At 39.4% G+C, this 57,671-nt stretch carries 50 protein-coding genes, 4 tRNA genes and 1 pseudogene (2 of these 55 running past the window's edge); 44 read left to right on the top strand and 11 right to left on the bottom strand.

Going from position 1 to position 57,671, the window contains the following annotated elements; all coding sequences use genetic code 11:
* The 18 genes from AC0VX1_RS26745 to rlmN form a co-directional block, all read left to right on the top strand.
* Nucleotides 1-282, top strand: partial view of a DHH family phosphoesterase gene (locus AC0VX1_RS26745; RefSeq protein ID WP_053536992.1) — the 3' end only. It extends 1,689 nt beyond the left edge of the window; the window shows 282 of its 1,971 coding nt (coding positions 1,690-1,971); the start codon falls outside the window, past its left edge; its stop codon occupies nucleotides 280-282.
* Nucleotides 279-728: a 50S ribosomal protein L9 gene (gene rplI, locus AC0VX1_RS26740; protein WP_034316140.1), complete on the top strand. Its 450-nt coding sequence runs from the start codon at nucleotides 279-281 to the stop codon at nucleotides 726-728. The genes AC0VX1_RS26745 and rplI overlap by 4 nt, the downstream gene beginning before the upstream one ends.
* 140 nt (nucleotides 729-868) lie before the next feature.
* Nucleotides 869-2,233: a replicative DNA helicase gene (gene dnaB, locus AC0VX1_RS26735; protein WP_034316139.1), complete on the top strand. Its 1,365-nt coding sequence runs from the start codon at nucleotides 869-871 to the stop codon at nucleotides 2,231-2,233.
* 281 nt (nucleotides 2,234-2,514) lie between these two features.
* The gene (locus AC0VX1_RS26730) at nucleotides 2,515-3,807 is read left to right on the top strand and encodes an adenylosuccinate synthase (protein ID WP_034316136.1); all 1,293 of its coding nucleotides are present in this window, start codon (nucleotides 2,515-2,517) and stop codon (nucleotides 3,805-3,807) included.
* A 277-nt stretch (nucleotides 3,808-4,084) separates the two neighbouring features.
* A tRNA-Lys gene (locus AC0VX1_RS26725) sits at nucleotides 4,085-4,160 on the top strand.
* Nucleotides 4,161-4,168: 8 nt separating this feature from the next.
* Nucleotides 4,169-4,240, top strand: a tRNA-Glu gene (locus AC0VX1_RS26720).
* 23 nt (nucleotides 4,241-4,263) lie between these two features.
* A tRNA-Asp gene (locus AC0VX1_RS26715) sits at nucleotides 4,264-4,339 on the top strand.
* 29 nt (nucleotides 4,340-4,368) lie between these two features.
* Nucleotides 4,369-4,441: transfer RNA gene (locus tag AC0VX1_RS26710), tRNA-Phe, on the top strand.
* 409 nt (nucleotides 4,442-4,850) lie between these two features.
* The gene (locus tag AC0VX1_RS26705) at nucleotides 4,851-6,269 is read left to right on the top strand and encodes a peptidoglycan DD-metalloendopeptidase family protein (RefSeq protein ID WP_475469592.1); all 1,419 of its coding nucleotides are present in this window, start codon (nucleotides 4,851-4,853) and stop codon (nucleotides 6,267-6,269) included.
* 281 nt (nucleotides 6,270-6,550) lie between these two features.
* Complete coding sequence (gene yycF, locus AC0VX1_RS26700; RefSeq protein ID WP_034316131.1) at nucleotides 6,551-7,258, top strand: response regulator YycF; 708 nt, start codon at nucleotides 6,551-6,553, stop codon at nucleotides 7,256-7,258.
* Between the two features lie 5 nt (nucleotides 7,259-7,263).
* Nucleotides 7,264-9,096 carry a cell wall metabolism sensor histidine kinase WalK gene (gene walK / locus AC0VX1_RS26695; protein WP_063574575.1) on the top strand — a complete coding sequence of 611 codons (1,833 nt, stop codon included), beginning with the start codon at nucleotides 7,264-7,266 and terminating at the stop codon, nucleotides 9,094-9,096.
* On the top strand, nucleotides 9,093-10,424 hold the full coding sequence (locus tag AC0VX1_RS26690) for a YycH family regulatory protein (protein WP_063574576.1): 1,332 nt from the start codon (nucleotides 9,093-9,095) through the stop codon (nucleotides 10,422-10,424). The genes walK and AC0VX1_RS26690 overlap by 4 nt, the downstream gene beginning before the upstream one ends.
* The gene (locus AC0VX1_RS26685; protein ID WP_063574577.1) at nucleotides 10,411-11,205 is read left to right on the top strand and encodes a two-component system regulatory protein YycI; all 795 of its coding nucleotides are present in this window, start codon (nucleotides 10,411-10,413) and stop codon (nucleotides 11,203-11,205) included. Before AC0VX1_RS26690 ends, AC0VX1_RS26685 begins: the two co-directional genes overlap by 14 nt.
* A gap of 6 nt (nucleotides 11,206-11,211) precedes the next feature.
* A complete protein-coding gene (locus AC0VX1_RS26680) occupies nucleotides 11,212-12,006 on the top strand; it encodes an MBL fold metallo-hydrolase (RefSeq protein ID WP_063574578.1) in 795 nt (264 codons plus the stop codon).
* Nucleotides 12,007-12,277: 271 nt separating this feature from the next.
* Nucleotides 12,278-13,498: a S1C family serine protease gene (locus AC0VX1_RS26675; protein WP_475469591.1), complete on the top strand. Its 1,221-nt coding sequence runs from the start codon at nucleotides 12,278-12,280 to the stop codon at nucleotides 13,496-13,498.
* Between the two features lie 176 nt (nucleotides 13,499-13,674).
* Complete coding sequence (locus AC0VX1_RS26670) at nucleotides 13,675-13,836, top strand: CxxH/CxxC protein (protein ID WP_065310847.1); 162 nt, start codon at nucleotides 13,675-13,677, stop codon at nucleotides 13,834-13,836.
* 373 nt (nucleotides 13,837-14,209) lie between these two features.
* Nucleotides 14,210-14,689, top strand: a complete 480-nt coding sequence (gene rlmH, locus AC0VX1_RS26665; protein ID WP_475469590.1) for a 23S rRNA (pseudouridine(1915)-N(3))-methyltransferase RlmH — start codon at nucleotides 14,210-14,212, stop codon at nucleotides 14,687-14,689.
* Nucleotides 14,690-14,770: 81 nt separating this feature from the next.
* Nucleotides 14,771-15,838 (top strand): dual-specificity RNA methyltransferase RlmN, encoded by a 1,068-nt coding sequence (rlmN, locus tag AC0VX1_RS26660; protein WP_095678798.1) that lies wholly within the window; start codon nucleotides 14,771-14,773, stop codon nucleotides 15,836-15,838.
* A gap of 59 nt (nucleotides 15,839-15,897) precedes the next feature.
* On the opposite strand, the gene AC0VX1_RS26655 is transcribed toward rlmN, so the two are convergent.
* A complete protein-coding gene (locus AC0VX1_RS26655; protein ID WP_057278265.1) occupies nucleotides 15,898-16,230 on the bottom strand; it encodes a heme oxygenase in 333 nt (110 codons plus the stop codon).
* A 294-nt stretch (nucleotides 16,231-16,524) separates the two neighbouring features.
* Between AC0VX1_RS26655 and AC0VX1_RS26650 the strand changes: the two genes are divergently transcribed.
* Nucleotides 16,525-17,973 (top strand): DEAD/DEAH box helicase, encoded by a 1,449-nt coding sequence (locus tag AC0VX1_RS26650; protein WP_283929737.1) that lies wholly within the window; start codon nucleotides 16,525-16,527, stop codon nucleotides 17,971-17,973.
* Between the two features lie 504 nt (nucleotides 17,974-18,477).
* Nucleotides 18,478-20,547: a catalase gene (locus tag AC0VX1_RS26645; RefSeq protein WP_475469589.1), complete on the top strand. Its 2,070-nt coding sequence runs from the start codon at nucleotides 18,478-18,480 to the stop codon at nucleotides 20,545-20,547.
* A gap of 64 nt (nucleotides 20,548-20,611) precedes the next feature.
* On the opposite strand, the gene pepT is transcribed toward AC0VX1_RS26645, so the two are convergent.
* Together pepT and AC0VX1_RS26635 are read right to left on the bottom strand one after the other, a co-directional pair.
* A complete protein-coding gene (gene pepT, locus AC0VX1_RS26640; protein ID WP_413008140.1) occupies nucleotides 20,612-21,847 on the bottom strand; it encodes a peptidase T in 1,236 nt (411 codons plus the stop codon).
* A 141-nt stretch (nucleotides 21,848-21,988) separates the two neighbouring features.
* Nucleotides 21,989-23,452, bottom strand: coding sequence for an alpha-amylase (locus AC0VX1_RS26635; RefSeq protein WP_413007679.1), 1,464 nt, complete (start codon nucleotides 23,450-23,452; stop codon nucleotides 21,989-21,991).
* Nucleotides 23,453-24,125: 673 nt separating this feature from the next.
* Between AC0VX1_RS26635 and AC0VX1_RS26630 the strand changes: the two genes are divergently transcribed.
* From AC0VX1_RS26630 to AC0VX1_RS26590, 9 genes and pseudogenes are all read left to right on the top strand, one after another.
* Nucleotides 24,126-25,478: an aspartate aminotransferase family protein gene (locus AC0VX1_RS26630; RefSeq protein WP_413023642.1), complete on the top strand. Its 1,353-nt coding sequence runs from the start codon at nucleotides 24,126-24,128 to the stop codon at nucleotides 25,476-25,478.
* Nucleotides 25,479-25,485: 7 nt separating this feature from the next.
* Nucleotides 25,486-26,994, top strand: a complete 1,509-nt coding sequence (locus AC0VX1_RS26625) for a pyridoxal phosphate-dependent decarboxylase family protein (RefSeq protein ID WP_222620040.1) — start codon at nucleotides 25,486-25,488, stop codon at nucleotides 26,992-26,994.
* A gap of 2 nt (nucleotides 26,995-26,996) precedes the next feature.
* Nucleotides 26,997-28,799, top strand: a complete 1,803-nt coding sequence (locus tag AC0VX1_RS26620; protein ID WP_475469588.1) for an IucA/IucC family protein — start codon at nucleotides 26,997-26,999, stop codon at nucleotides 28,797-28,799.
* A complete protein-coding gene (locus AC0VX1_RS26615; protein ID WP_475469587.1) occupies nucleotides 28,789-29,373 on the top strand; it encodes a GNAT family N-acetyltransferase in 585 nt (194 codons plus the stop codon). The genes AC0VX1_RS26620 and AC0VX1_RS26615 overlap by 11 nt, the downstream gene beginning before the upstream one ends.
* A complete protein-coding gene (locus AC0VX1_RS26610; protein WP_098864457.1) occupies nucleotides 29,348-30,676 on the top strand; it encodes a lysine N(6)-hydroxylase/L-ornithine N(5)-oxygenase family protein in 1,329 nt (442 codons plus the stop codon). Before AC0VX1_RS26615 ends, AC0VX1_RS26610 begins: the two co-directional genes overlap by 26 nt.
* Nucleotides 30,677-30,697: 21 nt before the next feature.
* Entirely contained in the window at nucleotides 30,698-32,509 is a 1,812-nt protein-coding gene (locus AC0VX1_RS26605; RefSeq protein ID WP_475469586.1) for an IucA/IucC family protein, read from the top strand.
* 188 nt (nucleotides 32,510-32,697) lie between these two features.
* Nucleotides 32,698-33,684: pseudogene (locus AC0VX1_RS26600) on the top strand (MobA/MobL family protein); the annotation flags it as partial.
* A gap of 29 nt (nucleotides 33,685-33,713) precedes the next feature.
* Nucleotides 33,714-33,953: a hypothetical protein gene (locus tag AC0VX1_RS26595; protein ID WP_463501242.1), complete on the top strand. Its 240-nt coding sequence runs from the start codon at nucleotides 33,714-33,716 to the stop codon at nucleotides 33,951-33,953.
* Complete coding sequence (locus tag AC0VX1_RS26590; protein ID WP_463501240.1) at nucleotides 33,934-34,263, top strand: hypothetical protein; 330 nt, start codon at nucleotides 33,934-33,936, stop codon at nucleotides 34,261-34,263. The genes AC0VX1_RS26595 and AC0VX1_RS26590 overlap by 20 nt, the downstream gene beginning before the upstream one ends.
* 403 nt (nucleotides 34,264-34,666) lie before the next feature.
* Here the strand turns inward: AC0VX1_RS26590 and AC0VX1_RS26585 are convergent, their stop codons facing one another.
* From AC0VX1_RS26585 to AC0VX1_RS26575, 3 genes are all read right to left on the bottom strand, one after another.
* On the bottom strand, nucleotides 34,667-34,837 hold the full coding sequence (locus tag AC0VX1_RS26585) for a hypothetical protein (protein WP_318565058.1): 171 nt from the start codon (nucleotides 34,835-34,837) through the stop codon (nucleotides 34,667-34,669).
* A gap of 506 nt (nucleotides 34,838-35,343) precedes the next feature.
* Nucleotides 35,344-36,156: a hypothetical protein gene (locus tag AC0VX1_RS26580; RefSeq protein WP_318565059.1), complete on the bottom strand. Its 813-nt coding sequence runs from the start codon at nucleotides 36,154-36,156 to the stop codon at nucleotides 35,344-35,346.
* 926 nt (nucleotides 36,157-37,082) lie between these two features.
* Nucleotides 37,083-37,448 (bottom strand): hypothetical protein, encoded by a 366-nt coding sequence (locus AC0VX1_RS26575; RefSeq protein ID WP_463501237.1) that lies wholly within the window; start codon nucleotides 37,446-37,448, stop codon nucleotides 37,083-37,085.
* A 131-nt stretch (nucleotides 37,449-37,579) separates the two neighbouring features.
* Between AC0VX1_RS26575 and AC0VX1_RS26570 the strand changes: the two genes are divergently transcribed.
* Genes AC0VX1_RS26570 through AC0VX1_RS26560 form a run of 3 tightly spaced genes read left to right on the top strand, consistent with a single transcriptional unit; the run spans nucleotide 37,580 to nucleotide 41,173 of the window.
* Nucleotides 37,580-39,655, top strand: a complete 2,076-nt coding sequence (locus tag AC0VX1_RS26570) for a hypothetical protein (RefSeq protein WP_475469585.1) — start codon at nucleotides 37,580-37,582, stop codon at nucleotides 39,653-39,655.
* 10 nt (nucleotides 39,656-39,665) lie between these two features.
* Nucleotides 39,666-40,520 (top strand): ABC transporter ATP-binding protein, encoded by an 855-nt coding sequence (locus AC0VX1_RS26565; RefSeq protein WP_463501234.1) that lies wholly within the window; start codon nucleotides 39,666-39,668, stop codon nucleotides 40,518-40,520.
* A gap of 2 nt (nucleotides 40,521-40,522) precedes the next feature.
* Nucleotides 40,523-41,173, top strand: a complete 651-nt coding sequence (locus tag AC0VX1_RS26560; protein ID WP_475469584.1) for a hypothetical protein — start codon at nucleotides 40,523-40,525, stop codon at nucleotides 41,171-41,173.
* Nucleotides 41,174-41,459: 286 nt separating this feature from the next.
* On the opposite strand, the gene AC0VX1_RS26555 is transcribed toward AC0VX1_RS26560, so the two are convergent.
* Nucleotides 41,460-42,035: a tyrosine-type recombinase/integrase gene (locus AC0VX1_RS26555; protein ID WP_463503176.1), complete on the bottom strand. Its 576-nt coding sequence runs from the start codon at nucleotides 42,033-42,035 to the stop codon at nucleotides 41,460-41,462.
* 319 nt (nucleotides 42,036-42,354) lie between these two features.
* On the opposite strand from AC0VX1_RS26555, the gene AC0VX1_RS26550 reads away from it, so the two are divergent.
* Complete coding sequence (locus AC0VX1_RS26550; RefSeq protein WP_057219383.1) at nucleotides 42,355-42,687, top strand: YolC/YozM family protein; 333 nt, start codon at nucleotides 42,355-42,357, stop codon at nucleotides 42,685-42,687.
* 301 nt (nucleotides 42,688-42,988) lie between these two features.
* On the opposite strand, the gene AC0VX1_RS26545 is transcribed toward AC0VX1_RS26550, so the two are convergent.
* From AC0VX1_RS26545 to AC0VX1_RS26535, 3 genes are all read right to left on the bottom strand, one after another.
* Nucleotides 42,989-43,624, bottom strand: coding sequence for a putative bacteriocin export ABC transporter (locus AC0VX1_RS26545; RefSeq protein WP_475469583.1), 636 nt, complete (start codon nucleotides 43,622-43,624; stop codon nucleotides 42,989-42,991).
* A 1-nt stretch (nucleotide 43,625) separates the two neighbouring features.
* Nucleotides 43,626-45,620, bottom strand: coding sequence for a hypothetical protein (locus tag AC0VX1_RS26540; RefSeq protein ID WP_057219382.1), 1,995 nt, complete (start codon nucleotides 45,618-45,620; stop codon nucleotides 43,626-43,628).
* A 419-nt stretch (nucleotides 45,621-46,039) separates the two neighbouring features.
* Nucleotides 46,040-46,405 (bottom strand): hypothetical protein, encoded by a 366-nt coding sequence (locus AC0VX1_RS26535; protein ID WP_475469582.1) that lies wholly within the window; start codon nucleotides 46,403-46,405, stop codon nucleotides 46,040-46,042.
* A 337-nt stretch (nucleotides 46,406-46,742) separates the two neighbouring features.
* Between AC0VX1_RS26535 and AC0VX1_RS26530 the strand changes: the two genes are divergently transcribed.
* From AC0VX1_RS26530 to rbsB, 11 genes are all read left to right on the top strand, one after another.
* The gene (locus AC0VX1_RS26530; protein ID WP_430755838.1) at nucleotides 46,743-47,438 is read left to right on the top strand and encodes a YiiX/YebB-like N1pC/P60 family cysteine hydrolase; all 696 of its coding nucleotides are present in this window, start codon (nucleotides 46,743-46,745) and stop codon (nucleotides 47,436-47,438) included.
* Between the two features lie 73 nt (nucleotides 47,439-47,511).
* On the top strand, nucleotides 47,512-48,612 hold the full coding sequence (locus AC0VX1_RS26525) for a hypothetical protein (protein ID WP_475469581.1): 1,101 nt from the start codon (nucleotides 47,512-47,514) through the stop codon (nucleotides 48,610-48,612).
* Between the two features lie 20 nt (nucleotides 48,613-48,632).
* Entirely contained in the window at nucleotides 48,633-48,932 is a 300-nt protein-coding gene (locus AC0VX1_RS26520; protein ID WP_430755836.1) for a hypothetical protein, read from the top strand.
* 544 nt (nucleotides 48,933-49,476) lie between these two features.
* Nucleotides 49,477-49,959 carry a hypothetical protein gene (locus tag AC0VX1_RS26515; RefSeq protein WP_475469580.1) on the top strand — a complete coding sequence of 161 codons (483 nt, stop codon included), beginning with the start codon at nucleotides 49,477-49,479 and terminating at the stop codon, nucleotides 49,957-49,959.
* 673 nt (nucleotides 49,960-50,632) lie between these two features.
* Nucleotides 50,633-50,833 carry a pro-sigmaK processing inhibitor BofA family protein gene (locus AC0VX1_RS26510; protein ID WP_475469579.1) on the top strand — a complete coding sequence of 67 codons (201 nt, stop codon included), beginning with the start codon at nucleotides 50,633-50,635 and terminating at the stop codon, nucleotides 50,831-50,833.
* Nucleotides 50,834-51,381: 548 nt separating this feature from the next.
* On the top strand, nucleotides 51,382-52,368 hold the full coding sequence (locus AC0VX1_RS26505) for a LacI family DNA-binding transcriptional regulator (RefSeq protein ID WP_475469578.1): 987 nt from the start codon (nucleotides 51,382-51,384) through the stop codon (nucleotides 52,366-52,368).
* Nucleotides 52,365-53,249 carry a ribokinase gene (gene rbsK / locus AC0VX1_RS26500; protein WP_063574590.1) on the top strand — a complete coding sequence of 295 codons (885 nt, stop codon included), beginning with the start codon at nucleotides 52,365-52,367 and terminating at the stop codon, nucleotides 53,247-53,249. The genes AC0VX1_RS26505 and rbsK overlap by 4 nt, the downstream gene beginning before the upstream one ends.
* Nucleotides 53,246-53,638 carry a D-ribose pyranase gene (rbsD, locus tag AC0VX1_RS26495; RefSeq protein WP_034316088.1) on the top strand — a complete coding sequence of 131 codons (393 nt, stop codon included), beginning with the start codon at nucleotides 53,246-53,248 and terminating at the stop codon, nucleotides 53,636-53,638. The genes rbsK and rbsD overlap by 4 nt, the downstream gene beginning before the upstream one ends.
* 18 nt (nucleotides 53,639-53,656) lie before the next feature.
* The gene (locus AC0VX1_RS26490; protein ID WP_377330649.1) at nucleotides 53,657-55,138 is read left to right on the top strand and encodes a sugar ABC transporter ATP-binding protein; all 1,482 of its coding nucleotides are present in this window, start codon (nucleotides 53,657-53,659) and stop codon (nucleotides 55,136-55,138) included.
* Nucleotide 55,139: 1 nt separating this feature from the next.
* Entirely contained in the window at nucleotides 55,140-56,084 is a 945-nt protein-coding gene (locus tag AC0VX1_RS26485) for an ABC transporter permease (RefSeq protein ID WP_034316083.1), read from the top strand.
* Nucleotides 56,085-56,099: 15 nt separating this feature from the next.
* A complete protein-coding gene (rbsB, locus tag AC0VX1_RS26480) occupies nucleotides 56,100-57,020 on the top strand; it encodes a ribose ABC transporter substrate-binding protein RbsB (protein ID WP_413023651.1) in 921 nt (306 codons plus the stop codon).
* A gap of 194 nt (nucleotides 57,021-57,214) precedes the next feature.
* Here rbsB and gdhA read toward each other — a convergent pair whose 3' ends face one another.
* Nucleotides 57,215-57,671, bottom strand: partial view of an NADP-specific glutamate dehydrogenase gene (gene gdhA, locus AC0VX1_RS26475; RefSeq protein WP_475469577.1) — the final stretch only. Its footprint extends 926 nt past the window's final position; only the last 457 of its 1,383 coding nucleotides appear in the window; the start codon falls outside the window, past its right edge; it ends in the stop codon at nucleotides 57,215-57,217.

The raw sequence follows: 57,671 nt of genomic DNA, 5'->3' as shown, positions 1-57,671 counted from the left end.
GATCAGGTTCATAATCAGGTGCTCATTGCTCAGGCTGCAGACACCCTATTGACGATGGATGGCGTTGTCGCTTCCTTTGTAATGGCTAAGCGGTCTGATGATACGGTGGGGATAAGTGCGCGTTCTCTTGGTGATATCAATGTACAGGTGATCATGGAAATGTTGAATGGAGGCGGACATCTAACGAATGCCGCCACTCAACAGGTATGCTCCATTGATGAAGCCGAAAGTCGATTGAAAGCAGCTATTGATGAATATTTAGAAGGGGGATATAAAGAATGAAAGTGATATTTCTTAAAGACGTTAAAGGTAAAGGGAAAAAAGGGGAAGTTAAAAATGTTGCGGATGGTTATGCACATAATTTCCTGCTTAAACAAGGATTGGCCGTTGAAGCAAATAATTCAAACGTGAAAACTTTGGAAGCACAGAAAAATAAAGAAGAATCACTTGCAGCAGAAGAGCTGCAGCAGGCTGAAGAATTGAAAGTGCAGCTGGAGAAATTAACGGTTGAACTATCTGCCAAAGCCGGTGAGGGCGGGCGTTTATTCGGTTCCATCACGACTAAACAAATTGCATCTGAGCTTCAGAAAAAACACGGTATCAAGGTTGATAAACGTAAAATGGAGCTTGCTGAAGGCATCCGCACTTTAGGGCATACAAAGCTTCCGGTGAAGCTTCATCCTGAAGTCACTGCAACACTGACTGTGCATGTGAAAGAAATTAACTAATTTTAGCTGTTTCATATCTGTGAAAAATTGATAAAATAGAGATAGACGAAAAATGTGATTGGGCAAGTTGTCCTTTCACTTTTTTCTTTTTTACTAGAAACATATAAAAGGTATCCTCTTAGAATGGGAGGTTTTAAGATATGATAGAACAATTTCAGGATAGGATTCCACCTCAAAATATAGAAGCCGAACAGGCTGTGCTAGGAGCCATTTTTCTTGAGCCCTCTTCATTGACCGTTACATCGGAAGTTTTGATTCCGGAAGATTTTTATAGAAGCTCTCATCAAAAGATCTTTAATGTGATGCTTAAATTGAATGACGAAGGAAAAGCTGTCGATTTGATTACGGTGACAGAGGAATTGGCTGCGACAAAAAACCTTGAAGAAGTTGGCGGGGTTTCTTATTTAAGTGAATTGGCCGGATCGGTGCCTACCGCGGCCAATATTGAATATTATGCCCGCATCGTCGAGGAGAAGTCATTGCTGCGCCGTTTGATCCGGACTGCGACGAACATCGCTCAGGAAGGCTACAGTCGCGAGGACGAGGTCGAGGAGCTGCTCGGTGAAGCAGAAAAAACGATCATGGAAGTGGCCCAGCGTAAGAATTCCGGGTCTTTTCAAAATATTAAGGATGTATTGGTTGCGACTTACGATAATATAGAAATTTTGACTACCCGTAAAGGGGATGTCACGGGAATACCGACAGGGTTTGCTGAACTGGATCGAATGACAGCGGGGTTCCAGCGTAATGACCTCATCATAGTTGGTGCCCGCCCTTCGGTTGGTAAAACCGCTTTTGCATTGAACATCGCTCAAAACGTTGCGACCAAAACGGAGGAGAATGTAGCGATTTTCAGTCTTGAAATGGGTGCAGAGCAGCTCGTTATGCGTATGCTCTGTGCTGAAGGGAATATCAACGCCCAGAATTTACGGACAGGTTCTTTAACTGATGAGGATTGGCGTAAACTGACGATGGCGATGGGAAGCTTGTCGAATGCCGGCATTTATATCGATGATACGCCAGGTGTCAGGATTGGTGAAATCCGTTCAAAATGCCGTCGTTTGAAGCAGGAACATGGCCTTGGCATGATATTGATCGATTACCTGCAGTTAATTCAAGGCGATGGCCGTTCAGGCGACAACCGTCAGCAAGAGGTATCCGAGATTTCACGTTCACTTAAAGCGCTGGCTCGGGAACTTAAAGTGCCCGTCATCGCCCTTTCCCAGCTATCGCGGGGAGTGGAGCAGCGTCAGGATAAGCGCCCGATGATGTCTGATATCCGGGAATCCGGGAGTATCGAGCAAGATGCTGATATCGTCGCATTCTTATACCGTGATGATTATTATGATAAAGAATCCGAGAATAAAAATATCATTGAAATCATTATAGCGAAACAGCGTAATGGTCCGGTGGGCACGGTTTCGCTTGCATTCGTAAAAGAATATAATAAATTCGTCAATCTCGAGCGCCGCTTCGATGATGATTCGATGTCTCCCGGCGCATAGGGGACTGCCTGCCATTCATGCAATGGCGGGCTTTCTCTGTTTCAGGAAAAAGAAAGGCCCTAATGATAATAGAAAAAGAAATCAGGGGGTACAATAATGTTTGACAATCCTAAAAAAACCGGAAAGAAATTTCTCATATTTACGAACAAAGAATTTTTTAAAAAGTGTATTGTTCGGATTTTGTATTGACTTCCAGTTTGGATTATTGATAAAATAGGTTTGTTTGATAAGAACCGGTTAATGATCGGTATTACGTGAACCTTTGGAGGTGCTTTATTCAGATGTCATCAGTTGTAGTAGTCGGTACACAATGGGGAGACGAAGGTAAAGGTAAAATAACAGATTTTCTATCCCAGAATGCGGAAGCCATCGCTCGTTATCAAGGTGGGAATAATGCAGGGCATACAATTAAATTTAACGGCGTTACCTATAAACTGCATTTAATTCCGTCAGGGATTTTTTATAGTGATAAGATTTGTGTCATTGGAAACGGTATGGTAGTTGATCCAAAAGCTCTTGTAGAGGAGCTTGCTTATTTACATAGCCATGGGGTGAGTACGGATAATCTTCGTATCTCGAATCGTGCACATGTCATTCTTCCTTACCATATCAAATTGGATGAAGTCGAAGAAGACCGTAAAGGCGCCAACAAAATTGGAACGACTAAAAAGGGAATCGGCCCTGCATATATGGACAAAGCTGCTCGTAACGGAATTCGCATGGCAGACCTTTTGGACCGTGAAATTTTCGAGGAAAAATTGTCTCAAAATCTTGTCGAAAAAAACCGTATGTTCGAACGCTTCTATGAAACGGAAGGTTTCAAAATCGAAGATATCTTGGAAGAATACTATGAGTACGGACAACAAGTGCAGAAATATGTTTGTGATACATCCGTTGTATTGAATGACGCACTTGATGAAGGAAAACGGGTATTATTCGAAGGGGCACAAGGTGTCATGCTTGATATCGATCAAGGAACATACCCATTCGTCACTTCTTCCAACCCGGTTGCAGGTGGAGTTACAATCGGTTCGGGTGTAGGGCCTACGAAGATCAATCATGTGGTTGGAGTATGTAAAGCATACACAAGCCGTGTGGGCGATGGTCCTTTCCCTACAGAATTGCATGATGAAGTCGGTAACCAAATCCGGGAAATTGGCCGTGAATATGGAACAACTACAGGCAGACCGCGCCGTGTAGGCTGGTTTGACGCTGTTGTCGTTCGCCATGCTCGCCGTGTCAGCGGGATTACCGATTTATCATTGAACTCGATTGACGTATTATCAGGTCTTGATACGGTCAAAATTTGTGTCGCCTATGAATACAAAGGCGAAATCATTCATGAGGTACCAGCGACTTTGAAAGCGATTGGCGAATGTAAACCAGTCTATGAAGAGCTGCCAGGCTGGTCAGAAGACATCACAGGCTGCAAGTCATTGGATGAGCTTCCAGAGAACGCTCGCCACTATGTAGAGCGCGTATCTCAATTGGTAGGCATTCCTTTGACCACTTTCTCTGTCGGTCCTGACCGTAACCAAACAAATGTCGTGAGAAGCCCTTGGCGTCTAGCGTAATTCATGAAAAAGGAGCTGGCTTTTTTGCCGGCTCTTCTTTCATTTTTAAGATTGATGCATTATATGTCACGTTCGGGAGGTCCGGGATACCGAGTGAATGTGGATAAAAACTATAGGGAAAATAAAAAAGATAAGAAAAAAATAATTTTATTTCAAAAAACTATTGCCTAAACTATAAGAACCATGATATTATCAAAAGCGTCGTCACAATAGAACAAGCCATTAACAAGCTGCAGATGGTAAGTTAACATCCAGCAAAGAAACATTTCATTAGAACGAGCCATTAGCTCAGTTGGTAGAGCATCTGACTTTTAATCAGAGGGTCGAAGGTTCGAATCCTTCATGGCTCACCATTTTTTCCGGCCCATTGGTCAAGCGGTTAAGACACCGCCCTTTCACGGCGGTAACACGGGTTCGAATCCCGTATGGGTCACTTCTTTATATATATGCTTTACTGGTCCCGTGGTGTAGCGGTTAACATGCCTGCCTGTCACGCAGGAGATCGCGGGTTCGATTCCCGTCGGGACCGCCATTTTATTTTTATTCTAAAATAGAATATTTGGCTCAGTAGCTCAGTCGGTAGAGCAAAGGACTGAAAATCCTTGTGTCGGCGGTTCGATTCCGTCCTGAGCCATCCTTGTATAAACGCCTTTCCTTTAGGGCGTTTTTTTGTTATGCATCCAGAGGATTATGAATGAAATCTTGTTAATAGATTGTTACCGATTTGTAACATACCATTTTCGGCCAATTCGGAATATAACTCGCTTTTACCCTTGCTGGGCTTAGGCCCACTCCTTTTCCCGCAGTTTATTGAACTGTCCCCATTACCATATCTATTGGTACATGTTGTCACCATTTATACAGTTCTATTACATTATGAAGTCTGTTTCTTGTTTTTTTTCTTAATATGGTAGAGTTATGAGTGATAAAAATCATTATAGAAATCAGTCATAAGCATCTGGATATTTAAATTGGACTAATAAATCTCAAATAAATTTGATTAGTTTCTTAATTGGTGACTGAGCCGTTAAGGAGGACAATATATGTTTAGCTCAAAAGGCAAGGGGATCATCCTGTTGATGGTTTCCATCATTTTGGTGCTTGCGGGCAATCGGGTAATTGCTGCTGGGATATCGGAAACTACAACCATACAGCATGTTTATCTTAATGATGAGTTCGTCGGCAGTGTGACGGATGAAACGGAAATCGAAAACATCGTAGCCGATAAGGTAGAGGAAGCACAGGAAGATTATCCTGACTTTACATTCGATAAGGGGACACAGCTGAAGTTCGTACCTGAAGAGGTATTCGATGAAGATGTTAAAGAGGATCAGGCTGTTAAGGGAATTCAAGATCAGTTGAATGTGAAGGCCGAGGCGTATGAAATCGACATAGATAACCAGGCGGTCGCTTATGTTGCGTCAAAGGAAGATGCAGAAGACGTTCTGGAGAAAATCACTTTATTATATGTAAATGAAGAGGAATATGCTGAATACGAATCAGGTAAAAAAGAAAGTGAAAAAGATGCCGATTCGTTAAAAGAGCCAGGAAGCAGAATTTTGGATATCGAATTTTCACATCCCGTTACGTTTAAAGAGACAATGGTATATCCAGACGAAATCAAGAGTGTCGATAAAACCCTTTCCATGATAGAAGAAGGAAAGGAAGAAACGACGATCTATGAGGCTAAGGAAGATGAAGATCTTGAAGCCATTGCCAATAGCCATGATATGGACCTGGATCAACTGCTGGAGCTGAATCCGGGACAGGATGAGGACAAAGGTGTTAAAGAGGGCGAGCGTCTCTATGTGACCCAACGTACCCCCTATGTGAACGTAATGGTAGAAAGAGAAGTATTAAAGGAAGAGAGAATTCCTTTTGAAAAGAAAGTGAAGGAGGATGACGAACTTCCAAAGGGCGAACTCATTACTGAACAAATGGGGAATGAGGGGATTCTTGCGTTCACCTATAATGTATCTGAAACAAATGGAAAGAAAATCAGTGAATCGATCGTAAAAAAAGAAGTCACGGAAGAAGCTAAAATGGAAATCACCAGAAAAGGCACCAAGGTCATACCTTCACAGGGCAGCGGTACATATTCATGGCCTGCAGATGGGGGCTATATTTCCAGTAAGCAGGGCCAGCGCTGGGGGAAACTTCATAAAGGTATCGATATTGCAAGGCCAGCCACCAGGACCATAACGGCAGCAGATCATGGGATAATCGAAACTGCCGGGAATTCCGGAGGATATGGAAATAAGATAACGATCAATCATAATAATGGATATAAGACAGTGTATGCCCATTTGGATTCAATAGATGTAAAAGCCGGACAAAAGATTGAAAAAGGCATGAAAATTGGGATGATGGGTTCAACAGGTCACTCGACCGGTGTCCACCTTCATTTTGAAATATATAAAAATGGGTCTCTCGTTAATCCGCTAAACTATATAAGTCAGTAATTGATGGAAGTCTTCGAAAATTATTCGAAGACTTCTTCTGCTTCATTAATAGATGAGAATAATAGGAAAAAGGTGATTTAATGCCTATAAAATGATAAAGTAGAATAGAGACAATTTGCTTTCATTCCAGTGTTCAGCCCCTTTTATTGGGTATATATATGCAACTTTGCTGAAACTAGGTTGCGAAGCTTTGTGAAAGCAGAAGGAAAAGTGAATAAGGTCCCGGATAAGGACACGGTTTTTAATAGATTCAGTTCAGTTATTAAAAAGGAGATAAGTACATGGATAAAAAGATTTTGGTAGTGGATGACGAAAAGCCAATTGCTGATATATTACAATTCAATCTAAAAAAAGAGGGCTACGAAGTTTTTTGTGCTTATGATGGCAATGAAGCTCTCAAAATGGTGGAAGAACGGCAACCTGATTTGATTTTACTTGATATCATGCTGCCGCAGCGCGATGGGATGGAAGTATGCAGGGAAGTAAGGAAGAAGTATGAAACCCCGATCATCATGCTAACGGCAAAAGACTCGGAGATAGATAAGGTGTTAGGATTGGAGCTTGGTGCAGACGACTATGTGACAAAGCCATTTAGTACCCGGGAAATAATTGCCCGCGTTAAGGCGAACCTTAGACGTCAGCAAGCCGTTCCGGTTCCCGATCAAGAAAATGAACCGAAGGAAATTACGATAGGCACGCTCACTATCCATCCGGATGCCTATGTGGTATCCAAGCGCGGCGATACGATAGAATTGACGCATCGTGAATTTGAGTTGCTTCATTACTTAGCCAAGCACATCGGTCAGGTCATGACGAGGGAGCACTTATTACAAACCGTGTGGGGCTATGATTATTTTGGTGATGTGCGGACGGTCGATGTAACGGTCAGACGTCTTCGTGAGAAGATTGAAGACAATCCAAGCCATCCTGGCTGGATTGTAACTAGAAGAGGGGTCGGTTATTACCTGCGTAACCCTGAACAGGAGTAGTTTCTATGAAAAAGGTTGGTTTTTTTCGCTCAATTCATTTTAAATTTGTTCTGATTTATGTATTGCTCATTTTCGTGGCAATGCAAATAATCGGGGTATATTTTGTTGGGGAATTGGAAGAAAATCTTGTCGGGAACTTTACGAAATCAATAAAAGGTCACGTTAACCTGCTTACCTACAGTATTGGTGAAGAAATGGAAAAAGAGAGGGGAGAGGAGGATCCGACCCTCGAAGAAGCGATTGATGCGATATTGAGAGACCGGGATAATTCATCGAATGATATTTCGGAAGTACGTGTCATCGACACCCGCAGCAGACGGGTGATCGGAACTTCAGCCCGAGGTAACCAGGATATTGTAGGGAAGAAGACGACAGAGGTCCTTATCAAGAATACGCTCACTTTTGGAAAAGAAGATAGTGATATATTTCGCGAGAAGAAAACAGGCAGGCGGCTCTGGGTCCTTTCGACACCCATTGAAGCAAATGGGGAGGTCATTGGCGCCGTCTATGTAATTGCCGAGATGGAGAATGTCTTTGAGCAGATGGATGAAATCAATAGCATCTTCATGACGGGTACGGCCATCGCTTTGGTCATTACGGCCATCTTGGGGATCCTGCTCGCACGAACGATCACCAGACCCATGTCTGATATGAGAAAACAGGCCCTTGTGATGGCAAAAGGGAATTTCTCCAGAAAAGTCAGGGTATATGGCGATGATGAAATTGGCCAGCTTGCCGTCACTTTCAATAATTTGACCAAAAAACTCCAAGAGTCGCAATCAAGCACAGAGGGAGAGCGGCGAAAGCTATCATCTGTCCTTGCCAATATGACGGATGGTGTAATTTCAACGGACAGGCGCGGTCGGGTGAACTTGATTAATGAACCGGCGGCACAATTATTGAATGTCTCGAGTGAAACCGTCATGAACCAACCGATCATTGAGGTTTTGGGTCTTGAAGAAGAATATAAATTTGAGGATTTACTGGAAGAGCGAGAGTCCATCATCCTTGATTACAGCAAAAAAAATCATCCTTTCGTTTTGAGGGGGAACTTTTCGGTCATTCAAAAGGAAACGGGATTCGTTAATGGTTTGATCACGGTTTTGCATGATATAACAGAGCAGGAAAAAATCGAGAGTGAACGCAGGGAATTCGTTGCCAATGTATCACATGAACTACGAACTCCGTTAACGACGATGAGAAGTTACCTGGAGGCATTGGCTGAAGGGGCATGGAAGGACGAGGAAATCGCTCCATCGTTTTTAAGCGTGACCCAAAATGAAACGGAGCGAATGATCAGGCTTGTTAATGATCTGTTACAGCTTTCGAAAATGGACAGTAAAGATTACAGGCTTAAAACTGGCTGGGTGAATTTCAATAAATTCTATGACCACATCATCGATCGTTTTGAAATGTCGAAAAATGATGACATCACGTTTAAGCGTGATTTGCCGAAGGAAGCTTATTTTGTGGATATTGATGAAGATAAAATCACCCAGGTTCTCTATAATGTAATCTCCAACTCATTAAAGTACTCACCTGAAGGGGGTCAAGTGACTTTCCGCGTCAGGGCATCTGATGGCTTTATCATTGTGAGCATTACAGATCAAGGAGTGGGTATCCCGAAAAACGTCATTGATAAAATATTCGACCGCTTCTACCGTGTGGATAAAGCAAGGGCCCGTAACTTAGGCGGGACAGGGCTTGGTTTAGCGATTGCAAAAGAGATGGTCGTGGCGCATGGCGGGAAAATATGGGCGGAAAGTGTGGATGGAAAAGGAACTACCGTGTTCTTTACACTTCCTTACGAACAGGAAGAAGAGGATGATTGGTCATGAATTTTGAACGTGCAAAAAGTATAATACTGATTATTTTGGTTGGGACAAGCATATTTTTGACATGGAGCATTTGGACGTACGAGCCTGAGTATGATCCATTTGAACAATCGTCGGAATTCATAAAGATTAAAAGCGATGTCCAGATTGTCAGTGATGTCATTAAACCAGTCAGTATCCTTTTCCATGGCAATGGGCAGCATTTCCAGACTTCCAATCCGGCAGAAATCAATGAAATGGAAAAAGAATTTTCGCAATGGCGTTTTAGAGGCCTAAAAGAGATATCCGTAAACAGGCTGCAAAGGAAATTTGACGATTTTGTCCATGAAGATGGATCGATTGAAATCGAATTCTCCGATGATATTCCCATCTCTCTTTATAAAACGGTATTGAATATAACGGATAAGGAAGTGCCTGAATTTTCGTTTGATCGAATCATCATTAAACAAAAGAATATCAGTGGTAATGAATCTGCCGTTTATTTTGTTTCCTACGATCGGAGAAAGATTTATCAAGGTATGGTCGACTCTAAAAAACTAAGGAATTTCATGGATTCATTTTATCGGGGTTCCTATGATAAGCATCCTGAATACACGGCCGAAACGATAAACAGCAAAAGGACGCTGTTCGTCCCGGAAAACCCAGTGGAGATCAATAGACTTGAATATTATATTGACTATTTGGATATTGGAAACTTGAAAAATGCGTTATTTAGTTTTCCGAAGTTCGTTCGCCAGGAATCGGTTTCGGTCGGTGAGGAATATACGGATGGAACAAGACTTATGACGGTCAATAAAGAGAATTACTTAATTTCTTATATTAATCCGGCACAAAAGAGCAAGTTATTTGACAGTTCCAGTGACCTTTTGCAAAAGAGCATCGATTTCATCAATGATCATGCCGGTTGGGAAAATAACAATTACCGCTTTGCCAATATGTCGGAGAATGAACAACGAGTGGTATTCCGCTTATTCGTGAATGGTTATCCGGCCTTCAATGAATCTGGAATGACGGAAATCGAGCAAATTTGGGGGAAAGAAGAAATTTATAGCTATGATCGTCCATATTTTAAACTTGATTCAGTCCTCCCGTCAGTAGGATCGGCAAAGACTTTACCAAGCGGTAAAGAAGTAGTGAATCAGCTGAAATCGAAAGATAATGTCGATTTCAATAGCGTGGAGGACATCTCGATAGGCTATAGATTGGATAAATCCCTGGATTCCAAACTTGTAACTCTAGTTACACTTGAGCCCACTTGGTATTATCGTATCGGCGATAAATGGTTTATTGTGCCTTTTGAAGAAGGAGGCGGTCAAAGTGGATTGGAATAATACAAAGTCGATTTTCATCATGGTTTTCTTCGTTTTGAATATTTTTCTTCTTTATCAATTCCTGGAAAAGATTAATGACTCCCAATATGAAAGTTTCACGGAGTCCACTACGGAAGAACTGTTGAAAGAAGATGAGATTTCCATAGAAACCCCTCTTCCGAAACAAAAGTCGGATCAATTCCTGATTGCCCAAAGCAAGACTTTCGAGAAGAAAGATATACAGTACCTGAAAAATCAAAAAGCAAAAATCATCGATGATAAGAAGCTTGTGGGTACATTTAAAACACCGGTTGGCATGAAAGCGGAAATTAATGCTGCAGACCTTGATATATTCCTGAAGGAGTATATATTAAAAGGAAATGAATATCATTATTGGAGCTATGATGAAATCAGCCAGACCATCACCTGCTATCAAGTGGAAGATAAAAAGATGTTTTATAATAATAGTAAGGGGAAGGTCACTCTATATCTGAACAAGAAGGGTGAAATCGTTTCCTATGAACAGATGTATTTAGAGGAAATCAAAAAATTCAATAAACCTAAAGAATTGAAATCTGCCATAACTGCTATTGGAGCATTGTATGACAATGATGATATTGATCCCAAAAGCAAAGTCACGAATGTAAAATTGGGATATTACAATTCGCTGCAGACGACATCTGTGTCACATTTACTTGTGCCAACATGGTGGGTGGTAATTGATGACGAAACGGATCTCTTCGTGAATGCTTTTGATGGAGAGGTCATTGAATTGAATACAGAAGAAAAAATACTGGAGTGAGTATAGATGACAATGCATTTTAGTGTTCTCGCAAGCGGGAGTACGGGAAATGCCTTTTTCGTGGAAACGGAGGATCAATCATTCCTCGTCGATGCCGGCTTAAGCGGTAAAGCCCTGGAAGCATTGTTTCAGGATATAGGCCGTGATATGTCCAAGCTATCCGGTATCCTTGTTACCCATGAACACAGCGACCATATTAAAGGTCTTGGCGTGGTTGCCAGAAAACATAAACTCCCGATATATGCGAATGCAAAAACATGGAATGCCATGGAGCGATCGATCGGTGAAATTGGAACCGAACAAAAATTCACATTTGAAATGGAACAGGTCAAAACGTTCGGCAGCCTTGATATAGAATCTTTCGGCGTTTCACATGATGCGGCAGAGCCGATGTTTTACGTCTTTCATCATGAAGATAAGAAACTTGTGGTCATTACCGATACAGGGTACGTAAGCGATCGGATGAAAGGAATCATCTCAAATGCCGATGCTTATGTATTCGAAAGTAACCATGATGTGTCCATGCTAAGGATGGGAAAATATCCATGGAGCATCAAGCGCCGGATTTTAAGTGATGTCGGACATGTTTGTAATGAAGACGCTGCCCTTGCAATGAGCGAAGTGGCCGGTGATAAGACCAAGCGGATTTACCTGGCCCACTTAAGCCTTGATAACAATATGAAGGATCTAGCAAGAATGTCGGTGGAACAGACGTTAAAGACAAAGGGAATCATCGTGGGTGAACAATTTTCCTTATATGATACTGACCCGAAAAGACCAACGGAACTTGTTACATTATAAATGAAAGGAATGGATGAGGGATACCTTGTTCATTCCTTTTTTATTTTTAAAAATTTCGATTCGTAAGTTACGAATCGGATTAAAAGGGGTATCGTTTGGTTAGAACTGTATAGGTAAAAGGAAAAGGGCTGATACTAGTCAATTTCATGTTGCCCCTTAAATTAAGCATGCTTTTTTTTAGAAAAATTTCGGTAATTGAGTATAATTGAGGGAGGATACCAAACAATAGAATTGCTATAATACATTACTAAAATGAGAGGATGGGGCGGTCTTGGGTTATTATGATCAGAATGATGAGAACCAAAATAAACGAAAAAAAAGCCATACGAGCTATTTTCTAGCAGGCTTGGGGGGCGCCATCATCGGGGCCTTACTTATTTTATTAGTCTTTCCGGGAAGCGGACTGTTAAATAACGATGAAAAAGAAAGTACAACGGAAAAATCAACGGAGAGAAGGACCACGGAGCAGTCCCAGCAAAACCTTACTCTGGATGTAACAAGTGCTGTCACCAATGCTGTAGATAAGGCCAGCGACGCAGTGGTCGGCATCACTAACATTCAGGAAACGAACTTCTGGGGTCAAGGGGGCAACGCCGAAGACAGTTCGGCAGAAGCCGGCACTGGATCTGGAGTCGTCTACAAGAAAGATGGCGGCAAGGCCTATATCGTCACGAATAATCACGTCATTGAAGGAGCTAATGAACTTGAAGTGACATTAAGTGATGGCACTAAATTGCCAGCTGAACTACAAGGCAGTGACCCATGGACAGATTTAGCCGTCATTGTCGTTAATGGTGAAAAAGTCAAAACCATTGCTGAATTCGGAAACTCCAGCAAATTGAAACCTGGTGAGCCCGTCATTGCCATTGGCAATCCATTAGGCCTTCAATTCTCCGGGTCAATCACACAAGGGATCATCTCCGGTTTGGAGCGCACGATAGAAGTAGATATCAACGAGGACGGACAAGTGGATTGGAATGCGGAGGTCATCCAGACCGATGCGGCGATTAATCCAGGTAACAGCGGAGGGGCACTCGTTAATATGTCAGGGCAGGTCATCGGAATAAATTCGATGAAGATTGCAGAAAATGCAGTGGAAGGAATCGGTCTTTCCATTCCGATCGATTCAGTAATCCCGATTATTAATGATATAGAGGAATTTGGTGAAGTGAAACGTGCCTTCTTGGGTGTTAACCTGGCATCTGTAGAAGAAATTTCCCAATACCATCAACAAAATACATTAAAGCTGCCAAGGAAAGTTACTTCAGGCGTTGCAATAACAGGCGTTCAAAGCAACTCTCCAGCATCCAAAGCAGGATTGAAGGAATTTGACGTCGTAGTTGGAATGGATAATGAAAAAATCCATGATGTCGTGGAATTAAGAAAATACCTTTACAATGAAAAACAAGTCGGTGATAAAGTTAAAATCATTTATTACCGTGACGGAAAGAAAGAAACAACGGAAGTCACGCTTTCAAGCAGCGAAATTTAAAGAACAAAAGGACAGGGGGCAGAAAATGCCTCCTGTCCTTTCTATTTCCTTGCGCTTTTCTTATTTTTTGTTACGATTACCTGTGGATATATACTGAAATTAAAGATCTCAAGTGACTTGTGGATAATTGGAAATGGAAGTACCGGGAATAATGAATGGGAAAGGAGATATGAAAGATGAAATTATATTGCTGTCAGGAACACGTGGACATGGCGCTGGATGAAGTGGTATACGAATGTGAAACCTATCCTGTTTTAACGCTTGTTCCCGAAGAAAATCAGTTATCAACAACCTGTGAATATTGTCGAAACGTGGCAATATATCTAGTAGGGAACTAATATTCCCATACAAGATGTGGATAGATTTTGTGGATATGTGGATAACTTTTGTGGATAACATGTTTGTAACCTGTTCTTAACCTGTTCTTAACATTTTTCCGAAGATTAAAGCGGCGGGTGGAATCGTTTAGATCCAAGCATTAGGTAGTATGAATAATCAAGATAATTGTTCGGATTGGAACTAAGTCCAGCCGAATATCTTCAATAATGAAAGTTACCGTTGCCGCTTTCAGGGGCAGCGGTTTTTATTATAAAAGCATTAAAAATTGGAAAGGATATGCTTGTTTTGCTTATAGGTCACTGTAAGGTATGATAATAGGTAGGCAAATCCAACAATTGATAGTAAAAACATAATGAAAGCTAGAGGATATATATGAAAATAATGATTATTACTGTTGGCAAGCTAAAGGAAAAATACTTAAAGCAAGGAATTGCTGAATATACAAAAAGGTTAAGCTCCTATGCTAATATAGAACTTGTGGAAGTACCGGATGAAAAGGCTCCGGAGAACCTGAGTACAGCGGACATGGACATTGTAAAGCAAAAGGAGGGTGAACGAATCCTGGCCAAAGTCAGCCCGGACACCTACGTAATAACGCTTGAGATCAATGGAAAACAGCTTACCTCAGAACAGCTGGCCACTCATATGGATCAGCTCGCCACGTATGGAAAGAGTAAAATTGCCTTTATTATTGGCGGGTCGCTTGGACTTGGCACCGAGGTGTTATCAAGAAGCGATTATGCCCTTTCCTTCTCGAAAATGACCTTTCCGCATCAATTAATGAAATTGGTTCTTGTGGAGCAAATATATCGGGCTTTTCGGATAAATAGAAATGAACCATATCATAAATGATAGAGACTGATCCCGGGGGAGTTCCCCTTAATGTAATGGGTTAAAGTATTAAATCTTACTGTAATGAAAAGAGGGTAACGAATGAATAAAGAGTCCATTTATGGTTTAACATTCGAACAATTGACAGCGTGGCTTTCGGACCATGGCCATAAAAAATTCAGAGCTTCCCAAGTCTGGGAGTGGCTTTATAGAACACGTGTGACGAGTTTCTCTGAAATGACGGATGTTAATAAAGAGTGCATAAAATTACTTGAAGAGCACTTTGTCATCCAGACTTTGACTGAGCACGTCAAGCAAGAAGCAGCGGATGGCACGATCAAGTTTCTGTTTAAATTACAGGATGGCAACCTTATCGAAACGGTTATGATGAGACATAAATACGGAATTTCGGTTTGTGTCACCACCCAAGTGGGCTGTAATATTGGCTGCAGTTTCTGTGCCAGTGGGTTATTGGCCAAAAGCCGTGATTTATCCAGCGGGGAGATAGTGGAACAAATCATGAACGTTCAACTGCATCTTGATAAATTGGAAAAAGGTGATGTTGTAAGCCATGTGGTTGTAATGGGTATTGGCGAACCGTTCGATAACTTCGAAAATATGTTAGACTTTTTGAAAGTGCTCATGGACCATAAGGGTCTTGCTATCGCGGGCAGGCGCATTACTGTTTCGACAAGCGGCCTTGCCCATAAGATCTATGAATTCACCGATACTCAATTACAGGTGAATCTGGCCATCTCATTGCATGCGCCGAATAATGAGCTCAGGACACAAATCATGAAGATAAACCGAGGCATCCCAATAGAAAAATTGATGAAATCTCTTGATTATTATTTAGAGAAAACGAATAGGAGAATTACGATCGAATATATCCTATTGAAAGATGTCAATGACCATAAAGAAGAAGCCGAGCAACTTGCCGATCTTCTTGATGACAAAAAACATCGTCTCTATGTCAACCTGATCCCATATAATCCTGTAGATGAGCATAGCCAATACCAAAGAAGTGACAAAGAGTCCGTTCTCTCGTTTTATGATACGCTGAAAAAGAGAGGCATCAATTGTAAAATCCGCCAAGAACATGGAACGGATATTGATGCGGCTTGCGGTCAGCTTAGAAGTAAACAAATCAAAAAAGCCGAAGCTAAGTAAATTCATTAATAAACAAAAAGAGGACGCAAATTTTGCGGCCTCTTTTTTGTGTGATTTCATTATTTAGCTATTTCCTTTACCGAGGCGACTTCATACGTTGTAAGCTCGCTGCCTAGAATTGGAGATTCTTTTTTTGCTTCTCCGGAACCTGGTTCAGGCCGTTTATGTGCAGCTTTGAATGCATCGCTATTTCTCCAAGCCGTAAAGTTATCAAGGTTTTCCCAGTACATATTAACGCTAAGCTCATCGTGATCCGTCAAATTCTGCGTTAATAATACTTCAACTTTTACGAAGCCTTCCATCGTATCAAGTGGACCTGGTGCAGTAAATCCTGGGGCCATGACTGCACCCATCCCTTTTTTGACTCTGATTCTATTCGTTACGATTATCATTATGAGTCCTCCTTTTGGCCATCGGTTTGGAATATACACCCTTTATTTCCGCAATTTCATACATATTTTAGCATATTGAAAGAAGCAGGGTCCATTTTGATTAACTCCAATCATGTGGGCCCTGAAGACATTGTTTCAATGAAGACGGACGTTTCATTATATTTAAATAGAACTATTGAATTTGGATATTACAAGGTTTATTGGTGCATATCGCGTATAATAGAACTCTGTATAAGGAAATTACGATTATGGGAACAATAAAGCAACATACTAAACAACAAAAGAGGCTGTTATATGAATGAATTGAGTTTTACTGACTATACATTAAGCGATGAAATTGTTAGGGCATTAGAAAGCTTGGGATATCAACATCCAACCGAAGTACAGCGCGAAGTGATTCCAGTGGCGCTGAAAAAGCGGGATCTTGTCGTTAAATCGCAAACAGGAAGCGGCAAGACCGCTTCATTCGGCATACCGATCTGCGAAATGGTCGATTGGGAAGAAAATAAGCCTCAGGCGCTTATTTTAACACCGACACGTGAGCTCGCTGTACAGGTAAAAGAGGATATTACGAATATTGGCAGATTTAAGAGGATAAAGGCTACTGCAGTTTATGGAAAGCATCCATTCGCACTGCAAAAAGCGGAATTGAAACAAAAAAGCCATGTAGTCGTCGGAACCCCGGGTCGTGTTCTGGATCATATCGAGAAAGGGACATTCGCCTTGGAACGCTTAACTCATTTAGTTATTGATGAAGCGGATGAAATGCTGAATATGGGCTTCATCGAACAAGTGGAAGCCATTATTAAGGAGCTTCCGAAAGATCGAGTAACCATGCTGTTCTCTGCTACATTACCTGAGAGTATAAAAAAACTATGCAAGCAATATATGAAGGATCCTTTGGATATTGAAATCAAAGCAAAGGGTTTAACGACGGAGAAAATTGAACATGCCCTTATAGAAGTGAAAGAAGATGATAAGTTTTCCCTGCTTAGAGACGTAACCGTCACGGAAAACCCTGATAGCTGCATCATTTTTTGCCGGACGAAAGATAGGGTGGATCAAGTATGTGAACAGCTGCTGGAATTGGAATATCCGTGTGATATGATTCACGGCGGCATGCTTCAGGAAGATCGCCTTGCAGTGATGAATGAATTCAGAAGAGGTGAATTCCGCTATTTGGTTGCAACAGATGTTGCTGCCCGTGGAATTGACATCGACAATATAACCCATGTAATTAACTATGACCTGCCATTGGAAAAGGAAAGTTACGTACATCGAACGGGAAGAACGGGCCGTGCCGGTAAAAAAGGAAAAGCCATTACTTTTGTGACGCCGTACGAAGACAAATTCCTTACCGAGATCCAAGGATATATCGGTTTTGAAATCCCTAAGATGACTGCTCCATCTAAAGAGGAAGTCTCCAATAAAAAAGTGGAATTCGAAGCCAAACTGGAAGCCCGTCCAAAAATCAAGAAAGATAAAAGTGAACAATTGAATAAACAAATCATGAAGCTGTATTTTAATGGCGGCAAGAAAAAGAAACTCAGGGCTGTGGATTTTGTCGGAACCATCGCAAAGATTGATGGAGTGAATGCAGAGGACATCGGGATCATTACGATCCAGGATAATGTTTCTTATGTGGAAATATTGAATGAAAAGGGACCGCTTGTCTTGAAAGTGATGAAAAATACGAAAGTGAAAGGCAAGCTTTTGAAGGTTTCAGAGGCCTTTAAGAACTAAAGATGTCGAATGAAAGAAGCGGGAAGACCGAAAATCGGTCTTCCCGCTTCTTTTTTATGGCTTGGGACAGGAACTTTTCGACCCACCGGGGGAAAATTCGACCTACACACAGATAATTCGCCCTCCCCCGAAATGATTGGTCCTCACTGAATTAGTAGTTTTTTTGTTTATGAGGAGGTTAAGATTCTTTCTCCAAATTCTGTTTAACCGTCAAAACAGAGTGGTATATGAGGAAGGATAATGCGATTATTTCGAAACAATAAATACATCTGTTTGTAGAAAAAAGGGGTTTATCTAATTTTAAAACAAAGTTGATTGGAACGTAAGGTGCAGGACTCCTGCGGGAAAAGCGAGTCCAGGGGGAGACCCCGCAGGCGCAAAGGCACCGAGGAGGCTCACGGACCGCCCGCGGAAAGCGAGTGCCTGGAGTCGAAGTCAACGATCCTGTAGACAATAAACAACGCGATTTAATCTGAATTCTTAGACATGGAGGGATTGAGTGGGATGACGAAAGCAAATGAAAGCGGAAGAATCAATGGGCAAAGTAAGCAGCGGCAGCTGGATCAATATCGGGTGGACGATAATGGGAAAAAGATGACGACTAACCAAGGTTTGCGTGTTTCTGAAGATGAGCATTCTTTGAAAGCGGGAACCCGTGGTCCAACTTTGATGGAGGATTTTCATTTTCGTGAAAAAATGACTCATTTTGACCATGAGCGTATTCCTGAGCGGATTGTCCATGCGCGTGGATCTGGAGCACATGGATATTTTCAGGTATATGAACCGATGACCGAATATACAAAAGCCAAGTTTCTTCAAGACCCTTCAGTCAAGACACCAGTATTCGTTCGTTACTCCACGGTGGCAGGTTCCCGCGGATCAGCAGACTCGGTCCGTGATGTAAGGGGATTTTCCACAAAGTTCTATACGGAGGAAGGAAACTATGATTTGGTCGGAAATAATATTCCGGTATTTTTTATCCAGGATGCCATTAAGTTCCCGGATTTAATTCATGCGGTTAAACCGGAGCCTCATAACGAAATACCTCAGGCGGCATCTGCCCATGATACGTTTTGGGATTTCGTCGCCAACAATGAAGAAACGGCACATATGGTCATGTGGCACCTATCTGATAGGGCCATACCGAGAAGTTTCCGGATGATGGAAGGGTTTGGTGTCCATACATTCCGTTTTGTAAATGAAAAAGGCGTGGCCCATTTTGTTAAATTCCATTGGAAGCCTGTACTGGGAGTTAAATCCCTTGTCTGGGATGAGGCACAGAAAATTGCAGGGAAGAATCCTGATTTTCACCGCCAAGATCTGTGGGAAGCGATAGATACCGGGAATTATCCTGAATTTGAATTTGGCGTCCAAATGATTAAGGAGGAAGATGAATTCAAATTCGACTTTGATATCCTTGATCCTACTAAACTATGGCCGGAAGAACAAATCCCGGTTAAAATAATCGGAAAAATGGTTTTGAACCAAAATACGGATAACTTTTTTGCAGAGACGGAACAGATAGCTTTCCATCCGGGGCATGTTGTACCGGGTATTGATTTTTCAAATGATCCGCTGCTTCAGGGACGTTTATTCTCATACACCGATACCCAGCTATCCAGATTGGGAGGACCGAACTTCCATGAGCTACCGATTAATAGGACGGTTGCCCCCGTTCATAATAATCAGCGCGATGGCATGCACCGGATGTCAATAAATCCAGGGCCGGTCAGCTACCACAAAAATTCCCTTGCAGGCAACTCTCCTGAACCTGCTTCGGAAGGGGAAGGCGGCTATGCACATTACCAGGAGAAGGTCGATGGCAGGAAGGTCCGGCAGCGCAGTGAAAGCTTCAAGGATCATTATAGCCAGGCTAAACTATTTTGGAATAGCATGACGGATGTGGAGAAGGAGCATATTATTCAGGCTTTCCACTTTGAAGTGGGAAAAGTGAAAAGTAAGGATGTTCAGCAGCAAATTGTCGAGATGTTCAGCAATGTGGATGTTGAACTGGCCAAAACCATTGCCATGGGAGTGGGCGTGAATCCTCCAGCCAACAAAATTGAGGTTCAAATGGACTTGGCTTCTCCGGCTTTAAGCCAGGAGCAAATGAAAGTGAACACGGCCGCAACAAGAAAAGTGGCAATCTTGGCTGCAGATGGTTTCAACGGTTCAGAGGTTAATCAAGTCTTGGAATCATTTAAATCGGCAGGTATAACGGCTGAATTCATCAGTCATAATCGTGGAGTGGTTACAAGTTCTGAAGGACAGCAGGTCGAGGTGAACCAGACATTCCTGACAGCCGATTCGGTACTTTTCGATGCTGTATATGTGGCAGGGGGGCAGGGGAGTGTCGATGCTTTAATGGCATCCAAGGAACCCATTTACTTTGTTGATGAAGCCTACAATCATTTCAAAGCGATTGGTGCGGGAAAAGAAGGGGCCATGATCTTATCGAAGGCAGGCATCATTTCCAATGATCCAGCTTCAGGCATTGTAGCTGTTACGGATCAAAATAGCGGTTCTGCCTTTATCGAGGCAATTGCCAAGCACCGTCACTGGAAACGCGCTTAATATCTATTGAAAACCCCCAGACTTGAAGTCTGGGGGTTTATTTCAATAGATATTTCGTATCAAGCTACTTTGCTTTTTCTTCAAAAAGTGATGCAATGCCAACGATCACTTTAGTGGACAATATCATATTATCAACGGAAATAAACTCATATTTTCCATGAAAGTTCTCCCCGCCCGTAAAGATGTTGGGTGTTGGCAGGCCCATATACGATAATTGAGATCCGTCCGTACCACCGCGTATTGGCGAGATTTTCGGTTTTATATTGAGTTTCTCCATTGCTTCATGGGCGATATCCACGATTTCCTTCACAGGCTCAATTTTTTCCTTCATGTTGAAGTATTGGTCGTGTAATTCGAGCTGGATTCGGTTTTGCCCATATTTTTCTTTTAAATCTTCGATTACTTTTGTTATATATTCCTTGCGTTCATTGAATCTTTGGCGGTCGAAATCCCTGATGATGTAAGAAAGCTTGGTCTCTTCCACATCACCATGAAAGGAAAGCAGGTGATAAAATCCTTCGTAACCCTCCGTATATTCCGGTGCTTCTGCCGCTGGGAGCATATTATGGAATTCCATGGCGATTTTTGCCGAATTCACCATTTTTCCTTTAGCCGTACCAGGGTGAATATTCGTCCCTTTGATCAGGATTTTGGCCGATGCTGCATTGAAGCTCTCATATTCAAGTTCCCCAAGCGGGCCGCCGTCCACGGTGTAGGCAAATTGGGCACCAAAAGCATCTACATCAAACTTATGGGGTCCCCTGCCGATTTCCTCATCGGGGGTAAAAGCAACACGGATTTTTCCATGCTTGATTTCCGGATGCTTGATCAAATAATCCATGGCAGTCATGATTTCGGCAATTCCAGCCTTATTATCTGCTCCCAACAGGGTTGTCCCATCCGTCGTAATCAAGGTATGCCCTTTATAGTTCTTAAGCGAAGGAAAATCATCAGGTGAAAGAATGACATCCAATTTTTCATGTAAAGTAAGATCTTTGCCATCATAGTTGTCGACGATTTGCGGTTTTACATCTTTTCCGGTGAAATCCGTTGCTGTATCGACATGGGCCAAGAAACCGATTGTCGGAACATCCTTATTTGAATTGGCTGGCAAGGTTGCCATGACATAGCCGTTCCCATCAATTGTCACATCCTTCATCCCAATGGATTGAAGTTCCTTGACCAATGCATTTGCCAAGGTCAGCTGTCCGGGTGTAGAAGGGCATGAGGGATTTTCCTCATTCGATTGGGTATCCACTTTCACATAAGAAGTGAATCTTTCAATGATTTCATTTTTCACTTTTCCTTCAACTCCTTTTCCCCTTATCTTACCATGATTGACTGTAATGGAAAAATTATCTTTTTCCAAATCTTCTTGGGTGGTGTAATCAGCAAAGAACAGCATATCTGCAAAAGACATGCCGTTCCTTGCTATCTCTTTTTAGAGTGGATTATTCAAGGCCCATACAGATACGCTTTTTCCATGAACGGGGAAGGTAGCGAACCCATCTTCTTCAATGGTGATGTGGTCATCTCTATGATAGGTTAAATCACTCCAGATTTCACCAGCACGATGCTCGCCGACGAACATCCTTTTTTCACTGTTGTGGTCTCCATTAGAGATAATGACCGCACACCCCGAGCCTTCTAGCTCTTCAACTCCGTGCCGGACCCAGCCTATCGTATTTGGATCATCAAAGTAATCGGTTTGTTCTCCGTAAGCTTTTTCATACCTAGCGAATAATAGGCGATCCAGGATATCCTTTTTCCCAGGCACCGGAGAAGGTCCGCCGATTCCATAATAGTCTCCGTAAAATACACACGGATAACCGCAAAGTCTAAGCAAGGTAAGTGCATATGCCGATGGCTTGAACCAGTCCTTTACCCAAGACTCCAGGGATTCGTGAGGCTGGGAGTCATGGTTATCGACAAAAGTGACAGCCTCTGCTGGATTGGTTTGGACGAGGGTATCATCAAAGATGGTTGAGAGGTCGAAGTCTGTTCCTGCGTTTGAGGCCTCATGAAATTTATAATGCAGGGAAACATCGAACAAGTTGAGGTCATGATTGGTTTGCTCTAAGTAAGTTTGACAGGCTTTAACATCCGCCTTCCAAAATTCGCCGACCATAAAAAAATGTTCTTTTGTATAAGGAATGAGTTCTTGGAGAAATTCGTTGATGAATTCATAATCGATATGTTTAACGGCGTCCAAACGAAAACCATCACACTTTAACGTATCAACTATCCATTTTCCCCAGCTAATCATTTCCTTACGAACTTCCGGCAGGCTGTAATCGATGTTGGCAAACATTAAATAATCGTAGTTTCCGAATTCATCGATGACATGCTTATTCCAGTGCTTATTTTCGCCTGTGATGCGAAATACACCCATTTTGTCGTTTTCGGCATCATAGTCTGTACCATTGAAATGAGTATGGTTCCACTTAAAGTCAGAGTATTTATTTTTACGGCCCGGGAAATCGAATTTGGTCCAGCCTTCCATTTCGAATGGTTCTGAAATATCTTCCATACGGTTGTCTGGATTGACTTCAATCACCTCAAATTTTTCGGTTCCGTCAGCTCCTGCTTTATGGTTCATGACTAAATCGATATAAACGCAAAGTCCGTAGTTATGACAGGTGGCTATTGCTTGCAGCAATTCATCTTTGGTTCCGTATTTGGTACGAACGGTTCCTTTTTGGTCAAATTCCCCCAAATCGTAACCGTCATATATTCCATATCCATTATCCCCAACGGATTGCCCTTTGGTGACTGGCGGAAGCCAAACGCAGTCGATTCCTATATCCTTCAACTTGGAGGCTGCGTATTTCAATCTTTCCCAATGAGAACCATCTGCCTCAAGATGCCACTCAAAAAATTGCATCATCGTATGATTTCTTTTCATCCGTTTCCCCCCTGACACCGACCTGATTATTAAAAAAGTGAAACTAATGCAATCGGATAAAGTAATAATGGAATTCTTTACCCACTAAAATCAAATGATAAACAAGTGAACAACCCTCTTGATTGAGGTTCATCTACCTCTCTATTTTACTATTTTATACCAAATAAGGGTATTTTATATTGATTAGCAGTTAAAAATTAATCAAATGTGGAGGAATAACCCGAAAAAGGCTATACGCCAATTCAAAAAGAGGCATCCGAATTTTGGGATACCTTAATTTTTTGTAAGTCTATTATCCTATTATACCTCTTCGTTTAAACAAGTGGGCGAAAGCCATTGCACCATAATAAGAGTAGGAGCACGGAAGATAGAATGATCGTATCTTTGGAGGAGCTGCTTTCCTTTTAAACCATTCATTGTTCTTCCTCCTTTTCCATGATTTTTGACTGCGTTCATCTTATAAACAGAGTCTTAATAAAGCCTTAAGAACATTTTTGTATTCAATAGATAAATAGAGAATAGGCCCCAGTTTTACCCTTTTCTTAATTTTATTGGAATTTACTAGCAGAAAAATGAGTGGATTTACTCATTGAGAATAATTATCATTATCAGTAAAATTAGTTCCATGATAATGATAATTATTCTCAATTAATTCAATACATGGAGGTTCAATATGGTAACGAACACGCTCACAAAAAATGATCAACTACTGGAACAACAAAATACAAGGGAATCAAATGCCCGATCATATCCTAGAAGATTACCCATGGCGATCGATCATGCGGAGGGAATTTACTTAACAGACATGGATGGAAAACGATATATTGATTTTCTTGCCGGGGCTGGAACATTAGCGCTTGGACACAATCATCCGGCAGTGCTTGAAGCGATGGAAAAAATTCTTAAGGATAAGCGTCCTTTGCATACATTGGACTTTACGACGCCAATTAAAGAGCAGTTCGTCGATGAAATTTTTGAATGCCTGCCTGAGGAATTCAGGAAAAATGCAAAAATTCAATTCTGTGGTCCTACTGGCGGAGATGCCATTGAGGCAGCACTTAAACTGGTTAAAACAGCGACAGGCAATAGAAGCATTTTATCCTTCCAAGGAGCTTACCACGGGGCAACGCATGCAACCATGTCAATCAGCGGCAATACAAGACCAAAGGAAAAAATCCAAGGGTTAATGCCAGATGTTCAATTCCTGCCGTATCCCTATCAATATCGCTGTCCCTTTGGAATAGGCGGAGAAGAAAGCCATAAAATCAGCAGCCAGTATATCGAAAATCTATTGAACGATCCCGAATCCGGATTATTGGCACCTGCAGGAATGATTTTAGAGGCAGTACAAGGTGAGGGAGGTTCCATTCCAGCTCCAATTCCATGGCTTAAGGAAATCAGGAGAATAACGAAAGAGAAGGGCATTCCGCTTATTATCGACGAAGTTCAATCAGGCATCGGCCGTACAGGGAAAATGTTTGCCTTTGAACATGCAGGAATCGTTCCGGATGTTCTTGTCCTATCCAAAGCAATAGGCGGAAGTCTTCCATTATCGGTGGTGATTTATAACAAAGAGCTTGACCTATGGTCACCAGGTGCACATATCGGTACGTTCCGCGGAAATCAAATGGCGATGGCAGCAGGAACAGCTACTTTAAAATACATGAAAGAGACGAATCTTGTGGAGCATGCCGCTAAAATGGGAGAAACCTTAAAGGATATTCTTAAAGATTTGCAAAAGGATATTAAGCAAATCGGTGATGTCAGGGGCCGGGGATTAATGGTCGGTGTGGAAATGATCAATCATGAAGAACCGCAAAATGCGAATGGAAGCCATCCTGCTGATTCGCAACTTGCCAGTGCCATTCAACAGGAATGCTTTCAAAGAGGGTTGATTCTGGAAGTTGGCGGCAGACATGGAAGTGTAGTGAGGTTCCTGCCTCCATTGATCGTAACGGAATCCCAGCTTCGCGAAGCCACTGCAATTTTTGAACAAGCTGTTCGTGCAGCAGTTGCAAGAGGGTGAATGATCAATGATCGAAATGATAAATAAAACGGATTTTGCATATTCTCGGATGTTCTTGAATAACGAAGAAGGCTTCAACAACTACAGCGAATCATTGAAAATCATTGAAAAAAAGCTGACAGACTTTTTAAAAGGGAACGATTCACCATACTCTGGGAAAAAACCGTATGAAATCGAAGCAAGATTAAACGAGCTGTCCCTTGCTTCTCCAAAAGGGAAGACAATGGAAGCTGTAGCGGATGAGCTGGCGGAGTTTGTTATTAATGACAGCATCAATGTACACAGCCCCGCTTGTATCGGACATTTGCATTGCCCGACATTAATACCTGCCGTGGCTGCCGAAATGATTATCGGCACGTTGAATCAATCCATGGATTCATGGGACCAAAGCTCTGCTGCCACCTTCGTTGAAGAGCGTTTAATAGATTGGCTGTGCAGCCAGGTGGGGTTACCTGAACAAGCGGATGGGATTTTCACAAGCGGTGGAACCCAATCCAATTATATGGGACTGCTATTGGCGAGGGACGCTTATTGCAAGCGTTTCTGGGGTGTGGATGTTCAGCAGCAAGGTTTGCCAGTCGAGGCGAAAAAATTGCGGATCCTATGCTCCGAGGCTGCCCACTTTACGGTCCGTAAATCAGCGGCACAGCTGGGGCTTGGTGAACAGTCTGTAGTCACGATTAAAACGGATTCAAACCACCGTCTGTCCATGGATGAATTAAATCATCAAATGTCGATTTTAGAGGAACAGGGTTTACTGCCATTTGCCATCGTTGCAACTTGTGGAACAACGGATTTCGGTTCAATCGATCCATTACATGAATTGTCCGAAGCGGCAAGGAAAAATGGGATATGGCTGCATGTGGACGCCGCATATGGAGGCGCGATGATTTTAAGTAAGGATTATAAAGAGTTAATCAGCGGAATTGAACGGGCCGATTCGATTACGGTTGATTTTCACAAATTATTCTATCAACCCATCAGTTGTGGTGCTTTTCTTGTCTCTGACAGCAACTCATTTCAATATATCCAGCATCACGCCGATTACTTGAATCCACAGGAAGATGAAGCCGAGGGCATGGTTCATTTAGTCAATAAATCGGTTCAAACGACGAGAAGGTTCGACGCACTGAAACTCTGGATGTCATTGAAGGTCGTTGGACTGGATACCTTTGCCGAAATGATCGATTATACTTGTCACCTTGCACGTGAGGTGGCTGCGAAGATCGATAAAGAGGAAGGATTCACAGTATTGAATAAAGACCCTGAATTGAATGCGGTTGTATTCCGTTATAATCCCGAGGGAGAAAGCGATCAGTTAGTCAATCTATTAAATAAACAGATTCAGCAGGAATTACTGAAAAGCGGACGGGCATTTTTAGCAAAAACGCGTTTTGACGGACAGGTATATTTAAAAATGACACTATTGAATCCAATGACAAGCCTTGAACACATAGAGGGAATTTTAGATGAAATCCGAGTATTAGGTGAAATGTTCAAGATGATGGAGGAATGAAGATGAATGGTAAGCGAATAGCTGAAAGGGCAACAATGCAAAGCTTTCTGAATTGTTATTTCCGGGAAACCGGAAATTACAATTTAGAAGAAACGAAAAACTGGCCGAATTTGGAGGGGGCCATCCCGGATTCATTAGTGGTCAGTAAGCTCACATCCCAAGATATTACAATGCTTGTTCCGCTTAAATATTGGTCGGAAACGGGGCGTCATATTTTCAACTTCCCGATTTACTATCAAACGGCATCCAAGCAAGTACTTGAATTAGATTACGTGACAATGGTCTCGATCGTTTCTAAAGAATTATTGAATGAACAGGGCCGGACGGATAGTGAAGATGAATTGATGCTGCGTGTCATCCTTAGCAGCCAAAACATTCAACGGTATGTGGAAGCGAGGACGGAAGACGCTGATGTCCTACAAAGTCCTGATTTCACCTACATCGAAGCAGAGCAGTCACTTTTATTCGGGCACCTGTTCCATCCGACACCGAAAAGCAAGCAAGGCATTTCGGCAAAAGATGAATGGATCTATTCACCCGAATTAAAAGGGGAGTTCCAGCTGCACTACTTCCTGGCAGAACCTTCGATCGTCATCCAGGATTCCAGTGAAGTCCGATCGGCAAGTGAAATCATCAAACAGGAATTAGCCGGTGACTTGGAGATTTCCAGTGAATTTCGTGACACGTATTGCCAAAAGGAAAGCCGATACATCATTATCCCGGCACACCCGCTCCAGGCAAAAGTGCTTATCGAAAAAGAGGAGGTCAAGAGGCTGATCGAGCAAGGGTCACTAGTTTATGCAGGACCGCTTGGAAAAAAATTCACGGCCACCTCTTCATTTAGAACGGTATATAGTGCCACATCGAGATATATGTACAAATTTTCCGTTCCGGTAAAAATCACGAATTCCTTACGTGCAAATCTGCAAAAAGAATTAGATCGTGGTGTGGAAATCGCTAAATTAATAGATTCTAAAGTGGGAGACGATCTAAAAGAACGGCACCCCTCCTTCCGTATCATCAAGGATCCTGCTTACTTAACGATCAAAACGACCGAGCAAGAATCGGGATTCGATGTTGATATCCGGGAAAATCCTTTTTATGAAAACGATAAACAAGCAAGCCTGATTGCCGGCTTATGTCAGGATAATGCTTATGGTGCACCATCAAGGCTTGGAGCGATCATCCGCAAGTTATCAGCTGAAGAAGACCGCAGTACCGAAGAAGTAAGTAAGGATTGGTTCAAAACCTATCTGTCCATGACATTGAAACCGATGCTTTGGTTATTTGAAGAGTATGGAATCGTTTTGGAAGCCCATCAACAAAATTCCATCATTCAACTTCAAGATGGGTATCCAGCCGCTTTTTATTATCGTGATAATCAAGGGTATTACTATTGTGAGTCCAAAGTGGACAGGCTGCAAAAGATCATGCCGGAACTAAGTGAAAAAAGCTTCACGATTTGTTCTGATGAAGTCGCAGAAGAAAGACTGCAATACTATTTCTTTTTTAATCACTTATTGGGCTTAATCAATAATTTTGGAACGGAAGGATTAGTATCGGAAAACAATCTGTTACAGCTCGTTCAGGAACAACTGGAAACATGCAGCAGGGATAGCGAAGATGAAGGGTTGAATCGAGTTGTTTCAAAGTTGCTTCATGCCAGGGAATTAACTTGTAAGGCTAATTTACTGACACGATTCCATGATATGGATGAGCTTGTTGGTTCACTTGAGACACAATCCGTTTATACAACGATTGATAATCCGTTCGCGCAGGGGGTTATGGCCGTCCATGAAAAATAGTTATGAAGAAATGCTCAAGGACTGCAATAAACAGCTTTCATTTGTCAAAGTTGAATTTGAGAGGGATTTGGATACACTGCATGAATGGATGCATGAAGATCATGTGATACCCTACTGGAATTTGAATTTCACAAAAGAAAAATTTGCTGTTCATTTAAAAAAGGCACTGGCTGATACACACCAAACACTTTATTTAGGCTGTCTGGACTCCATTCCCATAAGCTATTGGGAATCGTATTGGGTAAAAGGCGATATCATCGAAGATCATTATGAATCCGAAGAGGGAGATCAAGGCATTCATTTACTCATTGGTGATCCGGATTATCTAGGGAAAGGACTGGCTTTGCCGTTTTTACGGGCAATGGTGAAATTCCAACTACTGACTTCAACCACAAACAAAGTGATGGCTGAACCGGATATCAGGAATGCAAAGATGATTCATTTATTTGAAAAATGCGGGTTTACCCCAATTAAAGAGATAGAACTCCCTGACAAAACAGCATTGCTTATGTCATGCACACGGGGGAATTTCGAGAGGAAGTGGAACTATGGAGAAGCAACAATCTATCTATGATCTGGTAGGGATAGGGATTGGTCCATTTAACCTTGGACTTGCGGCCCTTTTGGAGAAAACCCCGGAGTTGAATGCCGTCTTTTTTGAGAAAAAGGGGGAATTTAATTGGCATGAAGGGATGCTGCTGGAAGGGACAACGCTGCAAGTGCCGTTCTTTGCCGATCTGGTTAGCATGGCAGATGTGACAAGCCCATATAGCTACCTGAATTATTTACAGCAGCATGATCGGCTTTATCATTTCTACTTCCTTGAAAAATTCTTGATTCCACGAAAGGAATATAACGACTATTGCCGCTGGGCTGCCCATCAACTTGATAGCTGCCGTTTTGGCAAAGCGGTGGAGGCGGTTGAATATATAGGAGATCAAGGTGAACCCTGCTATCAAATCAGTGTAAGGGATGTACAAACACAAAAGATCGAAGTCTATTATAGCCGCCATGTAGTCATGGGAATTGGCAGTTCCCCGACTGTTCCATCGGCCTTTCAGCCCTATATGGGAGAGAGCATCCTGCATTCGGCCGATTATTTACGGAATAAAGAAAACATCTTAAAGAAAAAATCCGTAACGGTTGTCGGATCTGGACAGAGTGCAGCCGAGGTCTTTCTGGATTTGCTTAATGAGCAGGAGGAATATGGCTACCAGCTAAACTGGTATACAAGATCCAAGGGATTTTTCCCTATGGAATATTCAAAACTCGGATTGGAATACTTCACTCCGGATTACCTTGATTTCTTTTATCGGCTGCCGCAGGAAAAGAAGGATGAAATCCTGCCGAAACAGGATTTATTGTATAAAGGGATCAGCGCTACGACCATTGCAGCAATTTTTGACAAGATGTATGAGAAATCGATTGGAAATGCCGAACTTGCCATTGAACTTCGGGCCATGACGGAAGTTTCGGCAGTTACCCCCGCCGAAAATGGCTGGCAATTGAAATGCCGACAGTGGGTTGAAGATAGCGAATTTGATGTGGACACAGAGGCGATTGTTTTTGGGACGGGCTATAAATCAACCCTTCCGGCATTCCTTGAAACGATGGAGGACCATTTAGTCCGCGATGACTTGGGGCGTCTTGCAATAACGAAAGACTATAAGGTAGGAACGGCCATCTCTACACCGAATCACCTATTTATTCAAAATGGCGAGATACATACACATGGTGTGGGTGCTCCGGATCTAGGTCTGGGGGCATTCCGAAATTCGATTATCATCAATCAATTGGCAGGTAAAGAAGTTTATCCATCGAAGCCAAAGGGTGCATTTCAGTCATTCCGTGTAAAAACACCCGTCATGGCTTACTAAGAAAAGGGAAGGAAGAATTATATGCAGTTCATAAATGAAGTGGAACAGGCAGTTTCAGAAAAAAATTGGTCGATAGTAAACCAAAACCTGCTGGCCAAGATGATTTCTGAGTATATGTATGAGGATATGATCCATCCAGCTGTCCTGAACGAAAACGCAGCAGCAAATCTATATGAGTTAAAGATAAATGAGGGGAAATCTTATCGATTTTTAGCGTCGCCCCGTCTTTTTGACAGCTATGAAGTACAGGCCGAGTCAATCCAGGTATGTGAAACGGAAGGTATTACACAGGCTAAAGATGCTATTCAATTCATTTTGGACATCCAGCCGTTAATTGGGATGACTGCAGAAACAACAGGACATTTAATCAAAGAATTCCATCATACGCTGCTTGCGGATCTCCAATTGCTATCCAAACCTGAACAAGATGCGGATGATTTAGTCGAACTGGATTATGCATTACTTGAAGGCGAAATGAGCGGTCACCCTTGGATTGCTTATAACAAGGGAAGAATCGGTTTCGGTTATGATGATTATTTGAAGTTCGCCCCAGAAAACCAGAAGGAAGTTCAGTTATCCTGGATTGCCGTCCATAAAACGAGGGGTGAGTTCAATTCAGTCGAAACGTTATCCTATAAGCAATTGATGGAGAATGAACTGGATGGGGAAACCCAAAAATCATTTGCAAAGACATTGACAGAAAAAGGTCTGAACGCAGAAAACTATTACTACCTCCCAGTTCATGAATGGCAGTGGAAGAATGTAATCATCCAGAACTTTACCGATGACTTGGCTAAAGGGCTGATCGTAGCTTTGAGAAATGGTCCTGATAAATATTTGCCGCAACAATCCATCCGGACATTTGTTAATGTATCGAATAAGGATAAACACCACGTCAAGCTGCCGATGAGCATTTTAAATACGCTAGTCTACCGTGGATTGCCAGCTGAACGCACGGTCATTGCCCCAAAAATCACAACGTATATAAAGAACATTTATGAAAATGATTCATTCTTGAAAGAACAATGCAAAGTAGTGCTTCCTGGCGAAGTGGCCAGTTTAAATGTTGATCACCCGTATTATTCCAAGCTAGAGAATGTACCGTATCAATATTTGGAGATGCTGGGGGGGATTTGGAGAGAAAGCATTTACAGTTATATGGAAGAAGGCGAAAAGCCCATTACGCTTGCGTCCCTTTTACATGTCGACAGCAAAGGTAAACCATATGTGGAAAGTCTTATTGAAAAATCGGGATTGACTGCAGAAGCCTGGACAGCTCAATTATTTGACGTGATCCTATCACCATTACTGCATTTCATCTATCAATATGGATTGGTCTTCTCGCCGCATGGTCAAAATACCATTTTAGTTTTGAAGGATTACAAACCTCACCGTTTGGCCATCAAGGATTTTGTAGATGATGTAAACGTAAGTGATCAGCCGCTTCCCGAATTAAGCAGCCTTCCCGATGATTTAAGGAAAGTGCTAAGAAGTGAGACTCCGGAGGGGCTGGTTCAATTCATTTTTACGGGACTATTCATCTGTCATTTCCGATACTTGTCAACACTTCTGATGAAGAGGTCCCTTTTGGATGAGAATGCTTTCTGGGAAGGCATCGCTCGAACAATCCTGACACATCAGAACAAATTCCCTATGTTACGGGATCGTTTCGATACATTCAATTTCTTTGCGCCAAAATTAACAAAGCTCTGCCTGAATAGAAATCGGATGCTTCAATATGGGTATAGCGATGGTGAAGACCGTCCGCATGCCTCTGAGTTTGGGCATGTGAATAATGCCCTTTATGAAAAGTTTCCTGCAAAAACGCTATAAAGTTAAACTGGCCCAGACTTCTGGGCCAGTTTTCTTATGGTTTTTACAAGTTGACCGTTGATTTCCGCTCCAGGCACTCGCTTTCCGAGGACGGTCCGTGAGCCTCCTCAGCTTGCGCCTGCGGGGTCTCCCGTAGACGCGCTTTTCCCGCAGGAGTCACGTACACCCGCTCCAATCAACTAGTTTTAACAGTTAACAATCCTCATGTCCATGTCATGTTGACCACTCGCGAAATTTCCGAAGAAGGATTCACCGTTAAAAATCGGGACTGGAACAAAAAAGAGTTGCTGCAGCAATGGCGTGAACAGTGGGCCGTTCATGCGAATCAATCCTTAGAACGGGAAGGCATTCAAGACCGTATTACTCATGAATCTCATGAAAAACGAAAACTGATTATTTTTCCAACGGTCCATCTTGGCCATGTGGCTCATGAAATGGAAAAGCGTGGGGTCCAAACGGACCGGGGAACGATCAATCGTGATCGCCAAGAATACAATCGTCTTGTCGTGGATCTTCAAACTTACCGGGAAGAAAAGAAAGCATTGGAACAAGAAAAGGCACGGAAGCAAGAACATCGGCAACAATCCGAACGCTTCAACACGCCGGCAGAACGTGTTCACTTACAAGAAGCTTCTAAGCTTTTAAACCTGGATCGTGAACCTACCTTGAAAGAAATCTTTGTAAAACGTAAGGAGCTCGATAAAAGAGAGAATCAAGTACCTAACGATGACCAACAGATTCGATGGAAAGATGAAACCATCCGAGGCACTTCTGAAACCTACCGATGGATTCATATTTTTGAAAATCAGCGCCAACAAGCACAGGACCAATTGGAACATATCAATTGGATCAATCCATTTAAACTAAAGGAAAATCGAATGACAAAGGAACAAGCCGAACGGGACATGTCTAAGGCAGAAGACCAAATAACATCAGGGGATAAAACGCTAGATGCCTACCGTGAAAAAATTGGCTTCCATACCGAAAAAGAATTTCAGCAGGTGCAACGTCAACATCAAACGGATTACCCAGGTCTCCTAGAGAAAAATCGACAGATACGTGGACACATCCATCAGGAAAGAAAGGTCTTAGAAAAGGCTGAAACAGTCCATCAGAACGCTTTTGTGCGTCAGGTGGCCTCTTTATATTCTAAACGTACTGAATGCGCTATATAAGCCTTAAAACGGCTAAAAGGCTTATGGACATGAAACAAGCAAACGGAAATCAAGTGGTCCCAATAGAGACCATCCAGAACACGCTAAATAACCGTAAAGAAGACATTCAAAGGCTCCATGGTGAAATAGATCGTGTGAATCGGCAACGGTCACGCCTGCAGCGTGCGGAAGGCTATCTGAACAATTATGAAAAATATCATGCCCTTGTTGAAAAAATTGAGAACAATCCTTTCTTGAAAGGCAAACTGCTTGTTTTCAAAATCGGCTAAACAAGAGTATGACCAGGCTATTTCTACACGTGAAACCTACCAAGATTCGATGAAAAAAGAAGGGGTTTCTGGAAGAAAGGACCTTGAAAAACAGTTCCATAATTTAGGGAAAATGGAAGCTGGAGTTCCTGCATTTAAAGATCAGATTCAATCCCAAGAAAAAGGCATCGACTTATTAGATGCCATTATGAAGGGCGTTGAACAGGCAGGAAGAAACATGCAGAGAGAACAAAAACTTCCGCAACAACATCTAGCTAAAACTAAAAACAAAGGAAAAATTCGTCATAGTGGTTGGGAAATGGAGAGATAAAATATTCACTGTACTACGAAAAGTAGTACAATCTCTTCCATCGAGGGTGTATTTACCTTACTACCAAAGTTTTTATTGCCTTTATGGCAACTTTTTAGCCTTAAAGGCTAATCATTTAAAACGTAAAAATAAAAATGTATCAATATAGGTCCTATCTCCACTCTCAGGTTTAGGCAACCTTCCAAGGATTTCGAAATCTTGAGGAATCGAGAGCGAACAGAAATTATAGAGTACTTTGATTCCTATTTCCCAACCACAAAAACCCCTGAATTTGGATAAATTCAGGGGTTTGCTCATTTGTTGTAGCTTCCGGTAAGGTCCATTATGTTAACTAAGGAAAAAGTTTTGTCTATTTAGGGGTCCTGCCAGGAAATAATTTTAATGGTAGGTTAGCTTAATAAGATTATTTGCTATCATTTATAAAACAACCTACAACTGAAATTAATAAACCCAAAAATGAAATTGTTAGACCAAACTTTGTTCCAATTAAATAGCCAAATCCTGTTGAACTAAATGCCGATATTATTGTAATACCTAAAAGTATTATTGCGATTCCTAAAAGGACAATTTTCATATGCTACCTCCTTATCAGAGACTCTTATTCAATATAGTCGGTTTAAAATAAATCTTCAATAAATATATTATGTTACTAAAAAACATGCCGGTGATTCAACTTTCATGTCCCCACAGCCTCGAAATTTTTTCACCTCCCTTGATCACAACTGGAAGGATTTTCGAGTGTTATTTTATAAAAAAGTTTTGATTATTTTTTATCTGAAAATGCTGAAATAAAGGGGGGGTCTGGCCTTCTTTTTAAAAAGAGGTTGATCAAAATACTTGTTGCGTGGTTTTAACATTATGATTTTTGATCAAACTTTTAAATCTACATTGAGCCTTGTTTTTTCTTAAAAGCTTCCCAATGTTCATGATGATAAAAAAAGATTCGCTTCAAAATATTTGTTTCCATATACGATAAATACCACAGTATACAGCACTGTGGTAGACCCTAAATTTTATACTTATCTTTTTAAAAAAACTCCAAGTCTAAATATATATTAGATTTGGAGTCTCTTTTTTAATTTAATAAGTGAAACCAGTATCCCATGCAACCTGGTTATTTGATTTGTTACCGTTTATGCTTACAGACATTGGTCCCCATCCGATAGACCAAGATGTTGAATTACCTGAATCCTCCACATACTTACTTAATACCCTGAGTTGAGCACTTGAGCTTGTACGTCTCATATCTAAGCTCGCCCAACCTTTATGCCAAACATAATCTGTTCGTGTTAAACTCCAAACTGCTCCGTAGAAATCTAAGTCATAAGTACCGCCGCCACAATTAGCTTTATACGAGTAACCATTTGCTGGCCATCCACTTTGAAACTCTTTACACACATAACTTCCTGCTTTTATCGCCCACCCTGATGGAACTGCAATCGCTAGCTTATCGCCTTTTGTACCACCATGTTTTGTATTTACCCAACTATAATTTGCGTAGACAGATTTATATTTAACGCCATTAAAATACATACTCCAAACATCATGGGATACTTTTAATTTATCTCTAGTTATTGTTGCCATTGTAGAGAAATCACCAGATGGTTGTTGTTCTTCAGATGATTCGATTAATTCACCAGTTTTTTCATCTCTGACATAATCTGATGTTTCAGTAGTATCAAATTCTATTGTGCTTTCTTTCCCCTTATTAAAAAGGTCTAATTTTTGATCATATTCCCATCTTTCTAATAAGTCGTCAGGTGCTCCAGCTTTTTTCAAAAATTTATCAATCTTTTCTTCAGAAACATTTTCACTTTTTTCTTCTGCAGATACTGCAGACGTACCGATAGAAAATGCCATTACTAGTCCTAATAACATAATAAGTTTCTTCATAATTCCATCTCCCTCGTATAGTAGGAATAAAGAGCATCTATCCCAAAAAGTACAGTGACTCCTAATAAGCGTAAAATTAGAACCGGTTCAATCTCACAGTTATATACTTTATCATGGAATAATTGTATAATTTTGTATTAATAGATAATTGATACAAAAGGACCACGTATTCTTAATATTCTAAATAATAGTATCGATAGCTCCTACCGCCATAACTGCCTTATATTTAGCTGGATAAGAAGGTGATTCATTTTCATATAGAAATGGTTTAGCAGACGCTTTAAACGCTATTAATTATATAAATGCAAATGAAAAAACAGATAGTGAAGATAAAGGAAATAAAAGAATTAAATCAGTTAAATTAACAGTATAAAAAGATCTTTTTTCATTACCCATTACAAATAAGGTTTTGGTTGCCTTGATGGCAACCTTTTAGCCTTAAAGGCTAGTAGTTTATCTCTTGTTTTTTTCTTAAAGTAACGTTTTTGCTGCATCAAAATGAATAAAATCACTTGAAGAAAATAAAGAAGATGGATTAGTGAAAAACGCTAAAATGTTTCAATACGTTGTGGGTTTCTTCTTCTGTAATGCCGATATAGCGTAAGGTGACCGAAGGATGGGAATGATGTAGGATCCGTTGCAACATGACTACTATTAATAATGAAACTCCAAAACGCAAATATCCACGACATGTAATATCGCGAATTGCTTTGAGGAGGTCTATGACTATGCGAAAAACGTTTGGCTATTGGTTTTACAAAGCCACGATGGATACTAGTTTTACTAATTATATTAGTTAAAAGGTCAAAAAAATGAAAGCTACCTATAATGGTAGCTTTCATTTTTTTAATTAATTAAAAGAAAAACTATTAATCAATCATTAAAATTAAATAGAAATTATTATGTAAGAAAGTACTTTTTAGATATTATCTACTCCAAACAGAACTTACTCCACTTGCATAGTATGCTCCACTACCAGTTACTTTTGCTTTTACATAGTATTTTCCACTACCAGGAGAAGAATATGAAGTATACTCAGCCCCACCATACAGTGTTTTTGAGGTAATAGTTTTATCAGGTAGATAATTTACTACTTTCTTAGCATATGTTTCAAAAGTCACGTTTCCGTAATTTTGTCCAGTATGGCCTATGTTAGTAGCAGAAATCGTTGGGCCTGTTGGGGCTATATTACTGCCACCTACATTAACAGATGAAGTAGCAGCATAAGCAGTTGTAGTACTTATTGCACCTACTATAGCCAAAGAACATACCATTTTTGTTATTTTTTTCATATTATTGCACCTCCGAACTATACTTTATATCAAAAAGTACCAAATGTATACATTTTATTTACTTATTTTTCAATATATGTTTTAATTGTACATTGTCTCTTTGTTTAACTAGTTTGAAAGGGTGAAAAACATTGAAAATAATAAATTGTTATACATTTTATCTTAGAATATTAGCCCGTACATGGGTTGTTCCTATATTATTCTTAGGTATTCTTATTTACGGATCATTTTTATTTTTCGTTTATAGCTCATTAAATGATCCTCAGTCAGTAGTATTTGCTAATCCTGTAGTTTTAGCTCTCATGGTTTGCTATTTATTCATTGGGATATATTTAGCTAAAATTGATGAAAAAGAAGAAATTTATGAAACTTTTAGCATTATAAAGAATGCAGTCTTATATAAGACACTTGCAAAATGGTTACTCATTCTTAGTTCAGTAGTGTTAATTACTGTATTGTTATTTGCTGTTTATCTATACTTATTTTTCACAAAAGATTTTAACAATAAAACGTATTTCTTATCGGTGTTAAAATATATTTGGTTATATTGGGGATTATCCTCCTTCATTATGTTCTTGTTAGGAAATTTATTATCTCTCTGGATAAGAGGAAAGTTCGTTTATTTGATAGCACTTGTTATCTACGTCTTCACTATACCTATGAATTACGTTGTGTTTCGTACAGAAGGAAAAATACCTTCCCAATTTAGAATTGATAAAATTCTAAACTTGGGAGAACCTAACATGACCAGAGCTTATAACAGTTTATACGGTTTCTCATTAGATACCATTCATTGGGATAAAAAGCTGTTAATCATTTCATTGTTAACCATTCTATTCTTATTAACATGGAAGAAGAGAATGATAATATCTAAATCACAATTGAAATTTTCATTAATACCTATGCTAGTTATCTTAGTAGGTTCCGCAGCGTATGTACTACAACCCCTTCAGGTGCTTTCTGATAATGACGGTGCAACAGATCGGTATTATAGAGAAAATAAGATATCAGTAAATAAATCATTTGGGAATCCTATTAGTTTTAAAAAATACGATATTGAGTTAAGTACTAAAACTAATCTCAATGCTTCAGTTAAAATACAAGCAATTAGCACAGCTACAAAAGATGTTAAACAAATTAAACTTGGCTTATTTCACGAGTTACATATTCATCAAGTAAAGATGGATGGGACAGAGATTAAATTTAAACAAAAAAATGACTCGGTCACTTTATATTTTGAAGACAATACTTGGAAACCTAATGACAGTAGAATACTAGAATTTAACTATGAAGGATTACAATCTAATCTCTATTTTGGAAATTCTCAAGCTGTTTATCTACCAAATTATATGCCTTGGTTACCAAGCGAAAATTCCCTTCCAGCTTTTGATATTGTAACGAAAAATCAGTTTTTACACCGAGTACCTCATCAACCTAATGACAAGAAAGAGTATCATCTTAAGGTAAAAGGTGCAAATGAATTATATACAAATTTAACAAAAACAGGAGAAGGAACTTGGGAAGGAACTTCCACCGACGGTATCTCTTTATTATCTGGACAATTATCATCTAAGATTGATAATAATGTGACATATGTCTTCCCTAATACTTGGGAATCACAATTTGAGCATACAGATAGCATTTACAACTATTTAAACGATGTTACAAAGGTGATGAAAACTACATTAAAGGATGATCATCTCACTGTTCCTCGTACTATTTATTTTGTTCCAAATCAAAGCATTACGGATGGTTTGCCAGGAGAAGGAACATGGTGGAATAATGACTATTTAATTTGGGGATTCAATCATATAGATTATCCTTCTACTCCATTCTTTACAGTTAATCGTCTAGGAGACTTTACTCCTCAGTTAGTATTTGCGAAAACTAAAGTATCATCTTATAAAGAAGATTTTGAATTCAATATTTTATTCTCAAATGTATTTGGGAGAGCTCTAAATAATACCCTTCAACTTCCTAATGAGGGCGTAGAGTCTTCTTCTTTAGATTATCTCATTAGATATGCAATAGGAGAAAATCAAGCTAAACAAAAAGTAAAAGAGCAAGTCAACATATGGCTAAAAAACAAGGATTCATTGAATCCTGAAAGCTCAATATATAAAGAATGGTATTCTTTAATTCAACATCCAACTTCTCAAAAATGGAATAAATTACATGGCATTCTAAAAGAAGAAAATTCAAAATGAGGAGAACATTATGGAACGTATTTGCTTAAAAGAAGTCAATAAATCTTATCAAAATAAACAGATTCTGAAAAACCTAACATTTGATATCCAAGGTTCTTTCGGACTACTAGGAGCAAATGGTGCTGGCAAAACTACATTGATGAGAATTTTAACAACTTTAGTGCCAGCTGATAGTGGAGAAATTAAAATGAATGACGATCTTTCGTGGAATGATCAAAATGTAGTTCGTTCTTATATCGGTTATTTACCTCAACATTTCTCTTTATATAAAAATGTAACAGTAGTGGAGTGTTTACTCCACTTAGCTGTCCTAAAGGGTATCGAAAAATCGAAAGCAAAAAAAGAGATTGATTCACTCCTTCAGGAAGTGAATCTACAAGAGCATAAGAAAAAGAAAATTAAGCAACTCTCCGGAGGAATGCTTAGACGTGTCGGAATTGCTCAAGCTTTACTCGGAAACCCTCGCCTATTAATTGTTGATGAGCCTACTGTAGGACTAGACATCGAAGAACGTGTACGTTTTCGAAATTTGTTAAGAAAATTAGGGAGAAATCGAACTATATTAATCTCTACTCATATAGTTGAAGATGTAGAAATGACATGTGACTATATCGGAATCTTAAAACAGGGAGAAATCATCTTTACAGGAAAAAAAGAAGACTTAAAGGCAACAGTTAAAGGGAAAATTAAGGAAGAGCTTCTAACTTTGGAAGAGGCAGATTCTATTCAGAATCAAGTAATTTCTCTTAAGCAACAAGAGGATAAGTGCCTTGTACGCTACTTTATAGAAGAACAGGAGGAACAAACGGAAGTTTCCCCTACTATTGAAGATGCTTACTTGTATCTCACTAGGAGAGGGGAATAACAGTGAACTCTGCTAAAAAGTTAGATTTGCAATTTGAAATTAAATCTATGGGTGTATCTTATTATGCACCCTTACTTGTTATCTTATTGGGAATTATCTATGTTAGTTTCTCTTCAAGTGTAGATGTGATTAGACATACGTCAAATTTAATTGAATTTGTTATTTGTCCTTTTGCAGCATGGTGGTCTATGTATTTATTCTTCGATTATTATGAAGATCGAGCATCTGAGGTGCTCTTTAGCTATCCACTATCATCGTTCTTTCACGGAATCATAAGAGTAACAAGCTTTTTTATTTTCTTTCTAATAGGGTTCTTTATACTTCTCGTTACTATTACATTGAAACATCCAGATATTTCCATAATGGATATATCCATTATATATATACCCCAAACTATATTATATAGTTACTTAGGTTTCACTCTCATGGTGTTGTCTAGAAATATCATTTTCCCTTTACTATTGATAGTAGGGTATATAGCAATGAAGTATTGGACAATGGAAAGTAATCTATTCCCAGTATATAATGTCATGTCTTTCTCCTTTGATATGGAAGTATCTTCCAAAATAACTAGCTTATCTATACAAAATATTGTGATAGGTATTATTCTAGCTACTATAGGACATGTTATCCTAACTAAACGTAAGATATAGGTTCTTACCTTAGAATATATGTAGAAAAAAAGAACGAACTCTTTAATACCACAAGGTTCGTTCTTTTTCTATAGGTTTGAACTTTGAATTTCTGCCTTAAAACGACGACCAACGAAAGTCCGTAAGAATTAAATAAGAAATATTCTACAAAAATCAAATCTTTCCCCCATTAAAAAAGTATTATTATAATAATTTAAAAACCTACATCATATACCACAAAAAACCCTCAAAGGATATAGACCAGTCTAAGCCTGCTTTTTCCCTACTAAAAAAGGCCATTCATTTGTCATGAATTATTAAAGACACTAAATGTTTTTAATACATTGTTTGTTTCTTCTTCAGTAATCCCAATATAGCGTAAGGTAACGGAAGGGTGAGAATGATGCAGAATTCGTTGCAGCATGGCAATATCCTTCGTAGCCTTGTAAAACCAATAGCCAAACGTTTTTCTTAAAGTATGGTTGCCGACATGTTCCACGCCAGCGAACTCTGCCGCCTTATTTAACTGCCTGTAGGCCTGGGTAGGGGTAATGGGACGTTCTCCCTTCCTAGACGGGAATAAATAGGGGCTCGGGACGCTTTGGGCGTACGCAAAGACCTCTTCGAAGCAATTCGCGATATACATGTCGCGGATCTTTTGCGTTTTACCTTCTTTGACCCGGAGAATTTTGTGTTTTTTGCCTTTGAGGTCCAGGATCTGTTTCGTGTTGAGCTTGAGCAGGTCCCCGACACGCAGGCCGGTCTCGCAGCCTACGACAAACAGAATGTAATCACGCTCCGAACAATGGCGCTTCAGCGCCCATTTCATATCTTCTAACTGCTGCTGATCCCGGATCGGCTGCACATCTTTTGGTTGTGTCATCATCGACCTCTCCTCCTTCAAACCCTTATGTACCAACGATTTGAATGTACGATTTTTTCTTTTTTATCAGTATAAAGAGAAAAAAAGAAAAAAGCCAATGAAATCAGTAATTTGAATGTACGATAATTTCTATTATCATACATTCAAAAAATGAGTAAAAACCCTTAATGAACTAATGGGGCAGTTTAGTTTAATAAGAGAGAAGCCTATTTTATGTCGCTTTTAATCATCTAAATACCAGATAGTTCTACAAATAGATAAATATGATAAAGTTAAAAAGGATGTAAAAGAGACAGAATTTTGGACAAGGAGATATAAAGTGAAGAAATTAAAAAAACGAGTTTTTCTAGGGTTAGGTGTGCTGATGGCTGCGTATATACTTTTTGTAGTCTATGATTACTTAGACAATCAGAAAAAGGAAGAACAGAGCCGAGCATTCATGGAAGAAAGCAATAAGGTATTTAATGAATATGATATTAAATCGCTCGGAGTCAATCCAAATAACAAAACGATTAAAGTCCATGTGCCGATAGAGGAAGAACAACGGAATGAACTGGCCTATTCTTTGGCTCAAATCGCCCAAAAGCATGGCATGAAGGATTATGAAGTCATAGTTAGAGCTATAAGAGATGGGTACCCAATTTCCAATTGAAAGCCTTGTGAAGGATTTTACTTAAACTAACGGGTGCTTTATTTCATTACCAGGAATATGAGACATTAGAAGCTCAGCTTGATAATTATAGAGGTTTTGTTACATTGGATGAACTTTAGATCTGTTGCTTATTAATCTAACTGGCAGTCTTATACTCTGTTTAAATAAAAAAGGCTGTTATTCTCAGGAAAGGAATTAACAGCCTCAAAACAGGAACATATTTCCAATATGGTACAATGATTTTAGGGATACCACCAACAAAACGCAGAAAATGTTTTCCGCGAAATGTTGGTGCCCCTCTTTATATATTAATGACTCTACTACAAGTATGAGCAATATGATTATCATGGGTAACAATAACAATTGTGTTACCCTCGTTATTAAAATCCTTTAACATTTGAATAATGACATCCCGATTTTCTATATCTAAGGAGCCTGTAGGCTCATCTGCTAGTATGAGTTGGCTTTCTTGTAAATATAGTTTTAGCATTGCTATTCTCTGTTGTTCCCCTCCACTTAGCTTATATACATGTTTATCCATAAGTTTCTCTAAATGGAGCATTTTTAGTGCTTCTTTAATTTTTTGTACTCTTTCATTTTTAGACAACTTTTTGTACTCTAATGCAATATTTAAATTCCATTTTACTGTCTCATCTTCTACCAAACCATAATTTTGAAATAAATAACCAATCTTATTACGTCTTAATAACATTGCCTCTTTCGAGTGGATATCAACATTCTTTTTATTAAATAAATATAAATCTCCCTCAGATGGTTTTGAGATTAATCCCATTATATTTAATAGTGTAGTTTTGCCCTTACCACTCTTACCCATGATTGCTACCATTTCACCATCATTTATAGAAAAGTTAATGTTTTCAATTACCGTATTTCCATTAAACTCCTGACATATGTTTTCTAATCTTACTATCTCCAAGTTAATTCCCACCATTCATTACTTTATATACGTCTTTAACTATTAGCTTATTATACAAATAAAGCATAGATGCCAAATCATATAAGATAAACAACAAATAAATGAAAATATTTACATTTAAAATATACAAAACACTCGAAACACCGATCATAAAAATAATCATTACTAAATTAGCCCTTAAATTCTTTAGTAAATGATACCCTTGCATATATCTTGCAGCATAACTTCTACCATTTACAATCATATCTATATAATTTGATATATAAATGATAAAAATTAATAAAATGATAAATAAGAATACAAAAAGCTTTGCTTGGTCAAATAGAAATTCATAACTACTGAAAATAGATTCAAACGGGGTCAACAAGTTATGTGCCATATATAGATTATCTAAATCATACTGAATCAACATACTTTTAAATTCTTCCCTATCATTTAACTTAAAAGCCAGCTGGGAAGATCCTAGCATATCGAAATAAAAACCACTTCCAAAACTTCCATTATCAAGCATGATAATAGAATCAGTAAGTTCGATATCTACCTCATCTTCATAGGGAATTGAACTTAATATTTTATATTTATATCCATTGTTAATATAAATAATTTGTAAATCATCAATACTAACTTCCTTACCTTTAATATCATATCTTGTATTATAGTTTAATGTGGTATTATACCTTTCTATAAAATATTTTTTTATATCCTCTTCACTATCTCTATATTTTTCAGGAACAAGAATTGTAGGGGTATCCTCATTAAAATCCCAATCCATTTTAATGTCAGTATAGTTTTCTATATAATTTTTATTTAAAATTAAATTGTTTCTTTCATAAGTATTCATTACTTCTTCTCGCGATATTCCACGACTTGCTAGGAAATTTGGATCCAAATTATCACGAACTGGATCAAACATAACATACGCTTGATCTATATTTTTGACGTACATCTTCTTTACATTGTCTGCAACTTCTTCTAACCTTTGGGGATTGTTGAGTAATTTATCATATTCATCTGAATTTCTACCATGCGAAGAATACAAGGAATTTAACATTTTATAGTCATCATATTTTTTATAGACTTCATCTAGCTCTTTGTAATAATTAATAACAAGATTCATTAGAATGGTTACAGAAAGAATTAATATAATCTTAATCAAATTAATAATCATATATAGCCTGTTAGAAAAAATTTTATTCTTTAATGCTGCAACGATATTGGTTTTCCTTACAAAATGTTGTAATAGTAATAATAACAAAATGATTATCATACTAACGACTGATAAAAATAAAAATAAGAAAATTGTATAAGTCCAAGAAAATTTATCAGTAATTAAATAAAATACTGAATGTCCCACAACCAAGATTGTTATAAGGATTCCTTGAATTTGTAAAGTTTCCTTTATATTCGTTATAACTATTTTAGTAGGAGAAAAACCACTTAACTTTTTCACTGCATTTGTTTTAAATCTAAATATTGTATATATGTATAAAATTGTAAAGGTAGTGATACCTAATACTAAAAATTGTAATAGATTGTTATTAAAAATTTGATTGTAAGACAACCTATTCTTACTTACTGGTTTAATGTCTACTGCAGTCCTTAGTGAAAGTTCTACCATTTGGTTATCGGATAAATTTGCACTAAAATATCCAGAACTATCTATAAACTCATCTTCTGTCATTTTAAAATACCGATAAACATTATTGGAAATCCCAACATATTGTTTTACTGAGTTTATATCTGTATGGTAAATATCATAATAGGTTTTTCCATCTTCTGACATTGGATTTTTTACTATCTGAAAATCTACGTTCTCTTCAATAAGTCCTTTATAGACTTTTAATAAATCTTGACCTGTTTCATAATCTACTTTATATTCATTTAATGAGGAATCTCCTATATTATTAAGCCCATAGATTTCATAAATAGAGTTAGTGTAGATATAGGAGAATATAATCATTAAACCAGTCAAATAAATTATATATATTTTTTTCATATATATTCCTTCCATCTTCTTATAATATATATATCATTAGCTTAATTACTTGACTCTTGCATTTTTACCAAAAGCCCTAAAAAGGGCCTATTTTTGAAAGAATCTAGTTAATATGTATAGTTCATTACCGCAAAACACTAGTATATATTTTAAATGTAAAAATAGTATATTTATCCAACTCAGGCTGTCGAGAAAGTCTCGACAGCTTTTTTCATATCTATTTACTACAAAATATAGTGGTGTATCAATGAATTAATACCCGTATGTTGTGGTAATAGGACAAATAAAACATCAAAAAACCCCTTTTTCAATATCTCATTTTGAAAATTAGGGGTTTTTCTACAATCTGAGTTGGATATATTTATCCAACTATTTTTTTATTGGCCACATAATACGTGATAATAACCTTTTAAATACTATTAATATGATGCTCCCCAATTACTATAATCTGATTTATATTTTGTCGTTATACTTTTATAATCATAATCAGAAGTTTCATTAGCATACCATACTCTATTTGCATTTTTAAATGCTTCCCCTATTTTCCAACCAGATGAATATACAGTACTACCAACTTTAACTTTTGCTAATACTGCATAATTTTTTCCATCATCTTTACTGTAAAAAGCCTTATGGTCCCATATACGACAGAAAACAATAGTATCACTTTGTCCAGCATCAACAGCGAGCGCTCCAACAGCTGGGTATGTAATAGCTGCTTGTGCCACAAATGGAAAACTCAAACAGATAATTGCTAAACAGAGAATAGATTTTACTTTTTTCATATTTCCCCCCCCTAATTGTAAATATTATGTAGCCTCTTTTTAAAAATATTTACATATTTTAATATACTTGGAAGTTAATGTTTTTGCAATAAAATTGTTACAAATTGTCATAATACCGTTAAGAAATGAATGAAATATTAATAAATTGTGAATTTTTTTTAGTTTAGTCTCTAAGGTTTGCTTACATTAGAACATCTTTTCTTATTTTTTGTTACAAATTATGTAACATTAGTAAGAAGAATGCAAAAAAATACAAATTTTTGTAGAAATGCGCGGTAAAATATGTCATCTTTTATATGAAACTAGTTTACAAATAAAAGCAAGAGGATGGGATTTAATGTTAAAAATGTTTTTTGCTACACTCTGTATTACTACAATTTTGTTAGGATCAACCATCAGTGCACAAGCAGCTGATACAGAAACTGTCCAACCATCACAAAAAGAAATTGAAAAAATGTTGGATGACGCTAAAAAAGAAACTGAGTTTGCTAAAAAAAATTGGAATAAGATTGCTAAGGAAAAAATTGAAGAAGGTAAAAAAGAAGGAAACCGTAAGAAATCTGACAGTACACTCTCTACTATGGCAACCGGTACAGCAAACTTTACCACTGGTGATCTTTTGGTAACTATGGATAGTACATATGGTTCTGCTGGTTTCAGATATGGACATGCAGCAATTGTATATACCAGTAATGAATATACCATTGAATCTTACGATACAACCGGTGTTAAAAAATTTGCAATGACTAAATGGAAACCAGGTGGGAAAATTGATACTATGATTGCTCTTTGGGTTAAAGGAGCAACAAGTACAGACTATGGTCAGGCAAAATCATATTCTGGATCACAAATTGGTGATCCATATAATTATTCATTTTGGGATTCAGATCGAAGTGATAAATTCTATTGCTCGCAGCTTCTTTGGAAAGCTTGGAAGTATGCAGGTTTCAATGTAAATGGTGGTTGGGATACTTTGATATCCCCTTACGACATAGTCCAGGATAGCGATACCACTGGATATTACACTAGGTAATTAATCTCATACTATTATCCAAAAAGTATAGTAAGATATTTACTATACTTTTTGTTTTGAAGGAGTTAACAGAATGAAGAAATTTAATTTTCCTATATTGACAATCTGTATTGTGGTAGGAACAGTATTGTTCTTTTACTTTAAAACTGGAATGAATGAAAATCAGAAAAGTAATGTAGATACACAAATATCCAGTGCTGAAAAAAGTGACATTTTTGATAAATTTAGTAATGCAACAAACAGTGGAGAAATTTCACAAAAATTCGCAATTTTATTTTCAAGTCCATTTGAAGAAAATGGTGAAATTCTAATAATGAATGGGGATACACAAAAAAATCTCTCGTTGAAAGGTACAATTGGTCTCGGGGGAGTAGATCAAGGGAATGAAAATGAACTTTGGCTTAATGGAACTGAAAGTAAATCTCTTTACTCAATTGATATTGATAATGGGAAATTGGTTGACCAAAACGCAAAAGATTATACAAACTATTTAATATATGAAAACGAGACCAAGATAATTGCTTATAAAGACAAGAATATAGATTTTAGTCAATTAGAGGTAGAATATAAAGGAAATATCGTAATTAGTGAGAGAATAAAGGGTTATCTACGGGTTGTAAAGGCAGATGAAAATTACGTCTATGCTTTTGCAGACCTTGTAGATGATAAAGAATCTAGTGCTCTTTACATATATAATCTTGATACGGGTGAACTTGAAAATACACTTCCAATGAAGTATAAATTTGCTAATGATATAGCTTTCTTTCAAGGAAAAGTCCTTCTAACAACTAAAGGAAAGTTAACAGCGTTTGACCCTGATAATTCGGAGTTATCTTATTTAGATACCAAAGGTGAGGATTTTGAAGCTAATCAGATATTAAAAATAAACGAAGAAAAAGTTATTATAACTTATTCTCACTTACACTTTGGAACTACTGTTGTTGAGCTAGACAAGGATTTAAAGATAATAAGGGAAAAAAATCTGAACTTTCCTTATGCCAAAGCATTTTTAAAAAATAATTCCCTTTATATTGCTTCTGCAATAAACAATGATGAAAATGTTGGTATTATAGGGGAATTTAATGTTAAAGATTATCATAAAACTGGACAAATCGTCATACCAAAGGTAGGCGAATTACCTATTGCAGGTGCTGAAATCCTAAATGGTAAGTAGAGATGAGGTAAGAAGATTAAATGGAAAATTATTTTCATGAAATAGGGATGGGTATTTTCGTTTATACTTATCTAATATTTCCTTTTTTAGCGTTGATATTAGGAATATTAGCCTTTCATTTATTTAAGAATATTTGGTTAGGACCAATAATAGCTGGTTTATTAAGCTTTGGTTTTTATATTTGGTATTCTGATATTAATGAAGATTATAAAGCTATATTTTCAATGCTTCATCTTATTTTTATTAATATATTTATCTCACTTATTGGATCCAGTCTTATAATGATATTTAAAAATAACCCCAATAAAAAACAAAAATGAGTTTTTAGCAAAATAAAATTGACTTCGTTATTATATCTATCTTGTTTATGGTTATATTAACGTATATTCCCCAACAAAAAAAATGCTGAATTTAACCAATATGGCTCTGTTCAGCATTTCAGTTTACCTATAAGGTACTTTATGTAAACTGAATCATAAAATATGACAAAGACTATAGGCTCTTCCTTTTTCTATAGTTTTACGTTAGAGCGTAAAGACTCATAAACTATCAAATTTACTTGTTTTTTGGTAGCAATTGTTGGATAATTAACCATAACAAAACATGGACGAAAAAAAGAACTCCAACGTGCTTAAGTGGTGGTGGAACACCCTTAAACCGTTCCCCCTAATTGCCCTAGGGAAAACACTTGTCGAAGTTCTTTGTTACTAATAAAGTTATATCACTTATTTTAGTGTATATTGCTTTCAGTTTCAAGGAAAAAATATTGTTTCTTTCTATTTAGACACAATAAAAAAGACGCTGTTTCCCTTAATCTTTATCGGGATCAGTGTCTTTTTTATTGTCCTCTAAGGAGGAAATATCATGTTAGTAGCAGGAAGAATTGAAAATTTTAAAGACTACAGCAAGTTTAGCAGCATAAAGGAATTCAACAACACGATTGAAATGTTCCTAGCCGATCATAAAAAAGATTTCACTAAAGGGGAACTAGTCGCATTCAAACGCCTGGTCCGATTCTCCGCAAAATACGTAGGTGTAGCCAACGCCAAGATTGGAACGCTAGTAAAAGCCATCAATGAAAAATTGAATGGGTTTGGGGTAATCCGATCCACTTTTGAACGGATGCTAAGAAAAGCAAAAGATTTAGGTATCGTATCCATCGTAAATACGAAGAAATCTAAAGGTGGCAAAGGACATAATGTCTATATTTTCAACACAATTGATGTATTAAAAAAGAGAAAATTGACGTATTGCGAAAATCAAGAGAAGCCTTGCTGCAGTAAGGACGAATCCTCCAAATTCGAAAGGGAAACTAGTAATCTTTTAGAAACTAGCAAGAAAAATTAGGCTACCTCACACCATATTCTTTTGGTCTGAGGTAGCCTGATTTTTTTGTAACTGAATCCAATAGCTCTTAAACTGCTCAAATACATATGCTTAGCGTACCTGTAAATAGGTGGGTAGCCATGACCACAATTATAGTTTTAATTGGTAGCATTTTCAGTTGTATTTCTGTTGGTTATGGAACAATTGTTTGCAAAAAAGGGCGAATTAGTAAAAAAGGATTTTACTATGGAATGACCTAGCAATTTGAGAAACACATAAAACCCCTTTTAACAATCATTTTTTAAAGGTATTGTTCTCCATGTAATGGATCTCCCTTATTAAAACATACGCTCTTATTGGTTTCCATTTTAGAAGAGTTTTAGTTATTTCTCCATGACCCGGTTATCGTTAATTCAATTGGTGTTAATAAACCGTTACTAAAATCAATTCGTTCTTGCACACCAGGGAAGTTAGGTGGTGCTATTATGTCTATTATTTCATTAGAAAAAGTAAGTAAAAGTTTTAAAGGGAGCGTCTTATTCTATAGTATTTCTAATATTAATTAGTTTGTTCATGATAGTAATGTTACCAGGAATTAATACAGCAAGAATCATCCCGGTTGGGTTAAATAGCTTCTCCTACTTGAATGAACATTCACTTTTGTATCTAACTTCTATCTTAATTAGGAATGAGTTTGGAACCAGTTGTCTTTGTTGCCATAGTTGGCGGCTTGATTTTAATGCTGCTCATTATCGGGGCCCCATTAAGACCTGTCCGGTTCATAGGGCAGGGCATTATAAAGGTCATTATCGGTGCAGCATTTTTGTTCTTTTTGAATACACTTGGGAATCAGGCGGGCATTTTTCATATTGTTTTTTGGTTAAGCAATGTATGATGTCGTTATTGGCGACTCCGTTGAGAAAATGTAACATCAGACTGACTTCCACCGATAGTTACATAATTTATAATACCTAAGTTTGGTTCTATATACCTTGATGTGTCTATTAATTCTACACATTTTAGATTTTAAAACATTATTTTGCTACTGGTGGGGAATCATTCAAGCCCGAACCCGAAAAAAAAGCAGGCGAAATGATTGCGGAAGAATTGAAGGCCATGCGTGAAGAATTAGTCGCACTTAGGGAAGAAAATCAAGAAATTAAGATTCACTTGGAGAATCAAGAAAACTTTAATAAAGCCTAGAGCCTCCCATTGTCTACAGTCTTTTATGTTTTAAAGTAGACTGGATTTTGACGGAATGAGAGTGTTAAACCTATATGTGGGAAACTCAAAGAGACGAAATGTACGCATAAAAAAAGAATTGCTTTATACTTTTTTGGGTCAAAATTCCTAAAAATTATCTTTGGAATAAGGCTTGCCGTTCATTTAAATTGGTGATAAGCTATGTGTAAACGGTTACACAAAAGTGTAGAGGGTGATATTTTGGCAACTATTCGGGATGTGGCAAAGGAAGCTGGAGTTTCTGTAGCAACGGTTTCCAGAGTTATGAATGGCAGTGGTTATGCACATGAGGACACAAAAAAGGTGGTCATGGCAGCTGTTGAAAAATTGAATTATAAACCGAATGAAGTGGCAAGATCCCTCTACAATCGTAAATCCAAATTGGTTGGTTTGATTTTGCCGGACATTACGAATCCCTTCTTCCCGGAAATGGCAAGAGGTGTCGAGGATTATCTGCAGCAGTTTGGTTACCGGTTGATTTTTGGAAATAGTGATGAAAAACGAGATAAAGAAATAGAATATATTGACACTTTCCTGCAAAACAATGTAGTGGGCATGATTGCTTCAACTAGTGAAGAAGCCAATGAGAATTTCGATAATCTGGATATTCCAGTTGTCCTTCTCGACCGTACAGCAGAGAAATTACCAGCTGTTTATTCCGATCAAAGGACAGGCGGTAAGCTGGCAGCACGCGTATTGCTGGATAGAGGCAGTACGAATATCGTCCTCATTAGGGGGCCAGTCGAAATAAAGCCTGTATATGAACGGTACATGGCAGCATTGGAAGAATTGAAACAAGCAAAAGTGAACGTGCAAGTCATGGATTCATCCCTGACTCTTCAAGGCGGCCAAACATGCGTCAAGCAGCTTTTCGAGCAATATCCGGAAACGGATGGAATCATTGCTTGTAATGATATTGTTGCAGCCGCAGCACTTCAAGAGATCTTAAAACGGGGAATACGGATACCGGAAGACATACAATTGATCGGCTATGATGATATCTCCTTCACAGCGTTATTGCACCCACCGTTATCGACTATTCGGCAGCCAGCCTATGAGATGGGGGCACAAGCGGCGGAAATGCTAATTAAAAGGATCAATCAAGAAAAAATGGTAGTAACACATAAAAAGCTCCCTGTTTCTTTTGTGGAGAGACAAACAACGAGAAGGAAGGCGGAGAAGACATGATTAGAATTGCAGTAGTGGGAAGTTCGTCAATGGACTTAGTGGTGACATCAGCCAAACGGCCAATGGCGGGGGAAACGGTTTTAGGGGAGTCCTTTATCACGGTTCCTGGAGGAAAGGGAGCCAATCAGGCTGTTGCAGCGGCACGTCTTGGTGCAGAAGTGTCGATGGTTGGATGTGTAGGAGATGATGTCTATGGAGAGATCATCTTAGATAACCTGAAAAAAAATCATGTAAACACGAAGTATGTGGAACCGGTTACAGGTTCTGCTTCAGGGACAGCACATATTACCCTTTCGGAAGGTGATAACAGCATTATTGTCGTAAAAGGTGCGAATGATTTCATTACTCCTGAATATGTAGAAAAGGCGAAAAAGGTGATAGAGGAATCGGATATCGTGTTGGTTCAGCAGGAAATACCCGAGGAAACTGTGGAGTATCTGGCTGACTTGTGCAACATGCTTCAAAAGAGATTACTATTGAACCCAGCTCCCGCCCGCAAGTTAAGCGAGGCTGTCATTCAACAGGCATCATTCCTTACTCCGAATGAACATGAGTTCGAGATACTATTCGATGGGAGAGATAGAACGGAAGTCTTGACTGAGTATCCAAATAAATTATTCATTACCGAAGGGAAAAATGGCGTCCGTTACTTTGATGGACATGAAGAAAAGGTTGTTCCAAGCTTTGAAGTGGAGGCGGTGGATACAACAGGTGCAGGGGATACATTCAATGCAGCCTTTGCGGTGGCTGTTGCAGAAGGAAAAAGTTTTGACGAAAGTTTGTTGTTCGCGAACCGGGCAGCTTCCATTTCCGTGACGAAATTAGGTGCTCAAGGCGGCATGCCGCAAAGGGTAGAGGTCGAGAGGGGCTTTGAAGCATGAAACGTCAAGGAATCATCAATAGTTCAATAGCAAAGGTCTTGGTTGACCTTGGTCATACCGATTATATTGTCGTAGGTGATGCCGGGCTGCCGGTGCCGCCCGGAGTTTGCAAGATAGATTTAGCATTGACGCCTGGGACGCCATCATTTCAAGATGTCGTCCGGGCGGTTCACGAAGATATGGTTGTTGAAAAAGTTATCGCTGCCACAGAAGTGAAGGTTAAAAACCCGGAACAGCATCAATACATGGAGCAGCAATTCGGAGCAGCGATTGAATATGTTTCCCATGAGGATTTTAAAAGGCTGACAAGTAACGCGAAAGCCATTATCCGGACCGGGGAGACGACGCCATATTCAAATTGCATATTGCAGTCTGGAGTATTCTTTTAAAGAAATGAGATGATGAGCATGCAAATCGAAATGCACAATATTTATAAAGCATTTGGTCAAAACAAGGTATTGGAAGGTGTTCATTTTTCTTTAGAGGCTGGGGAAGTACATGCACTAATGGGGGAGAATGGAGCAGGGAAATCAACCTTGATGAACATTTTGACCGGGCTGCATAAACAAGATCAAGGAACGATCGAGATTAACGGTAAAGAAACCTCCTTCAGGGATTCAAAGGAAGCCGAAGAGGCAGGAATGGCCTTTATCCGTCAGGAACTGAATATTTGGCCCGAAATGACCGTGCTGGAGAATCTATTTATCGGCAGGGAAATGGTGAATCCCTTCGGTGTCCTGAAGACGAAACAAATGAAAGCGCGTGCAAAGGAGATTTTTAAAACACTTAATATTTCCCTTCCTTTTGATAAGGAAGCCGGACTCTGTTCTGTCGGTGAACAGCAAATGATTGAAATTGCCAAGGCGCTCATGACGGATGCCGAAGTCATCATCATGGACGAGCCCACAGCCGCTTTAACTGATAGGGAAATAGAGAAGCTCTTTGAAGTGATGAAGGGGCTTACCAAAAAGGGTGTATCGCTTGTTTATATTTCTCACCGAATGGAAGAAATATTCGCCATTTGTGACAGGATCACCGTAATGCGTGACGGAAAGACAGTCGATACGAAAAGAATTGCAGAAACAAATTTCGATGAAGTCGTTCAGAAAATGGTCGGGCGGGAGCTGGAGGACCGTTTTCCTCATCGTGAAGCGAATGCTGGCGACATAGTCCTTGATGTGAAAGGTTTAACCAGAAAGGGGCTTTTTGAAGATATCCATTTTGCGGTTCGGCAAGGTGAGATTGTCGGTGTAGCCGGATTGATGGGAGCAGGCAGAACGGAAATAATGCGCGCCCTATTTGGTGTCGACCAAATAGACAGCGGTGAAATCACCATTGAAGGCAAGAAAGTTTCCATACGAAAACCAACGGATGCAGTTCGACACGGCCTGGCTTTCATTACGGAAAATCGTAAAGAAGAGGGATTGATCCTGGACTTTTCTGTAAGGGAAAATATCGGCTTGCCGAATCTCAAGAGTTTTGCTCCTAGCGGTATTGTGAAAACGGAGGATGAGATGAACTTTGCCGAAATGATGATTAAGCGCCTTCACGTGAAGACATCTTCTGCTGAAACGGTCATCGGCAACCTATCCGGAGGAAATCAACAGAAGGTGGTAATCGCCAAATGGATCGGCACTTCCCCTAAAGTTTTAATTATGGATGAACCGACCCGGGGCATAGATGTTGGTGCAAAACGTGAAATTTACGAATTGATGAATGAATTGACGGAGCGAGGCATCGCCATCATCATGGTTTCCTCGGAACTTCCGGAAATCATTGGAATGAGCGATAGAATCCTTGTGGTTCACGAAGGTGAGATTGCTGGGGAATTGTTAAAGCAGGAAGCGACGCAAGAAAAAATTATGGCATTGGCGACAGGAGGGAACTAGGATGAAACTTGAGGCTACAGGGAAAAGCGGGATTTGGCAAAAATTTGGTCCGTTACTCGCCCTGGTACTTTTATTTATCGTAATAACCGTTTTAAATCCATCATTCATGGAACCGAATAATATTTTGAATTTATTGCGTCAAACTTCCATCAATGCACTTATTGCATTTGGAATGACCTTTATCATATTGACAGGCGGCATCGACTTATCCGTCGGTTCCATTTTAGCTCTATCCAGCGCACTCATGGCTGGTATGATGGTCTCGGGATTAGATCCGATTTTAGCAATATTGGTAGGCATTCTACTAGGTGCAATAATGGGTGTAATCAATGGGATACTCGTTTCAAAGGGTAAGATGGCCCCTTTTATCGTGACACTGGCCACCATGACGATTTTCCGGGGATTAACGCTTGTGTACACGGATGGAAAGCCGATTACTGGCATTGGCGATTCCGTTATGTTCCAGATGCTTGGGAGAGGTTACTTCCTGGGAGTGCCAGTACCGGCCGTTGTGATGATCATCGCTTTCATGATCCTATGGTTCCTGCTTCATAAAACATCCTTTGGCCGTAAAACATATGCCATCGGCGGAAATGAAAGGGCTTCCCGGATTTCGGGGATTAAAGTTGACCGGGTCAAGGTGGCCATATATGGTCTGGCCGGTACGATGGCGGCAATCGCCGGTGCCATTTTAACGTCACGTCTGAATTCGGCACAGCCGACGGCAGGACAATCCTATGAAATGGATGCCATCGCAGCCGTGGTGCTGGGCGGAACGAGCCTTTCAGGCGGTAAAGGGCGGTTGTTCGGTACGCTGGTGGGTGTCCTGATCATCGGTACCTTGAATAACGGCATGAACTTACTTGGTGTATCCTCCTTCTACCAGCAAGTGGTAAAAGGTGCAGTTATATTAATCGCGGTCTTACTTGACCGTAAAAAATCATAAGAAGAGGTGTAATCAATGAAAAAAATAGTATCGATCATCATGGTTCTTTCTTTAATGGTCTTGGCTGCCTGTTCAATGGATTCTGGTCTAACAGATGATAAAAAAGAAAAGAAAGACTCGATGAAAGACGTAAAAGTCGGGGTCAGCATTTCTACTTTAAACAACCCATTCTTCGTTTCCTTAAAAGATGGCATTGAAAAAAAGGCAAAAGAAAGGGGCATGAAAGTCACAGTTGTTGACGCCCAGGATGATACCGCAAAACAAATCAGCGGAATTGAAGATTTAATCCTTCAAAAGGTTGATGTCCTTCTTGTGAATCCAACTGATTCTGCGGCAATATCTTCAGCCGTTAAAGATGCAAATGATGCGGGCATTCCCGTTATCACGATTGATCGCTCTTCAGACGAAGGCGACATTGAAACGTTCATCGCTTCCGATAATGTGGCTGGCGGGGAAATGGCTGCAGAATATCTAGTTAAAGAGCTTGGCGAAAAAGCGAAAGTAGTGGAACTTGAAGGGGTATCCGGAGCATCTGCAACTCGTGAACGCGGGAAAGGTTTCCACAATATTGCGGACAAGCAGTTAGAAGTCCTGACAAGTCAAACGGCGGAATTCGACCGGACAAAAGGGCTTAACGTAATGGAAAATATCCTGCAAGGCAATAAAGACATCCAAGCGGTATTCGCCCATAATGATGAAATGGCACTAGGAGCAATTGAAGCAATCAAGGCGGCAGGCAAAGACATCATCGTCGTTGGCTTTGACGGAAATGATGATGCATTGAAAGCAGTTGAAAGCGGTGAACTAAAAGCTACAATCGCCCAACAACCGGCACTTATCGGTGAAGAAGCAGTTAATGCGGCTGAAAAGATCTTAAAAGGCGACAAAGTGGATGACACAATATCCGTTCCATTGAAATTGGTCACCAAAGAGTGAATGTCTCCTAAACAAAAAGAGTGCCGGAAATCTTCCGGCACTCTTTTTGTAGTGAGAAAGAAATGTTTTGATCTCATTGATGTGATCTTAGTGTGGATATTCAGCTTGAAATGATATCAATAAAAGGAGATAGAAAAGTAGTTCATTTTTTTAGGCGGCCCCGTGTCGGAACCGCCCATTACATCCATTGATTGCTAGAGTACACCTTGAGTCAGCATCGCATCCGCCACTTTAAGGAATCCGGCAATATTGGCCCCGACGACTAAATTGCCAGGCGCACCATATGCTTCGGCGGCCTCTATGCTGTTTTTATAGATATTTTTCATGATCTGATGCAGCTTGGCATCGACTTCTTCGAAAGTCCAAGGCATCCTGGCACTGTTTTGGGCCATTTCGAGTGCAGACACGGCTACGCCGCCTGCATTAGCTGCTTTTGCTGGTCCAAAAAGGATGCCGTTATTAAGGAATACATCAATGGCCTCAAGGGTTGAAGGCATATTAGCGCCCTCACCGACTGCCTTCACATTATTTTTGACCAGTAATTTTGCTGCTTCTTCATCGATTTCATTTTGTGTGGCACAAGGCAGGGCGATGTCGCATGGTACAGACCAGATGCCGTAGCTTCCTTCATGGTAAACAGCCTCCGGGTGC

The sequence above is a fragment of the Peribacillus sp. QJM3NY_7 genome (genome assembly GCF_056173225.1).
The sequence above is the reverse complement of the archived record's forward strand: the minus strand, read 5'-3'. Positions and strand labels throughout refer to the sequence as shown.

Excerpts from the sequence above, each read along its gene's own strand:
- rplI (WP_034316140.1), top strand. The coding sequence starts at position 279 with ATGAAAGTGATATTTCTTAAAGACGTTAAAGGTAAAGGGAAAAAAGGG.
- dnaB (WP_034316139.1), top strand. The coding sequence starts at position 869 with ATGATAGAACAATTTCAGGATAGGATTCCACCTCAAAATATAGAAGCC.
- AC0VX1_RS26730 (WP_034316136.1), top strand. The coding sequence starts at position 2,515 with ATGTCATCAGTTGTAGTAGTCGGTACACAATGGGGAGACGAAGGTAAA.
- AC0VX1_RS26705 (WP_475469592.1), top strand. The coding sequence starts at position 4,851 with ATGTTTAGCTCAAAAGGCAAGGGGATCATCCTGTTGATGGTTTCCATC.
- yycF (WP_034316131.1), top strand. The coding sequence starts at position 6,551 with ATGGATAAAAAGATTTTGGTAGTGGATGACGAAAAGCCAATTGCTGAT.
- walK (WP_063574575.1), top strand. The coding sequence starts at position 7,264 with ATGAAAAAGGTTGGTTTTTTTCGCTCAATTCATTTTAAATTTGTTCTG.
- AC0VX1_RS26690 (WP_063574576.1), top strand. The coding sequence starts at position 9,093 with ATGAATTTTGAACGTGCAAAAAGTATAATACTGATTATTTTGGTTGGG.
- AC0VX1_RS26680 (WP_063574578.1), top strand. The coding sequence starts at position 11,212 with ATGACAATGCATTTTAGTGTTCTCGCAAGCGGGAGTACGGGAAATGCC.
- AC0VX1_RS26670 (WP_065310847.1), top strand. The coding sequence starts at position 13,675 with ATGAAATTATATTGCTGTCAGGAACACGTGGACATGGCGCTGGATGAA.
- rlmH (WP_475469590.1), top strand. The coding sequence starts at position 14,210 with ATGAAAATAATGATTATTACTGTTGGCAAGCTAAAGGAAAAATACTTA.
- rlmN (WP_095678798.1), top strand. The coding sequence starts at position 14,771 with ATGAATAAAGAGTCCATTTATGGTTTAACATTCGAACAATTGACAGCG.
- AC0VX1_RS26655 (WP_057278265.1), bottom strand. The coding sequence starts at position 16,230 with ATGATAATCGTAACGAATAGAATCAGAGTCAAAAAAGGGATGGGTGCA.
- AC0VX1_RS26650 (WP_283929737.1), top strand. The coding sequence starts at position 16,525 with ATGAATGAATTGAGTTTTACTGACTATACATTAAGCGATGAAATTGTT.
- AC0VX1_RS26645 (WP_475469589.1), top strand. The coding sequence starts at position 18,478 with ATGACGAAAGCAAATGAAAGCGGAAGAATCAATGGGCAAAGTAAGCAG.
- AC0VX1_RS26635 (WP_413007679.1), bottom strand. The coding sequence starts at position 23,452 with ATGAAAAGAAATCATACGATGATGCAATTTTTTGAGTGGCATCTTGAG.
- AC0VX1_RS26630 (WP_413023642.1), top strand. The coding sequence starts at position 24,126 with ATGGTAACGAACACGCTCACAAAAAATGATCAACTACTGGAACAACAA.
- AC0VX1_RS26625 (WP_222620040.1), top strand. The coding sequence starts at position 25,486 with ATGATCGAAATGATAAATAAAACGGATTTTGCATATTCTCGGATGTTC.
- AC0VX1_RS26620 (WP_475469588.1), top strand. The coding sequence starts at position 26,997 with ATGAATGGTAAGCGAATAGCTGAAAGGGCAACAATGCAAAGCTTTCTG.
- AC0VX1_RS26615 (WP_475469587.1), top strand. The coding sequence starts at position 28,789 with ATGAAAAATAGTTATGAAGAAATGCTCAAGGACTGCAATAAACAGCTT.
- AC0VX1_RS26610 (WP_098864457.1), top strand. The coding sequence starts at position 29,348 with ATGGAGAAGCAACAATCTATCTATGATCTGGTAGGGATAGGGATTGGT.
- AC0VX1_RS26605 (WP_475469586.1), top strand. The coding sequence starts at position 30,698 with ATGCAGTTCATAAATGAAGTGGAACAGGCAGTTTCAGAAAAAAATTGG.
- AC0VX1_RS26595 (WP_463501242.1), top strand. The coding sequence starts at position 33,714 with ATGAAACAAGCAAACGGAAATCAAGTGGTCCCAATAGAGACCATCCAG.
- AC0VX1_RS26585 (WP_318565058.1), bottom strand. The coding sequence starts at position 34,837 with ATGAAAATTGTCCTTTTAGGAATCGCAATAATACTTTTAGGTATTACA.
- AC0VX1_RS26580 (WP_318565059.1), bottom strand. The coding sequence starts at position 36,156 with ATGAAGAAACTTATTATGTTATTAGGACTAGTAATGGCATTTTCTATC.
- AC0VX1_RS26575 (WP_463501237.1), bottom strand. The coding sequence starts at position 37,448 with ATGAAAAAAATAACAAAAATGGTATGTTCTTTGGCTATAGTAGGTGCA.
- AC0VX1_RS26565 (WP_463501234.1), top strand. The coding sequence starts at position 39,666 with ATGGAACGTATTTGCTTAAAAGAAGTCAATAAATCTTATCAAAATAAA.
- AC0VX1_RS26555 (WP_463503176.1), bottom strand. The coding sequence starts at position 42,035 with ATGACACAACCAAAAGATGTGCAGCCGATCCGGGATCAGCAGCAGTTA.
- AC0VX1_RS26540 (WP_057219382.1), bottom strand. The coding sequence starts at position 45,620 with ATGAAAAAAATATATATAATTTATTTGACTGGTTTAATGATTATATTC.
- AC0VX1_RS26535 (WP_475469582.1), bottom strand. The coding sequence starts at position 46,405 with ATGAAAAAAGTAAAATCTATTCTCTGTTTAGCAATTATCTGTTTGAGT.
- AC0VX1_RS26530 (WP_430755838.1), top strand. The coding sequence starts at position 46,743 with ATGTTAAAAATGTTTTTTGCTACACTCTGTATTACTACAATTTTGTTA.
- AC0VX1_RS26525 (WP_475469581.1), top strand. The coding sequence starts at position 47,512 with ATGAAGAAATTTAATTTTCCTATATTGACAATCTGTATTGTGGTAGGA.
- AC0VX1_RS26520 (WP_430755836.1), top strand. The coding sequence starts at position 48,633 with ATGGAAAATTATTTTCATGAAATAGGGATGGGTATTTTCGTTTATACT.
- AC0VX1_RS26515 (WP_475469580.1), top strand. The coding sequence starts at position 49,477 with ATGTTAGTAGCAGGAAGAATTGAAAATTTTAAAGACTACAGCAAGTTT.
- rbsK (WP_063574590.1), top strand. The coding sequence starts at position 52,365 with ATGATTAGAATTGCAGTAGTGGGAAGTTCGTCAATGGACTTAGTGGTG.
- rbsD (WP_034316088.1), top strand. The coding sequence starts at position 53,246 with ATGAAACGTCAAGGAATCATCAATAGTTCAATAGCAAAGGTCTTGGTT.
- AC0VX1_RS26490 (WP_377330649.1), top strand. The coding sequence starts at position 53,657 with ATGCAAATCGAAATGCACAATATTTATAAAGCATTTGGTCAAAACAAG.
- AC0VX1_RS26485 (WP_034316083.1), top strand. The coding sequence starts at position 55,140 with ATGAAACTTGAGGCTACAGGGAAAAGCGGGATTTGGCAAAAATTTGGT.
- rbsB (WP_413023651.1), top strand. The coding sequence starts at position 56,100 with ATGAAAAAAATAGTATCGATCATCATGGTTCTTTCTTTAATGGTCTTG.